30 protein-coding genes and 2 pseudogenes are annotated in these 43804 nt (G+C 69.9%); 20 read left to right on the top strand and 12 right to left on the bottom strand.

The features are described 5' to 3' along the window. Positions 1–237 precede the first annotated feature (237 nt). From DQ392_RS35290 to DQ392_RS17710, 6 genes and pseudogenes are all read left to right on the top strand, one after another. Positions 238–783: pseudogene (locus DQ392_RS35290) on the top strand (MFS transporter); the annotation flags it as partial. A 64-nt stretch (positions 784–847) separates the two neighbouring features. Next, complete coding sequence (locus DQ392_RS35285; protein WP_245981611.1) at positions 848–1498, top strand: MFS transporter; 651 nt, start codon at positions 848–850, stop codon at positions 1496–1498. A 24-nt stretch (positions 1499–1522) separates the two neighbouring features. Continuing rightward, entirely contained in the window at positions 1523–2938 is a 1416-nt protein-coding gene (locus DQ392_RS17725) for a phosphotransferase (RefSeq protein WP_114016582.1), read from the top strand. An 11-nt stretch (positions 2939–2949) separates the two neighbouring features. Next, positions 2950–4017, top strand: a complete 1068-nt coding sequence (locus tag DQ392_RS17720; RefSeq protein ID WP_245981610.1) for a bifunctional class I SAM-dependent methyltransferase/NUDIX hydrolase — start codon at positions 2950–2952, stop codon at positions 4015–4017. A gap of 246 nt (positions 4018–4263) precedes the next feature. Beyond that, positions 4264–4764: an NUDIX domain-containing protein gene (locus DQ392_RS17715; RefSeq protein ID WP_114016580.1), complete on the top strand. Its 501-nt coding sequence runs from the start codon at positions 4264–4266 to the stop codon at positions 4762–4764. 83 nt (positions 4765–4847) lie between these two features. Continuing rightward, entirely contained in the window at positions 4848–5948 is a 1101-nt protein-coding gene (locus tag DQ392_RS17710; protein WP_245981608.1) for an NUDIX hydrolase, read from the top strand. A 161-nt stretch (positions 5949–6109) separates the two neighbouring features. Here DQ392_RS17710 and DQ392_RS17705 read toward each other — a convergent pair whose 3' ends face one another. The 8 genes and pseudogenes from DQ392_RS17705 to DQ392_RS17670 form a co-directional block, all read right to left on the bottom strand. Further along, positions 6110–6739, bottom strand: a complete 630-nt coding sequence (locus DQ392_RS17705; protein ID WP_245981607.1) for a DUF6461 domain-containing protein — start codon at positions 6737–6739, stop codon at positions 6110–6112. Positions 6740–7036: 297 nt separating this feature from the next. Continuing rightward, positions 7037–7242 (bottom strand): annotated as a pseudogene (locus tag DQ392_RS35280) (hypothetical protein); the annotation flags it as partial. A 59-nt stretch (positions 7243–7301) separates the two neighbouring features. Beyond that, positions 7302–9107: a sulfatase gene (locus DQ392_RS17695; protein WP_114016577.1), complete on the bottom strand. Its 1806-nt coding sequence runs from the start codon at positions 9105–9107 to the stop codon at positions 7302–7304. Further along, entirely contained in the window at positions 9104–11059 is a 1956-nt protein-coding gene (locus tag DQ392_RS17690) for a glycoside hydrolase family 2 protein (RefSeq protein ID WP_245981605.1), read from the bottom strand. Before DQ392_RS17690 ends, DQ392_RS17695 begins: the two co-directional genes overlap by 4 nt. A gap of 23 nt (positions 11060–11082) precedes the next feature. Next, a complete protein-coding gene (locus tag DQ392_RS17685) occupies positions 11083–14091 on the bottom strand; it encodes an alpha-mannosidase (RefSeq protein ID WP_114016618.1) in 3009 nt (1002 codons plus the stop codon). Between the two features lie 172 nt (positions 14092–14263). Next, entirely contained in the window at positions 14264–15148 is an 885-nt protein-coding gene (locus DQ392_RS17680) for a carbohydrate ABC transporter permease (RefSeq protein ID WP_114016576.1), read from the bottom strand. Next, on the bottom strand, positions 15148–16059 hold the full coding sequence (locus tag DQ392_RS17675; RefSeq protein WP_114016575.1) for a carbohydrate ABC transporter permease: 912 nt from the start codon (positions 16057–16059) through the stop codon (positions 15148–15150). Before DQ392_RS17675 ends, DQ392_RS17680 begins: the two co-directional genes overlap by 1 nt. After that, the gene (locus tag DQ392_RS17670; RefSeq protein WP_114016574.1) at positions 16056–17393 is read right to left on the bottom strand and encodes an ABC transporter substrate-binding protein; all 1338 of its coding nucleotides are present in this window, start codon (positions 17391–17393) and stop codon (positions 16056–16058) included. The genes DQ392_RS17675 and DQ392_RS17670 overlap by 4 nt, the downstream gene beginning before the upstream one ends. A 505-nt stretch (positions 17394–17898) precedes the next feature. Between DQ392_RS17670 and DQ392_RS17665 the strand changes: the two genes are divergently transcribed. The 4 genes from DQ392_RS17665 to DQ392_RS17650 all read left to right on the top strand — a co-directional run bounded on the left by DQ392_RS17665 (position 17899) and on the right by DQ392_RS17650 (position 21673). Beyond that, complete coding sequence (locus DQ392_RS17665) at positions 17899–19116, top strand: ROK family protein (RefSeq protein WP_114016573.1); 1218 nt, start codon at positions 17899–17901, stop codon at positions 19114–19116. 165 nt (positions 19117–19281) lie between these two features. After that, entirely contained in the window at positions 19282–19938 is a 657-nt protein-coding gene (locus tag DQ392_RS17660) for a hypothetical protein (protein WP_114016572.1), read from the top strand. Positions 19939–20305: 367 nt separating this feature from the next. Beyond that, on the top strand, positions 20306–20716 hold the full coding sequence (locus DQ392_RS17655) for a hypothetical protein (protein WP_147266541.1): 411 nt from the start codon (positions 20306–20308) through the stop codon (positions 20714–20716). Between the two features lie 576 nt (positions 20717–21292). Next, positions 21293–21673 carry a hypothetical protein gene (locus tag DQ392_RS17650; protein WP_114016570.1) on the top strand — a complete coding sequence of 127 codons (381 nt, stop codon included), beginning with the start codon at positions 21293–21295 and terminating at the stop codon, positions 21671–21673. A gap of 542 nt (positions 21674–22215) precedes the next feature. On the opposite strand, the gene DQ392_RS35275 is transcribed toward DQ392_RS17650, so the two are convergent. After that, positions 22216–22515 carry a hypothetical protein gene (locus DQ392_RS35275; protein WP_245981604.1) on the bottom strand — a complete coding sequence of 100 codons (300 nt, stop codon included), beginning with the start codon at positions 22513–22515 and terminating at the stop codon, positions 22216–22218. Here DQ392_RS35275 and DQ392_RS36215 point away from each other — a divergent pair. The 5 genes from DQ392_RS36215 (at position 22399) to DQ392_RS17630 (ending at position 28450) form a co-directional block, all read left to right on the top strand. Next, positions 22399–22941 (top strand): transposase, encoded by a 543-nt coding sequence (locus tag DQ392_RS36215; protein WP_425470548.1) that lies wholly within the window; start codon positions 22399–22401, stop codon positions 22939–22941. The genes DQ392_RS35275 and DQ392_RS36215 overlap by 117 nt on opposite strands. Before the next feature lie 510 nt (positions 22942–23451). After that, positions 23452–26229 carry a helix-turn-helix transcriptional regulator gene (locus DQ392_RS17640; protein ID WP_114016568.1) on the top strand — a complete coding sequence of 926 codons (2778 nt, stop codon included), beginning with the start codon at positions 23452–23454 and terminating at the stop codon, positions 26227–26229. Between the two features lie 363 nt (positions 26230–26592). After that, positions 26593–26736 carry a hypothetical protein gene (locus DQ392_RS34480; RefSeq protein WP_181856467.1) on the top strand — a complete coding sequence of 48 codons (144 nt, stop codon included), beginning with the start codon at positions 26593–26595 and terminating at the stop codon, positions 26734–26736. A 51-nt stretch (positions 26737–26787) separates the two neighbouring features. Beyond that, complete coding sequence (locus DQ392_RS17635) at positions 26788–27123, top strand: MbtH domain protein (protein ID WP_114016567.1); 336 nt, start codon at positions 26788–26790, stop codon at positions 27121–27123. Between the two features lie 133 nt (positions 27124–27256). After that, the gene (locus DQ392_RS17630; protein WP_220182635.1) at positions 27257–28450 is read left to right on the top strand and encodes a S8 family peptidase; all 1194 of its coding nucleotides are present in this window, start codon (positions 27257–27259) and stop codon (positions 28448–28450) included. Positions 28451–28523: 73 nt separating this feature from the next. Here DQ392_RS17630 and DQ392_RS17625 read toward each other — a convergent pair whose 3' ends face one another. Then, entirely contained in the window at positions 28524–29234 is a 711-nt protein-coding gene (locus DQ392_RS17625) for a M23 family metallopeptidase (protein WP_114016566.1), read from the bottom strand. A 482-nt stretch (positions 29235–29716) separates the two neighbouring features. Here DQ392_RS17625 and DQ392_RS17620 point away from each other — a divergent pair, with 482 nt between their 5' ends. Beyond that, entirely contained in the window at positions 29717–30667 is a 951-nt protein-coding gene (locus tag DQ392_RS17620; RefSeq protein ID WP_245981600.1) for an ABC transporter ATP-binding protein, read from the top strand. Continuing rightward, positions 30648–31385: an ABC transporter permease gene (locus DQ392_RS17615; RefSeq protein ID WP_114016564.1), complete on the top strand. Its 738-nt coding sequence runs from the start codon at positions 30648–30650 to the stop codon at positions 31383–31385. The genes DQ392_RS17620 and DQ392_RS17615 overlap by 20 nt, the downstream gene beginning before the upstream one ends. Before the next feature lie 88 nt (positions 31386–31473). On the opposite strand, the gene DQ392_RS35270 is transcribed toward DQ392_RS17615, so the two are convergent. After that, the gene (locus DQ392_RS35270; RefSeq protein ID WP_245981598.1) at positions 31474–32688 is read right to left on the bottom strand and encodes a M23 family metallopeptidase; all 1215 of its coding nucleotides are present in this window, start codon (positions 32686–32688) and stop codon (positions 31474–31476) included. A 592-nt stretch (positions 32689–33280) separates the two neighbouring features. Between DQ392_RS35270 and DQ392_RS17605 the strand changes: the two genes are divergently transcribed. Then, complete coding sequence (locus DQ392_RS17605) at positions 33281–33928, top strand: PAS domain-containing protein (protein ID WP_245981596.1); 648 nt, start codon at positions 33281–33283, stop codon at positions 33926–33928. A gap of 19 nt (positions 33929–33947) precedes the next feature. On the opposite strand, the gene DQ392_RS17600 is transcribed toward DQ392_RS17605, so the two are convergent. Then, positions 33948–34316, bottom strand: a complete 369-nt coding sequence (locus tag DQ392_RS17600) for a hypothetical protein (RefSeq protein WP_114016562.1) — start codon at positions 34314–34316, stop codon at positions 33948–33950. Between the two features lie 299 nt (positions 34317–34615). Between DQ392_RS17600 and DQ392_RS17595 the strand changes: the two genes are divergently transcribed. Beyond that, on the top strand, positions 34616–35239 hold the full coding sequence (locus DQ392_RS17595) for a hypothetical protein (protein WP_147266540.1): 624 nt from the start codon (positions 34616–34618) through the stop codon (positions 35237–35239). 773 nt (positions 35240–36012) lie between these two features. Continuing rightward, a partial coding sequence (locus DQ392_RS17585) for a non-ribosomal peptide synthetase (RefSeq protein ID WP_181856466.1) occupies positions 36013–43804 on the top strand: 7792 nt, incomplete at its 3' end.

Raw genomic sequence — 43804 nt, 5'->3', positions numbered from 1 at the left:
GGTGGGGCAGGGGGATCAGCCACCTGAGCCATCGAGGGCAGCCAGCATGAAAACCATCCCTGCCCCACCCGCGCTGTCCCAGAGTCGCGAACTCCCGGGACGCGCTCAAGAAGGTAGGGCCTCGTGACTGCCTGCTCCGGCGCTGCCTTGACTCGCGCGGCGCTGTGGGGGCAGCCGCACTTCCGGCGGTACGTGACTGGTCAGACAGCCAGCGTGGCGGGCAGCAGCTCCGTCAGCATGAGGGTGGTTCCCGTGCTGGCCGTGACAGAACTGGACGCCACCATCAGCGAAGTCGCCTGGCTCATCTTCCTGGGCCAACTTCCACCGGCGCTGCTCGCCTTGCCCGCCGGCGCGCTCGCCGGCGCGCTCGCCGACCGCTCGCCCAAGCGGACACTGATGATCACCGGTGACCTGGTCAGCGCCGGTGCGATGGCCACCGTCCCGGTCACGGCCGCGTGGGGATCGCTGGCCTTGCCGCAGCTCATGGCTGTCACGGTGGTCCAAAGCGCCACCAACGCACTGCACGACGCGGTGGCCATCAGCTTCCTGCCCAGCTTGGCCGACCGGTCCCTGATCCAGCGGAGCAACAGCCGCGTGGGCGCGCTCTTCGCGGTCACCGCCACTGCCGGCAGCCATCTGGGCGCCGTCTTGACGGCCCTCCTCGGCCCTGCCCGTGCGCTCCTGGCGGACGTCGGCTGCTACCTGATCAGCGCCTGGCGCACCGCCCGCGTCCACCCCCTCTCCCCCGACCGGGCGGTCGGCAGAAAGCACACCGTGCGCCGAGAGATCGGCGCGGGCCTGCGCTACGTGCACCGCGACACCCGCCTGCGCACGCTCACCTGGGTCAATGCCGGCGCCTCGTTCGCTCTGGCGCCGCTCAACACTCTGGGCGCTCCACCTGCTGCGCGCCCTCGCCATGAGCACCACGGCCTTCGGCGTGACCTTGGGGATCGGGGCGCTGGGTGCACTCCTCGGAGCGTTGAGCGCACCGGGGCTCGCGCGCCGCTTCGGGCCCGGCCCGATGATGCTCACGGCACTCGCCGGGACCCCGCTCACACACGTCCCCGTGCTCCTCGCCTCTCCTGGCCTCGCGTGGCAGGCCGCCATCGGCGCTGCCCTGATACTGCGGTTGGGCTGGGCCAGCGCCGTGGGCACCACCCAGCGCTCCGTCCGCCAGGTCATCACCCGCTCGGACACGCGAGGACGCATGCAGGCCGCGAGCACATGGCTGACCGCCGGCTCCCGGCCCCTGGCCGCGCTCCTCGCCGGCACGCTCGGCACGCGGCTCGGCGTGCGCCCCACACTGGTCACGGGCGCCTGCCTGCTTCTGGTACCCCTCGCGGTCCTCGCCCGCTCCCCGCTGCGCGCGCTGCGGAAGATGCCCGATCCACCCTCGACGCCCAACCGGGAAAAAGGCCCCCTCTGCCACCGGCGGCTTCCGCCCCGCCGCATGCCCCACCGTCCCACGGCCCGTACATCCGGACGAGATGCGAGATGAGGGCGTCGGGAAGTGGAGGCTGACATGAGCGAGGACAAGCGCCACCGCGAGCCGGTCGACGTCCACCTGATCCTGCGCCGCGGCGGCACCGCAAGCCCCGAGATCCTGCTTTCGCGGCGGGCAGGCCCGGTGTATGCCTCCGGGCTCTGGCACCTGCCCTCCGGGCATCTGGACGGCCCCCACGAGGACATCGTCGAAGCGCTGGTGCGCGAGGCACGGGAGGAGACCGGCGTCACCATCGACGCAGCCGACGTCCACGCCGCCGTGACCGTGCACCACCGCAGCCCCGGCGGCGCGGCGCGCATCGGCGTCCTGTGCGAAGTGCGGCGCTGGGAGGGAACGCCCGGCGTCCGGGAGCCGCAGGTGTGCGATGCCATGGACTGGTTCCGCCTGGACGACGGCCTCCCCCACCCGATGGTGGCGTACTGCCGCGCCGGCCTGGACGCCTACCGGGCCGGCGCGCGGCTCGCACTGCACTTCCAGCACCCCGCAGACGCGATCGCCTACACCCCCGAGCAGGACCGCCTCCGACTCGTCACCGCCGCCGGGGGTCCGGTCGTCGCGAGCGAACCGGATGGTCGGGTACGGCAGTTCGCCGAGCGGGCTGTCGGCCGCATCGTTTCCTGGACGGACACCTCGTGGGTCCGGGAAGGCAGCCGGGTGTGGCGTGCGCACGGCGCAGCGGGCGGAACCTGGTACGTGAAGGTCCACCAGGGTGATCGGTTCCATGCGCGAGAAGTGGGCGCCTACCGCACCTGGGTGCCGCGTCTCGGCGCGGCCGCGCCCCGGCTGGTGGCCGCCGACTCCCGGCTGCGAGCCGTGGTGGTCACCGCGGCGCCGGGACGTCCGCTGCACGGCACGGTCCCTTCATCCCGCGAGCAGCAGGTCCTCTTCCGCCGGATTGGTGCTCTCGCCGCGGCCATCCACACCAGCGCGCCCCCGCAACCAGGTCCGGCCCCTGGGGACATGCAGCTGGAAAAGATCGAGCACCACCTTCGCCGAGCACGTCCCCATCTCGGCCCGGGTGATGAGGACTTCCTCCGTGTACGGGCGGGGCGGGCCCGGGAACTGCCTGACGTGGAGTGTGTTGCGACGCACGGGGATTTCCAGCTCCGCAATCTCCTGTGCGCCGAGGACGGCGGCCTCGCGGTGATCGACTTCGAACGCAGCGAGCCCGGGCCCGCCGTCCGGGATCTGGTGCGTCTCTCCGACGCCTGGGCCGGAAGGCCGGATCTGTACGACGCCTTCCTGACCGGCTACGGCCGCACACTCACCCTGGTCGAAGAAGAACGCCTGACCGTCGACTCAGCCCTCGACGCCCTGTCCGGCATCCAGTACGGCGCCGCCCATGGCGACCCCGAACTGCTGGAGCGCGGCCTGCGCACCTTGGCGCGCCTGCGCGCCGATGACCGCTGTAAGCCCTGCCCACACCACCGATGAGGAGCGCACCTGTGGCATACGCCCGATCCGACTGGTCGCGACACTACCAGCAGGGCCGCGGCTTTCGGCCGCTGCGCGAGGTGGAGCGCGATCTGCTTGCCCGGCACACGCCCGCACCCGACGGCGGCCGGGCGCTGGAGGTCGGCTGCGGCACCGGCGAACTCGCCGCTCACCTCGCCGGGCTCGGCTATGAAGTCGACGCACTCGACTTCGCTGAAGGCGCCCTGACTCGTGCGCGGAAGGCACACGAGGGTGTCGAAGGTCTCCGTTGGCTGTGTCTGGACATCGAGCACGACGACCCGGCCGACCTCGACGACGACGGCTACGACCTGATCACCATGCGTCTGATGCTCGCCTTCGTGCGCGACCGGACCCGGGTGGTGCGCGATCTGGCCGCGCGGCTGCGGCCCGGCGGCGCCCTGGTGGTCATCACCCCGGTCGCGGCGAACACCCCCGCGGAGCGGCGGCGCATCGCCCTGGACGAGGACGAACTCGCCCTGCTCACCGAGGGCTGGAACCAGGTGGAGCGGCACGACGCCGACGGGCTCGCGTTCTTGGTGCTGCGCGAGTCGGCCACCTCCTTCGAAGCGGTGGAGAAGGGGCGTCCGCAGCCGCAGGCGGTCCTCGGTGCGTGCGTGGTGGTCACCGACGACTGCGGGCGCGTCCTGCTCGGGCGTTCCACCCGCGGCGTGTGGGAACTGCCCGGCGGCCGCATCGAGACCGGCGAGTGCGCCCAGGAGACGGCCGTACGGGAACTGGCCGAGGAAACCGGCCTGAGCGCACACCTCGACGACGCGTACCTGCTGACCATCCTCCACGACGACCTCGCCGACGTCCGCCGCGTCTCGGCGGTGGTCCGCGTCACCGCCTGGACCGGCACCCCCCAGGTCCGCGAGCCGCACCACTTCACCCGCTGGGAGTGGCACCCGACGCACACCCTGGCCAGCCTCGGCGCCGTCTTCGCGCCCTCCGCACAGGCGCTCGAGGCGACCTGGCCCGGCGTGCTGCCCGGCCTGCCCCGGGTGCATGCCTACGCCCTGGCCGAAGCCCTGACCGCCATGGGCAACGCACATGAATGAAGCGCACACCCGCACGGTCGCCGGCACGCTCGTCCTCGCCCACCACCTGCTTCCGGTGAACGTGGAAGAAGCGGGCGGCGGTCGAGCTGGCCCGGTTCGCGCGTACGGAACGAGTGCCGGTACCAGCGGAGCGGCGCACGATCGAGGGCGAACTGGCGGAGCACGGTGGGCAGCTGACCTGCTGCGACCCCAACTCAATCAACCAGCGCCCCCGATTCCACCGACGGAACCTTCCAGGAGGACGGCATGAGCGGTACCTGGCTCCCGCCCGAGCAGTACGTCGCCACCTTGCCCAAAGCCACCATCTACGGCTGCTTCTACGCCACTGACCAGGACGATCGTCCGATCCAACTGCGCTCCGCCCACGACCCGGCGGTGTGGCAGTGGCCCGGCGGCAACCTGGACGACCCGGACGAGACACCGTGGGGCTGCGCGGTACGGGAGTGCATGGAGGAGACCGGCCTGCGCATCGCGGAGGTGCCGCGGCTGCTGGCCGTGCACTTCCTTCCTCCCCTCGGCGGCTGGACCACCCACAAGATCGGCTTCGTATTCGACGGCGGTCAACTCGACCACCGGCAGATCGACCGCATCGTCCTGGACCCCGATGAGCACATAGAAGTCGCCATCCGGCCCCTGGAGGAGTGGCGCACGCAGATGAGCGCCTTTGCCTTCCGCCGTCTGGCCGCAGTGGCCGAGGCCCGCCGCAGCGGATCGGTCTGCTACCTGGAGCAGCCACCTACGTCCTGACCGCCGCCCGGTGCGGCGGCCGTCGCCGCACCGGGGCCGCACCGACCGTCCGTCACGTGAGGGAAGCCGAGATGGAATCACCGATGCACAGCACGCCCTACGTTCCGGAACAGCCGAGGATGAGTCAGGAGGAGTACGCCCGCTCCCGGCACGCGGTGTGGCTGGGCGCGACAGCCCTTTTCACCGACGAGTTGGGCAACGTCCTGCTGGTGAAACCGACCTACCGCAGCCAGTGGCTGCTGCCGGGCGGCGCCGCCGACCCCGGCGAGAGCCCCGAGATCGCGTGCCGGCGCGAAGTCCGGGAGGAACTCGGGCTCTCGCGCTCTCCCGTCAGGCTTCTGGCCGTGCACTGGCTCACCCCAGGGCACCCGGACATCGCCGCCGACCTGCCCTTCCCCGGGGAGGTACGGTATGTCCTGGACGGCGGAGTCCTCACCGAAGCGGACATCGCCGCCCTGTGTCTGCCGCCGGACGAACTCAGCGGGTACGAGTTCCTCGATTCGCGGGCCGCGGCCGAGCGGATGACCCCGGTGGATGCGCGGATCATGCTGGCTGCCTTGCGTGCCCGCCTGGCCGGCACGACCGCTCACCTCGCCGACGGCCGGCACGTCACCGAGGCGCCGCCTCTGGATCGGCACGACGTGCACACCCGGCCTCGATCCGGCCGCCAGTGGCCCTGGCACCCCGGTCAGGTCCCGGACGGCCTGCGAGTGCGCCAGGCATGGGGCTGGCTCTTCGCCCCCGACGGGCGTGTGGTGGTGGTCGTCGACCCGGCCAAACGGCTGGTCATGCTCCCCGGAGGCACCGTCGAGCCGACCGACGCCTCCCCCGAAGACGCCCTGGTGCGGGAGGCCGAGGAGGAAGCCCGGCTCACCCTCGGCCAGGTGCAGCGACTGGGGTGGGTGTACGACGCGGCGGGCGAGGCCTATGGCGGCATCGGCGAGTGCGCCCGCCTCCGCCTGACGGCCCCCATCACCGCGATCGGCCCCTCCGCTGTCGACCCAGCCGTGGGTCGCCGCCTCGTACGGCTGCTGGCCATGCCCGAGCAGGCCGCCGCACTGCTGGGCTGGGAAGAACAGGGCTACGAACAAGCCCGCCTGGCTGCCGGCATCGCGCACGCGCGATGGGGCATCCCCCTCGCCCCGCCCTCGCCGATCACGGAACTGCCCGCCGATGACGGGTAGAGAACGATCAGAGGGCACACGTGATCGACATCAGCGACATCAGCCCCTTCCCGGACCGGACGTCGGCAAGGGCGAACACCACGCCACCGCCGTGACAGCGAGCCCGAACTTCGCGAGGTGCTCGCCAAGCTAGGTCAAGCACGGCACCGTAGGACACGGACTCAGTACCCTCCGGGCACGCGGATGGACAGCAGGCGGGGGGAGTCGGCTTCCTGGGGCACGGCACAGCCGAGTTCGTGCTGAATCTTCCGGAGTACGACCTCGGGGACGCCGTCTGAACCGCCCCGCTCGATCACCTTCCGGTACCCGGTGATCCCGTCGAGGACGTCCGGTCGGCTTCCGCTGTCGACATGAGGGAGGGCGGGGTCGAAGGAGGAGAGGATTTCTCCGTTCTCCGCGTAGGAGATCCAGGCGGGCCCTGTTTCTCCTTTGAACGCCGAGAGCGCGACCGTGCCGCGCGATACGGAACGGATGACCTCCTTCTTGGCGAGGTAAGGGCCCTCCGATTCGATGGCAAAGCACCAGTCACCATACGTGCCTGCGCGCACCAATGGCCCCTCGGCGCAGATCATCCCACTGTTGCTCAGCTCTTCGATGTCAAGCTCGGGGACGTCTTCCTCTTCGAGCCCCTCTCCTGCCATTTTGATCATCTCGGCTTCCATGCGGTCCAGAAGCACAGGGCAGCAATTTTGTCCTGTTATCTCACAGAGAAGGCTTGCGGGAGAGATACCGCGCACGAAAAGAGCACAGTATCCCGTGTCATACAGGTCTCGGTTCGGCAAAAGTCTCATGGCTTCGGTGATCGCCTTACTTGTCAGCTCCTTACCATGTGGCCTGGTTCGCCGATGACGAGCCAGACCACACAGCGCTCTGCTTCTGTTCTGGTCTTCTTCGCTGGTGCCCCGGCATCCACCCAATAGTGACCATTCTCCAGCAAACACCACTGGACGGTCTTCCGGCCGAGTTCGCCGCCTACGCCCGTATTTTACGAACTGGGCATGCTCGCACGGCTGCACTTTGCGGAGGCGGGTACATCCTCCTCGCCATTACAGAAGCGGGTCCGGTTGTGCTGGGGTGGTGCGCCTTCGCAGCCGCGTCCGCGTGGGTCCTCCGGCCCACGGGTACCAGCCCGAGATGTGGAAGGCGATGGCGTGTTGTCCGGGACCGATGTGCAGTGCCCAGCGCCGACGCGGCCAAGGTGAGGCCGGCCAGTTGGGTGCCGTCCAGCCACCACGCCGTGTCGTCATGACGCGAGTATGTATCGGCACCCGTGGTGGCGGACATGTGTGGCCACTTCCCCTGGTTCCGGCGGACGGACTTCACCCGGAGACCGTGTCGCGCTTCTTCGTCGTTTCAGCTCCGGGGGAAGAGGCGCGCGAGTTCATTCGCCAGTGCGGTCAACTGGTCGCGGTCGGGCCGGCCGGTGGCGGCGGCCAGTTGGAGCAGCGAGACGGAAGTCCGGACCGTCAGCAGTTCGGAGTCGGTGATGCCGGGCACGAACCGGCGCACCGCCTCGACGGCCACCGGGTCGGACAGCAGCACGGCCAGTGGTGTACGCAGGCCGAGTCTGCCCTCGGGGAACTCCTCGGCCCGTGGCGCGTGCTCCAGCGCCGCCGATTGCCGTGGCTGCCGCCGGTGTGCGGCGGCCTGGAGGTGGGCGGTGGTCACCGCTTCCGGGGTTGGGGGCAGGCCGAGGCGCTCGTACTGGTCCGGTGGGGCATCGCCGTCGCGCAGCTGCTCAACCAGCAGGCGGATCATGCGCAGCTCCACGTCGTCGTCCACGACCGGCCGCTCCTGGCCTGGGTCGTCGGCCAGGTCGTAGAGCAGCGCTCCGAACCGTGAGGGGTCGAAGCCGGGCGCTGTTGTGGCGGGGACCCGTAGCGTTCGGACGCCCTTGGTGAAGTCGAAGGGCTCGGCGAGTTCGGCGTCGGCCAGCTCGGCGGGGCTGAAGCGGCCCCGCCCGTGTGTGGGCATCAGGGTGTGTTCGTAGAGGGGCTGGTTGGTCGCGTCGTGACAGGAGCGCATGTAGACCCAGCGGCCGTCGGTGATGTTGACGTGGCCGCCGAACATGCCGAAGACCGCCGAGGTGCGCAGCGGCACTTCGCCCAGGGCGCCGTCGGTCGCCTCGCCCAGGGGGCGGCCCTGCATGTCGGGGGTGGGTTCGAGGCCGAAGAACTCCAGCATTGTCGGGGCGATGTCGATCGTCTGGACGAGGCCGGAGTGGCGGCTGCCCGCGTGCGCGGGCCGGCGCGGGTCCCATACGAACAGGGGGATGTTGGACAGCTCGTTGTACCAGGGCTGAACCAGCTTGCCCCACCAGCCTTTTTCGCCGAGCAGCAGCCCGTGGTCGGTGCACACGATCAGCAGGGTGTCGTCCCACAGGCCGTAGGCGTCCATCGCGTCCAGGACCCGGCCCAGTGAGTTGTCGCACATGGACAGCAGCGCCGCGTACTCGAAGCGTGCGTGGGCGGTCTGTTCCTCGGTCTCGGTGACCTTGGTGTAGTCCGGCCAGTCGAAGTGCGGTCCCTGGTAGTCGTGCGGGTAGAGGTCTTTGTAGCTTTTGTGGCTGAAGAAGGGTTCGTGCGGGTCGAAGGTCTCGATCTGCACGAACCAGTTGTCCTGGGCCCGGTTGACGCGCAGGAACTCCAGTCCCGCGTCGAACGTGAGCGTCTGCGGGTGCTTGTCCTCGGTTTCCATGTGCGCACGGTTGACCCAGTCCTGGCGCCAGAGGTCGTTGCGGTTGCTGTGCAGATCCTCGGGCGGTTCCGGGTCGGCCACCTGCCCCCTCCAGGCGTCGCCTTCCTGGCCTCGGAAGAACTCCCAGGTGTTGTAGCGGCCGTGGTAGGTGGCGCCGCCGTCCTCCCAGTAGTGCTGGTGGTCGCTGACCAGGTGGGTGTACACACCGTGCTGCTTGAGGATCTCGGGCATGGAGTCGTCGAACGGCTCCAGCGGGCCCCAGCTCCGGTGCAGGAAGTTGTGCCTGCCGGTGTGCAGTTCGCGGCGCGCCGGCATGCAGGGCATCGAGCCCACGTAGCAGTTGTCGTACGTGGTGGACAGGGCGGCGAGCCGCGCGAAGTTCGGGGCGTGGACCCAGTCCGCGCCGTAAGGCGGCAGCATGTGCCGGTTGAGGCTGTCGAACATGACCATGACGGCCTTCATGCGTGTGCTCCTCCCGCCGGGCGCGGCCCGCCCGTGGGGCCTGGCTCCTGGCTGCCGCCGGTGGCGTCGTCGCTGCTGACGCGGCCGGCGGTGGCGTCGTCGTTGGTGACGTGCTGCGGCCGTGCGCCGGCTTCGATGGCCGCGGGACGCAGCTGAGCCGAGCGGATGCGCCGGATGTCGAACTTCTCCGACCGGTCGAACCCGTAGATCCCGTTCTGTTCCTGGAAGACGTCGGTGAGCTGCGTGTAGCAGTAGCCGAACATGTCCGGATGGTCGAGCAACACGCCGACCAGCCCCGCGAACCGGGTGTGGAACTCCTCGACGCTGCGTACGCGGTCGCCGTAGCCCCAGGATCCGGTGGCCGTCTGCGGCTGGCCGGCCTCGGCAGGGTTCCACCAGATGCCGCCGAACTCGCTGACGAAGAAGGGCTGTCCGCGGTAGCCGATGGACCAGGACTCACCCGTGGTGTCCGAGCGGTTCACATAGGGCGCGCCGTCAGTGAGTGCCCTGTGCGCGGCGGCGAAGGCTTCCGGATCCTGTTCGTAGTCGTGGCTGTCGAACACGTCGGACTCGGCGATCCGGTGTGCGTAACCGGAGGTGTCGAGGACCGGCCGGGAGGTGTCGTGGGCCTTGGTGGCCAGGAACATGCCGCGCATCACGTCATCCAGCGCGGTGATCCTGTCGCCGTAGTCCTGCCACGTCTCGTTCATCGGGCACCAGCCGATGATCGACGGGTGGGAGTGGTCCCTCTCCAGCACCTCCAGCCACTCCTGGACGTACGACGCGTCCGGTTTCTGGTTGGCGGCCTGGCCCTCGCCCGTGTTGCAGCCCCAGTCCCCGAACTCGCCCCACACCAGGTAGCCCAGCCGGTCGGCGTGGTAGAGGTAGCGCTCCTCGAAGACCTTCTGGTGCAGTCGCGCGCCGTTGAAACCGGCCGCCTGGCCGAGCTCGATGTCCCGCACCAGAGCGGCGTCGCTGGGCGCGGTCATCAGCCCGTCGGGATAGTAGCCCTGGTCCAGCACCAGTCGCTGGAAGACGACGTCGCCGTTGATCCGGATCTGCTTGCCGGTGATGGCGACGCTGCGCAGCCCGGCGTACGACTCGACCGTGTCGACGGCCCGCCCGTCCGGGTCCCGCAACTCGACGACGAGGCCGTAGAGATGCGGGTCGGACGGTGACCACAGCCGGATCCGCTCGGGTGGCAGTACCAGGCTCAGCCGGGGGGTGAGGTCGAGGTCGGCGCGTACGGTGCCGCTGACCACGTCGCCTGCGTCGTCGCTGACGCGGATGTGCACCGCGCCACCGGGCAGGTTCGCCGAGAGCGGCACCTCGACGTCCAGCGCTCCCGCCGCGACGTTCGGTGTGATGCGGGGGCGGCGGACGGCGGTCTGCGGGACCGGTTCCATCCAGACGGTCTGCCAGATCCCGGTGGTACGCCAGTACTTGGCCGCACGCGGGGTGTAGGGCACCGACTGCTTCCCCCGGGCCTGCGGCGCCTCGGGGTCGTCGCGGGCCCGGACCACGAGCGGCACCGGCACCCCCGCGGGGGCGGCGTCGGTGATGTCGAGGCTGAAGCCGGAGAAGCCGCCCCGGTGCCGGCCGACCTCGGTTCCGTTCACCCACACCGTCGCGTCGTGATCGACCGCGCCGAAGTGCAGCAGCACGCGGTCCCCCGCCCACTGCTGCGGGACGGTGACCGTACGGCGGTACCACACCGCCCGCATGAAGTCCTGCTCCCCGACCCCCGACAGCTCGGACTCCGGTGCGAACGGCACGGTGATCGCACCGGACAGCTCCCGCTCGGCCAGTCCGCGCTCCCGGCCGGTGTCGGACCGGTCGGTCTCGAAGCCCCACCTTCCGTTGAGGTTCAGCCAACGGTCACGCCGGAACTGCGGCCGCGGATACTCCGGCCGAGGCGGATCGGACAGGTCAACGCCGGGTTCGGCCGACATCGGGACCACCTTTCGTCGGGCTCTCAGGCGACCGGGTCGCGGAAGCGAAGTGTGAGCAGTTCGAACGGGCGCAGTTCCAGGGCGACCTCGCTCCCCGGCGTCGTCCCCCGGACGGCCTCGCCATCCACGGGACGCTCCAGCAGGTCGGTGGCGAGGGCCTCGCGCCAGGAGAACCGGGTGCGCACGGTCGCGCGGGAGCGGTTCCCGTGTGCCTCGTACAGACGCACGACCAGATCCCCCGAGCGGTCCTCGGCGAGCTTGACGCTCTCCACCACGACGGCCCGGTCGGAGACCTCCAGCAGCGGCTCCGCCGTGGCACCGGGCACCGGGCGCAGGGGAAGCTGCAGCGCGTACCCGTCCGCGACGGCGTCGGGGATTTCTCCGGGACGGAGGCTGACGGAGAAGGCGTGCCGCCCCTGGTCCGCCGACGGGTCCGGGTAGCGCGGCGCGCGCAGCAGGGACAGCCGCACCGTCGTCATCGGGCGGCCGCCCGGCCCCTGCGCGTTGCGGATGTCGTGTCCGTAGACCACGTCGTTGGCGAGGGCGACGCCGTAGCCGGGTTCGCCGACATGCACCCACCGGTGCGCGACGGTCTCGAACCGGGCGGCGTCCCAGGAGGTGTTCTGGTGGATCGGCCGGTGCAGGTGACCGAACTGGATCTCGGAGGTGGAGCGGTCCGTCCTGATGTCCAGCGGAAAGGCGAGCTTGAGCAGCTTCTGCGACTCGTGCCAGTCGATGTCGAAGGAGTAGGTGAGCTTGCCTTCGGACAGCCGGACGGACATGGTGATCACGGTCTCGCCGCGCTCGTGCCGCACCACCACCGCGTCGTCGGCGATGCCGACCGACACCGGTTCGACGAGGTCACACCCGCTGCGCTTGTCCTCGTCGTTGATGTCCCACGCGTCCCACTCCCGCGGGGTGTCGCGGAAGAGCTGGAGGACGCCTCCGGCGAGGCCCGGCGGCAGCAGTTCCCGGTCGGCGACCGGGTCGAGGACCGAGACGAGCGTGCCGCGCCCGTCGATCTCGACGTGCAGCCGCCCGTCGTCGAGCACGAACCGGTCGTCCACCTGGACCGGGACGGCTGCCGGGGGGATCGAGGCGGGTCCGACGCCCCCGGCCGGAACGCCGTGCAGCGGGTACGGTCCCGCGTTGGCCGCGACGAGGCCCGCGCCGTCGTCGCCGCTGCCCCGGCCGCCGGCGTCGGTACCACCGGTGTCGCCGCCGAGCGCGTCGAGTGCGGCCGTCACGAGGGAGCGCAGTTCGGCGGTCACACGGTCGTAGTCCCGCTCGGCGTCCTGGTGCACCCAGGCGATCGAGGTGCCCGGCAGGATGTCGTGGAACTGGAGCAGCAGCACCGTCTCCCAGATCCGCCGCAACGCGTCGTACGGATAGGGGGCTCCGCTGCGCAGGGCAGCGGTCGCCGCCCACAGCTCGGCCTCCCGCAGCAGGGCCTCGCTGTGCCGGTTGCCCCGCTTGCTGCGCGCCTGCGAGATCAGCGTGCCGCGGTGCAGTTCGAGGTACATCTCGCCGACCCACACGGGCGGCGTGGGCAGTTCGGCCTCGGCGGCGCGGAAGAAGCTGTCCGGATCGTCCATCCGCACCCGCGGCGATCCGTCCAGATCGTGCTTGCGTGCGGCCGCTGCCAGCATCTCCCTGGTGGGGCCGCCACCGCCGTCGCCCCATCCGTACAGTCCCAGTACGTGGCGTGCCGCACCCTTCTGCCGGAAGGTCCGCTCGGTGCGCGCGAGGTCGGCGGCGCCCAGGTCGGAATTGTAGGTCTCGGCGGGCGGGAAGTGGGTGAACAGCCGGGAGCCGTCGATGCCTTCCCAGTGGAAGCTCGAGTGGGGCATCGCGTTGGTCTCGTTCCAGGACGGTTTCTGGGTGAGGAAGTAGCGGGCGCCCGCCGCCCTGGCGATCTGCGGCAGCGCGGCCGTGTACCCGAAGGAGTCGGGCAGCCACACCTCCTCGCTGTCCACCCCGAACTCCTCGGCGAAGAAGCGTTTGCCGAGCACGAACTGACGGGCCAGGGCCTCGCCCGAGGGCATGTTGGTGTCGGACTCGACCCACATGCCGCCGACGGGACGGATGACGCCCGCGGCCACTGCCGCTCTGACCCGTTCGAACAGGCGCGGCTGGTGTTCCTTGAGCCAGGCGTACTGCTGCGCCGACGAGGCGGCGAACACGAACTCCGGGTGGCTCTCGCTCAGTTCCAGCACGTTGGCGAACGTCCGCGCCACCTTCCGCACGGTCTCCCGTACCGGCCACAGCCAGGCGCAGTCGATGTGGGCGTGCCCGACAGCGGAGACGATCAGCGCGCTGTCGGCCGCGCGGCCCGCCAGGACGGGGGCGAGGACCTCCCGGCCGCGCGCCGCCGTGCCCGCCACGTCCTCGGGGTCCATGACGTCGACCATGCGCTCCAGCGCGTACACGATCTCGGCGCGCCGCGAGCCCTGCTGGGGAAGGACGTCAACCAGCCCGTCGAGAGTGACGACGTCCTGGAGGAGGTCCCACACCTGCCGGTCGCGCGAGGCGACCGACAGCTCTCTGAGGCGGTAGAGCGGCTCGTCACCCGCGGTCGCCTTGTCGCCCAGCGCCGTGGGCTCGTACTCGTAGGGCACCTGCACGATCGGGTTCGCAGCCGCCTCGATCAGCAGCCGGAAGGGGCCGGGCTCCGGGAGGGGCACCCAGGAGTTGTAGGGCTCGATCGCTTTGACGATCTCTCCGTCCGGGCGGTACACCATCGCCTCGGCCTGGAAGCCCGGCTGGTCCCCTGTGAAGCCCAGGTCGACGACGAGTTCGGCCTGCCCACCGGCCCACTCCGCCGGTACCTCGCCGCAGACCTCGAACCAGGTCGTGTCCCAGGGCCTGCCCCACAGCCGGCCGAGTGCGAACGGCTCGAACGGCTTGTCCACCGCCTCGGCGAACGGCACAGGCTCGCCCCCGACCGTCCACGCGGCGATCCGGACGGGGCGGGTGGCACGGTGGAGGGCAGGCCGGATCCGGAACGTGGTGAACCGTCGGACCCGCTGCATCGCCAGTGCGGTGGCGTCGAGTTGCACCCGGCCATGCGGATTGTCGTCAGCCAAGAGAGCGTCTCCTCTTACGTACTGCTGGTCATGCTGGGGCTTGTGTGCATCGGTCGCTTCGGGCAGGGACAGGGTGCGGCGGCCCCTCGCCATGGGGGAACGAGGGGCCGCGGGGGTGTCAGGCCTTGACGGCACCGCCGAGGCTCGACCGCATCAGGTTTCGCCGCAGGAAGAGGTACAGCACGGCGGGCGGCGCCATGTAGACGACGGCGCTGGCGGCGAGTACACCCCAGTCGACCTGGTTGAAGGCGGTGAACGAGCGGAACAGTCCGATCGAGAGCGGGTAGAGGTCGGGCGACTGCAACAGCACGAGCGGGGTGAGGAAGTCACCCCACACGGCCATGAACGTCAGCATCGCGGCGGCGCCGAGCCCCGGGCCGACCAGCGGCAGGATGACCCGGCGGATCGCGCCGAACCGGCTGCTGCCGTCGAGCCACGCCGCCTCCTCCAGCTCGAACGGGATGGCGTCGATGGTCCCCTTCAGCAGCCACAGTGTGATCGGCAGCGCCGCCGAGGCCTCGACCAGGATCAGTCCGAGATAGCTGTCGTCCAGCTCGATCTTCACCATCAGCAGGTACAGGGCGACGATCGTGGCGGGCGGCGGGATCACCCGGATCAGCAGGATCGCGAACATGAAGGTCCTGCGTCCGCGGAACCGGTAGCGGGACAGCGCGTAGGCTCCGAGAACTCCGCAGGCCAGATTGAGCGCGGTCGCGGCGAACGAGACGATGACGCTGTTCAGGAACAGCCGCGGGGTGGCGCCGTCGGTGAAGAACCGGGCGAAGTTGTCCAGCGTGAACGCCGGGAGGCCGACCGTGGGCCCCCCGTCGGCGTCGACGGCCGTGAGCACGACCCAGGCGAACGGTACGACGCAGAACAGCGCCAGCAGCACCATCAGTACGTACTGCAGCGCGCGCTGCACCACCGCCCACAGCGGCGTGCGACGGCGCGGACCGGCAGGTGCGGGGGCCCCTCCGGGCTCGACGGTTGTCGTGGCCGCCATCAGACCTCCACCTTGGCCAGCCGGGCGTAGGTCATGCCCAGGATCGTCAGCAGGATGAGCAGGATCACGGAGGCGGCACTGCCCAGGCCGATCTGGGAGTACTTGAAGGCGCTCTGGAAGATCTGGATGGAGGCGATCTCCGTGTCCTGGCCCGGGCCGCCCTGGGTCAGGAAGTAGACCAGCCCGAAGACGCCCACGGTGGTGATGGTGGTGAGCAGCAGGTAGAGGAAGACCGGACCGCGGATGAGGGGCAGGGTGATGTGCCGGAAGATCTGGAGGGCGCTCGCACCGTCCATCCGCGAGGCCTCGATCAGCTCGTCGGGCACATCCTCCAGCGCCGCCTGGAACATGATCATGGCGAACGCGATACCGCGCCAGACGTTGATGAGGATCACCGATGCCATGGGGTACTCCTGCAACGGTGCCGCGGCGCCCGATCCGAACACCCCCAGCAGCCGGTTGAACGTGCTGTCGCTCTCGGAGGAGAGCACGCTCGCCCAGGTCAACGAGGCGACCACCTCGGGCACCACCATCGGCAGGAGCATCAGCGCACCGAACAGGCCCTTGCCGCGCAGCCACTTGTGGCGCAGCAGCAGTGCGGCGAGCATGCCGAGCACCGTCTGCCCGATGATCGCCGACCAGAACACGAACTCCGCCGTGCGGCCCAGCGATCCGAGGAAGTCCTCGGAGCCGAGCAGGTTCCGGAAGTTCTCCAGCCCGACGAACTGCGGGTCACGTGCGGCGAATCCGGTCAGCTGTGTGTCGGTGAGACCCAGGTAGACGCCGTAGGCGGCCGGGGCGACCACGAAGACCGCGATCAGCAGGACGGAGGGGCCCAGCAGCAGGGGCAGCGCGGCACGGTCCCGCCGGCGGCGTGCCGTACGGGCGGCCAGGGCTTTGGCCGTGCTCATTTCGCCACCCGGGTGCTGCCGAGCAGCTCCTCGGCCTCCTCGGCGAAGGCGTCGGCAGCCTGGCTGCCGTCGGCCTCGCCGGACACGATTTTCGCCGTCGCGCCCTGGACCGCCTGGGAGACCCGGTCCTCTCCGTCACCCAGTGGTGGCTGGATGCTGGACTTCAGCTTCTCCTCCGTCTGGAGCAACGACGGCTCGTTCCGGTAAGGGGCGGTGTGGGAGAGTCCCTTGCGCGGGGAGACCGCGCCCACCGCTGCCAGCTGCTTGGCCAGTGCCTTGCCGGAACTCAGCCACTTCGCGAGCTCGACAGCGGCGTCGGGGTGCGCGGCGTCGGCGTTGACGCTGTAGCCGAAGCCACCGCCGCTGATCGGGGCGGGCTCGGTTCCCGGCACCAGAGCCGGATAGTCCCACGTGCCGATCCGCTTGCGGGAGTCCTTGATGGGCGCAGCCCCCTCGGGGCCCCAGTCGTACTTCCATCCCCAACTGCCCTGGGCCGCTACGGGGAGTGTGCCCTCGGGGAACTTCTGGTACTTCGTGGGCTCCCACGGGTTCGGGTTCTGCAGGTCGCGCACCGGGAGCAGCTTCGCCTTGACGAGGTCCGCGTACAGGTCGAAGGCGGCCGACAGGCCCTTGCTCCGCAGCTTCCACTTCCCCGACTTCTCGTCGTACAGGGTGCTGCCGGTACCGGCCACGATGGGAAGCAGACCTTCGGACCACGATCCGTCGCCCCAGGCGGTTCCGGCGGGAAGCACGATCGGGGCCTCACCGGTCTTGGCACGGACCTGCTTCAGTCTGGCGACCAGCTCGTGCCAGGTGCGCGGCTGCGAGGTGTCGATGCCCAGCCGTTTCAGTACGTCCTTGCGGTAGAAGAGGCTCTGCACACTCGCTTCGTGCGGGACGGAGTAGTAACTGCCGTCCCGCTGCCGTGCGCCGTCCTTCACCGACGGGTAGTACTCGTCCCAGCCGTCCCACGCGTGCAGGTACTTGTCGAGCTTCAGCAGGTAGCCGGCGCCTGCCATGCCGGTCACGTTACTGCCGCCCATGTCCACCACGTCCGGTGCCGTGCCGGAGTAGAACTGCTGCGTGATCTTGGTCCGGAACTGGTCGTCGGTGAGGATGTCGGTGACCAGCTCCACCTTGACACGGCGTCCTTTCTTGGCCATCGCCCGCTCGAACTCCGGTATGAGGTCCTTGACGACAGCGGCGCGGGCCTCCTGGTACTGCAACAGCTTCACCGTCACCACACCGTCCTCACCGGAGGCCGAACAGGCCGTGAGCGCCCCGGTGAGCAGCAATCCGGCCGCGACAGCGGCAAGGACACGATTTCGCCGCATGGTCACCTCTCCTGGCCGTGGTTCGACCCACGCTTTTATCAAACGGATTGGATAAAGTTCGGTGATGCTATGGAGCCAGATCATCCGCCGTCAAGAGATGACGCCAAGTCCCGTAGCGTGTGCGGTGCCCCGCCGGGACGACCCGGCGGGGCACGGTTCCCCCACCCGCCTGGGAAACTTCTACGGGAAGCCCACGGGCCCGCGCCGTTGCGCCGGTCTGGGAAGGAGGCGGAAGGGGAAGGTGGAGCGGGGGGGCTTCGAGACAGGCCGGAGCAGGCTCGAAGAGCCCAGAGGTAGGCGGGCGGAAGCGAGGGACTCCGGGGCAGACGGAGGGACTCCGGGGCAGACGGGAGCGGACTCGCAGAGCTCCGGGGAGGCGGCAGAGGCGAAGGACTCCGGGACAGGCTGGAGCAGACCAAGAGCTCCGGGCCAGGCAGGCGAAGGCGAAAGACTCCGGGGACGGGGACAGGCGGGCGAGGGTGTTCGGGAAGGCAGGGAGGTTTGAATGCGGCGAGGCAGCAACCAGCTCCGGCTGGCGGACTACAACCAGTCGGTGGTGCTGGAGGTGGTCCGCAGGTCGCACGGGGTGAGCCGAGCCGACCTGCAACGCGCGACGGGTCTGAGCTCCCAGACCATCACCAACATCACACGCCGGCTGATCGACGATCACCTGGTCCGCGAAAGCACACCGGGCGGCAACACCCGCGGCCGGCCGAGCATACCGCTGGTCACCGACCCGGACGGAGCCTACTCCGTCGGTGTACACATCGACCCGGCCCGGCTGACCATCGTCCTCCTCGACCTCGACGGCCAAGTCCGGCTCGCCCGCCACGAACGCACGCCACAGGCCACCAACCCCTCCGAGGTGACCGCGTTCATCGCCGACGCCGTCGACACTCTGCTCACCAGGGCAGACATCACCCGCACCCGCGTACTCGGCCTGGGTATCGCCGCTCCCGGCCCGCTCGATCTCGACGCAGGACTGCTACTCGACCCGCCCCAGCTGCCCAACTGGCGCAACGTCCGGCTGCGCGCCGACCTCCATGAAGCGACCGGACTGCCCGTCCTCCTCGACAAGGACGTCACGGCCGCCGCCACAGCCGAACTCCGCTCCTGTCCCACCGCGTCCAACACCTTCATCTTCCTCTACCTGGGCTCGGGCGTCGGCGCCTCGGTCGTACTGGACAACCAGGTCCTGCGCGGCACAACGAACAACATCGGCGAAATCGGCGACCTGATCGTCGACCCCGATGCCGAACGACTGGAATGGAGCGGCCGCCGCGGCGGCCTGGCCGCAGCGTGCGTCCCCGAAGCACTCGTCCTCCAAGCCGCCCGCGTAGGACTGTTGCCGCTCCCCAACCTCAGCGACTACGGCGCCATCGACGACGCCTGCTCCTCACTGTGCGATCTCGCCGCCGCCGGAGACGCCGGCGCCGCCCGCATCCTCGACCACGCCGCACGCCGGGTAGCCGTCGGCCTCGGAGTACTCGTCAACCTCCTGGACGTACCCCGAGTGGTGATCGGCGGCCCACTATGGAACCGCCTCAGCCCCGCGTTCCTCCCCGTCCTCCCCGACACCGTCACACACGAACTCGTAGGAACCCGCCACAACATCCAGATACACGGATCCTCCGTCGGCGACCAAGTAGCCGCCCAAGGCGCCGCCGAACTGGTCGTAGACCACTTCCTCGCACCCCGCGCATCCGCCCTGATGGTGCGCTGACCACCCAACACACACTCGACAGTCAACGGCTCACGGCTGACAGACGACGGCCCACGACACACAGATGACAGGTGAAGGTCCAGCAGACACCCGGGACGCCGCCGGCAACGAGGCCGCAACCGGCCGGACAGCCTTGGAGCCTCCAGCGGATCTAGGATGCCTGGCATGGCGAAGCGCAACGTTCATCGCCGGGCACGGAAGCTTCTAGGAGAAGACCCTGTTGCCCTGGTCTGGTGCGAGATACCGACGGCCATTCCCAAACCGCCCAAGGATGTCCACCGGGCGGCAGGCAAGGGCAGGCTTTCGCCTGGTCACCATTGGCTGTTCTATGTTGGCGCCGGGGCGTTCTTCTTCATCGTCGTCCCGATGATGCTGCTGCAAACGGTGCTCGACCTGCTATCGCCCAGGGAATCGCGCGATCGGGGTCACCGGCGCCGCAGGCCCCGGCCTGCCGGACGGAACGGCCCAGGATGCCGCCAGATCTTCGACGGTGACTGGAGCTTGACCGCGGGCCGACTCCTGCTGGGCTGGTACGGCCAGTCGCCCAACCCGAAACGTCTCGTGCTGGTGGCCCGCGACCGGATCTGCGTGGCGGCATCACCCGGCCGTCGGCTGACCCCGACCAAGGCCGACGATTTCCAGCCGACGACGCAGTTTTCCTGTCGCGAAGCACGCATCGAGGCCGAGGCAGGACAGCCACGTGGCTTCGCGACGTTCCGGCTTCGCTTCGCCGACGGCTCCTGGCTCGAGCTCGGTCGTCTCGCCGATCCTGAGGACGCCGACCACTTCCTGCGAGTTGTCGCCCAAGGGACCATCGAGTGACATCACCATGGAAAGAGGCCGCCCAGGAGTTTGACGGGGAAGTGGCAGGTCAACGCCGCTCCCGTGAGTGTTTGCCGACCGCGGCCGAACGGCCCGGCGCTGCTGGGCACTCCTCCCTCACGCCCGTGTGCGGGTACGCCCGGAAGGCCCGGTGAAGCTCGACCGGCAGCCCCTTGCCTGGCAGGCCGGCACCACCGCACTCGTCGGCCCCGTACACGACTGAAACGATGGCTTCCATGGCGACTCACGGCTCGGCCGCCCCCACCCGAAGGCCAAGCGGCTTGGGGTCACGCAAAGCGGCAGCGGTGGCCGCCTGCGCTCTGGCCACCCTTACCTCGTGCACCGTCCTGGACGACGCGTCCGGCCCGTGTCCGACGTCGAGCACCACGGTGCGCGCCAGCGACCTGCACGGCGGCTACCAGGCCCGCGCGGCATGCGCTTCACTCTCGGGCACGCCTCCACCCAGTACCCCGAGGGGCGTACCACTCGCGCCGGCGTGGTGCGGGTGAAGAATTGGGCGATCCCGCTGGAGGAACTGGGCGAGAACGACCCTGCCGGCAACGGGTTTCAGGGCGAGGGCACCTGGGAGTTCCGCAAGGGGGAAACTACCGGTGGAGAGGGGTTCCGCCAGATCAAGCTCGACTTCCTCCGCGGTACACCCGAGCAACGGATGCCCGCCGAATCGCAGTATCTGGAAATCGGCGGTACCCGGAGCGAGCCCGAACTGTTCGTGGAAACGGATCCCGACACCTGCCCAAGCATCGTCTTCCACCGGTAGCTGGCCGCTCCGCTGCACTTGCCCTTCAGCAGGGCTTCGCCCCACCGTGCTGCCACGCTGCCAGCCGGGGGCCAAGAGCGGCAGAAGCCGAGCGCCCTTCCCATCCCGTCCGCACTTCCGGAGCACGCCCCGGCCTGCCTGAAGTTGACACAGGCTTTCGCCACTCGCGCCACACGTTATCGGCAGACGATCTCAGAACCTTCTCCCTGTTCAATCCGGGTCATCCACTGACATCTCAGTGGGAGTCAGCGACTGGCACCTCATACAGCCCATCAGTCCGGACGCTCACCTGCATACCTCGGTCATCACCGAATTCCCTTTCCGGCAGCGCCGCGCACTTCTTACAGTGGCCTTCGAGCGAGGAATCGAAGTTCCTCAGGAGGCATCACTGTGCTCAGAAAACTACTCGTCCCACTGTGCACGCTAGCCATGGCCTTCAGTCTGGCGGGGGCGGCACAACCCGGAGCGGAGAAGAAGTCGGTACCGACTTCGGAGACGGAAGCGGTCTTCAACGATCCCGGTTCCGATTCCGCTAGTGAGCGGTCCAAGGTCCTTGACCATCAGAGGAACGTCACGGTGCAACGCCTCCTGGACGGGAGAACCGAACACCACGGCAGCAGGAAGGAGAAACCGTTCCGTGACCTGGTCAAGGAGCTCGGGGACGGGCCCGGCGAGGGGTCGTGGGCCCGCTACTGCGGTGAAGGCCGGTCCTCCGGGGACTCGACAGGTCCCGGCTGCATCGGCGAAGACACCAAGCACGACCGAGACTCCATGCACAACAAATTCTCCCTCTTCACGAGGACGCTGGGCAAGTCCTGGGTGGTGTCCAACAGCACCAGCAACGTGACGCCCGCCATGCAGGAGATGTGGAACAGCCAGTACACCGTGGTGGGCGATCACCCGCTCTACGACCGGTACCTGGGGTACTTCACGAAAAGCATCAGCCTGGCCTGCTGAACGAGCAGGCCCGACCCGATCGTGGAAGAACTCGACAAGGCCACTTGCCCTGACACCTCCGTCCGTATCCGAGCCTGGGCCATCAACCGGAAAGTTTTGGCGACCAAACTGCGCAGAATGGCCAACGAAGGCTGCAAGGTTTCACTGATCGTCAACAACATGCGGCGTCATACGTGCTGGAGTCTGCTGCGGGGCCCCTGGAACACCTCGACCTTCGCATGTTCGACAAAGAGAGGTAGCCCAGGGTATCCATGAGAAGAACATCCTCATCAGCCGGAAATATCCCAGGCCGCACGGAGGTCTTCACGGGAAGCGCGAACTTGGATGATCCATCGCTCCATCTGCGAGATGAGAACTACCTCCGAACGCGATGAAAATAAAAAAAATCCACAACCCGTTCGAGGAGAAATTCGACGAGATGAAGGAGAAGGCGCTCCTACGCATCGGCTACAACGAAACCTGTACGCGGTTCGACGAAACATAACCGCGTCCCTCTGTGAGGCGGGCGGGTCGGGCAGACGCTGACGCCCCGCCTCACAGAGTCAAAGTGGGAACGCCTGCGGCAGTTCCCGCCGGTCGGCAATGGCAGGTTGTGGCAGGCGAGGGACATCGCTGTCGATTCCACCATCGTGCGTGCCCATCACCACGCGGCCGGCGCTCGGACCGAGCCGCCGCCCGGCGCCCATGTCACAGGGGGCCGGAGAAGTGAACACCGGGACGAAACCCTGTGGCACAGCCTGGTCGACCGTCTGATCGAACGGGCGATCAACAGGCCGCAGCAGTCGCGGGCAGTCCGCTGCCCGCGACGACAAGCGCGGATACATCTTCCTCAGCACCGCCATAGCAGCAGCCTGACCATCTGGCACCGCACATCATCGGCCGGACAAGGCGGCTGTTCCTGCCTGCCTCCTGGTACGGGCTCGAAGCGGAGTCCGCCGAGGGACCTGCCAGATCCTGAGACCGCGCGCCACCGGCCCCAGTGGCAGCTTGCCTCGGAGATGCTCGACGGACTCGCCGCCACCGGGCTGCGGCCCGCTGTCCTGGCCGCAAATGCCGGTTACGCCCTGAACGGCGGCTTCCGTCATCGTCTGAACGCACGGGTCCTGGCCTGGGTGCTTCAGGCCAAGGGCGAGGTGACAGCTCACAGCGAGAAAGCGATGCCGCACCAGCCCGCATATCGGTCCCCGCTACCGCACCCGGCTCGTCTTCTGGCACGGGCATATCCCGGCCGCGGGCAGGGTCCAGGGCCGGACCGCGACCTGGCGTAAGGGCTCCAGGGCGGCGACGAGTTCGCACCCATCCCCATGAGCGGCACCGTCCGACGGCGTGTTCCTGACGCGCCGGGGAGCGTACCAGGCCCCGCGCCGGAAACCGCCACCACGGGACGACGGCAACGCACGGGCGTACGCGGGGTTGTGCTCGAATCCGAGATCCCTGATCTTAAGAGTGTGATAACAGAAAGCGCGCGGTGGGCCTACTTGGCGGATGAGGGTCACCGAGAGGCGGACGGCCGGACTCCGGTTCTCTCCTGATTGCCTTCTTGGTGTCGTCCTGCCTGGTGAGCGGGGCATCGGACGGCACCCGTCGTTCGGAGACGCACGACATCTACCGTTCGGATAATTGTTAAAACGTCAAGGAAGAACGTTAAGGAGGGCCGGGCTACACTTCGCGAAACATGTGCGTAAGTATCGATGGGCAGTGCACGGGGGCACGTGATTCGTTGATGCGACTGGCCCCGTAGCTGCCCTGTCGGCATACGGGGGTAGCCGCAAGTGGTAATGGCTGAGCGGACACGCGAGCTCGAACTCCTCGATGAGGATCTCGTCGAGAGTGCCTTGGGCCGGGGCAGGGTCGTCCTGCTCAGCGGCACGGTGGCAAGCGGGAAGACCACGCTGCTGAGGGCCTTCTGTGACCGGCACGCCGACGGTGTGTGGCTGCTCTTCGCCACCGCACCACCGACGCCGCACGACGAACCCTTCGGCGTGCTGCGGCAGTTGCTCAAGGACACGCCGTGGCCCCGCGACCGGTTGCAGGGCCTGCTCGGCACCGCGCAGGTGGCGGACTGCGCCCATTGCGCCGCGGCGGCGCTGCTCGAACTCGCCGAGGACACCCCGCTGGTGGTGGTGGTCGACGACGTCCACTACGCCGACAAGCCCTCCATCCGCTGCCTGCTGAAGGTGGCGCACCGCAACAGGTCGAGCCGACTCATGCTCGTGCTCGCAGAGTCCACGTACGACTGGTCGGTGCGTCCCGTGTACCGGATGGAGCTGGTACGGCAGAGCCACTTCCGGCGCGTGCCGCTCGCGCACCTGTCGGTCGCCGGCGTACGCGAGGTGCTGGCCGAGCACCTCGGCGCGTCGATGGCACAGCAGGTCGCCGAGGAGGTACACGACACCACGGGCGGCAACCAGTTGCTGGTCCGTGCGCTGGCCGAGGACTACATCGACTCGCTGGAGTACGCAGACCACGACGGATGGACGGTCGGCGAGAGCTACCGGCAGGCGGTGCTGACGTGCCTGTACCGCAGCGGCCACGAGGTGCTTGAGGTGGCTCGCGCCCTGGCCGTCCTGGACATCGCAGGCTCCGCCCAGCAGATCGCGCACATGCTGGAGAAGCAGCCGCACCCGGTGAGGCGCGCACTCAGGCGGATCAGACGGCTCGGCCTGACCACTGGCGACCGCTTCCGGCACCCGGCGGCCCGTGCCGCCGTATACGACGACGTGGACCCGGACGTCCTCGCCGACCTGCACTTCCGCGCCGCGCTGCTGCTGTACCGCGGCCGTTCGTGCGGCCGGGCCGCCGACCACCTGGTCGCCTCCCGCAGCGTCGACAAGAGCTGGGCCGTCGCCGAGCTGCGGCGGGCGGCGGAGGAGGCGCTGGCGGAGGACGACGACGAGACCGCGATCCGCTACCTTCAGTTCGCGCTGCACGGGTGTACCCGGCCCCGGGAGCGTGCGGGGCTTTTGACGCTGCTCGTCGTCGCGAAGCGGCGCAGCGATCCGGCAGCGGCGGTCCCGCACTGGCCGGCACTGATGCAGGCGCACCGCCAGGGGCTGCTGTCGGTGCCTCAGGTGGCCGGCCTGCTCCGTTTCGCACTGTGGCACGGCTTCACCCAGGACGCCGAGGAACTCGTCGACTGGCTGGGGCGCGCGTACCACGCCTCCGACGGACCGCCCGACGGTGTGCTCCTCACCACCGGGCACCTGCTCAGACACACGTATCCCTCCTTCCTGCCCCCCGGCCGCCAGCAAGGGCCGAGTTGCGCCAAGGACTGCGTCCCGCTGCCGTCGGGCTTCCCGGCCCAGGCCGCCGAGATGCTCAGCACTCTGCTCAGGGAAGGCGTGGATATCGATGGCACCTGTAGCCGCGTGGCTGAGCAGATCCTGCACAACATCCCGCTGTCTGACGACTCCTTCGAGGCCGTCATGTCGGTGCTCCAGACCCTCGTCTTCTCTGGGCAGCTGTCGCAGGCGGCACGCTGGTGTGACGACCTGCTCGCCGAGGCCGCGCGGCGCGGTGTGAAGCGCTGGCAGGCGCAGCTCATGGCCTGCCGCGCCGAGGTCGACCTTCGCAGGGGGGCTCTTCCCGACGCCGCGCGGCATGCCGAGGGCGCCCTGACGCTGCTCGGACCGGACGGCTGGGGGGTGGGCATCGGCGCCCCCATCGGCATCCTCGTGAGCGCGGCCACGGTGCGCGGCGACTTGACGGCCGCACGCGGCTATCTCAGGAGGCGGGTGCCGGAGGCGATGTTCCAGACCCGCTACGGGCTCCAGTACCTCCAGGCACGCGGCCAGTACTACCTGGCCGTGGGGCAGCCGCAAGCCGCGCTCGCCGACTTCCGCTACTGCGGCAAGCTCATGACGTCGTGGGACATCGACGCGCCCGCGTTCCTCCCCTGGCGCAGCCAGGTGGCGGGGGTGCTCCTCCAGTTGGGCGATACCGAGGCGGCGCGCTCGTACGCCAAGCAACAGATCGCCCGCGCCGGATCGCATACCACCCCCGCCTACGGCATGGCGCTGCGGCTGCTGGCCCAGACCGCCGGCCGCCGGGAGCGCCTCCGGCTGCTGAAAGAGGCCGCCGAGGTGCTGCACGCCTGCGGGTCGCGGCTGCCTCTCGTCCAGACCCTCACCGATCTCGGCTGCACCTACGAGGCCGGCGGCAACTCCCAGAAGGCTCGGATGTTGCTGCGCAGGGCCGGTCGGCTGGCAATGATGTGCGGTCTGCCGGACGTGCCGACGCAGACCGTCGCGTCCAAGCAGGACCAGCAGACCCGCGGTTCCGAGGGACGTCTCGCTGGAAGAGTGGAGCGGTGTCCTGCCGAGAGCGGGCCGGGTACCCTCACCGTCGCCGAGCGCAAGGTCGCCGCGCTCGCGGGCCTCGGTTACAGCAACCGGGAGATAGCCCAGAAGCTCTACGTCACGGTCAGCACGGTCGAGCAGCACCTCACCAAGGCGTTCCGCAAACTGAACGTGAAGAGTCGCGACGAATTACCACTTGAGCTCGAGCTCGACATCGAGCTGCCCTCGTCTTCCGCGTCCGCACACGTCGACCCGTAGCAGACCTGCCCCACGGAGGGCGATGCCGCGCACCCGTTGGAACGGGCTGGTCAACTCCACACCACAAGAGGCGGCGGGCGCGGCAGGGGGCCGTAGCGGCCCCGTGCCACAGCACAACTAGGGCATCTTCTACGACTGGGTCGCAACCGTGGCAGCCAGGCAGGACCGTGCCTACGCTGTGGCCGGATCAGTGCTTCACCGGCTACCCCGACGGCCTGACGCCTTCCGGCCCCCTCCATCCGGCCGTCGTCGAGCACTCTCCTGTGCGCACCCGACCTCTGGAGCGTCCCCATTCGCTCCAGCCGTACGTCAGTCGGCCGACCGAGCCGCACGGCCGCATTTTCACCGAGAGGAGGTCTGCCATTGACGACGACCGTCAACCCGGTGCAGATGAGCACGCGCCGGCTCGGAGCGACGGCCGAGTCCGGTTACTGCAACGCCTGCACGCCGCCGCACCGCAAAGTCGTGTGCCCCGACGGGCCCGCGATCCCCACCCACCGCCACTGAGTGTGCCCGCGTACCAGACATGAGCCTGTAGCAGATGTGGAGGATCCGAGCATGGACGAGCTGGTCGAGCGCCTGTCCGTAGAAGGTCAAGAGGTCATGGTCGGCGGCCCGTCCCCCTCTGTGGGGGAGTTCCAGCGGCGCGTCACCAAGATGGGTTATGTGTTCATCAAGTTCGTCGCCACCAACGGCGGGACGGATCTCGGCGTACGTGTCGACGAGGCCCGTACGGACCTGAGCAAGGCGGACTTCGCGAACGGCACAGGCACCGCGCACGTCGAAGGGACCCTCACGCTCAACTACGTGAAGGTGCGCTGTGTCGCCGACGTCGACATGGCCACGCTGAGCGGCACCGGCCACCTGGTGGCGCTCGAAGCGGCGCACGTCTAGGCCACTCCAGCGGACCGCCGGCCGCCCGGAGCCGGCAGGAACGGTCCGGGTGGGCCTCGGGATGGCCGCTCCCGGCGTGCTGGGAGCAGCCATCCCGGTCTGTCAGCAACCCATGAGCTCACCAGGAGGAGCAGTGCAGGCATCGTCGCCGGCTGTCCGCTACACCCGCACCCTCACCGCATTGGCGATCGGCACTCTGCTCGGCACGAGCATTGCGGCCGCCGCGCCCGAACCCGCCCACGCCGCTGTCGGGCACGTCGTCAACGCCGGCAGCGTCCGGGCGGTGAGCAACAGCTACCTGGTGGTGCTCGACGAGGGCGCCCGACCTGACGTGGCCGCGAAATACGGTGCGCGGGTACAGCAGCGGTACGACAGCGCGCTCAACGGAATGCTGGTCCACGCCAGCGCGGAGCAGGCGCGCCGCCTGGCCGCCGATCCGTCCGTGCGCCTGGTGGAGCAGAACACCAGAGTGCACCGGCCGAAGCGGCACAGGACCGTGTCGCAGTCCGAGCCGACCTGCGGCCTCGACCGTATCGACCAGCGGACGCTGCCCCTGGACGGCTCCTACAGCTATCCGTCCGAGGCGGGTTCCGACGTGGACGTCTACCTGGTCGACTCCGGCATCGACTACGACCACCCCGACTACGCGCCCCGTGCCAAGCCCGGCTTCGACGCCTTCGGCGGGGATGGCAGCGACGAGTTGGGCAACGGCACCTTCATGGCCGGCATCATCGGCGGCACCACGTACGGGGTGGCCAAGAAGACGAACCTGGTCTCGGTCAAGGTGCTCGACGCGGCCGGCGGCGGCACCATCGCCGGGGTGCTGGCCGGGATCGACTGGGTCACCGAGCACGCCTCGGGGCCGTCGGTGGCGAACTTCGTCATCGGCCTCCCCCCGGACGACGCGCTGGACGCCGCGGTGCGCAAGTCCATCGCGTCCGGGGTGACGTACGTGCTGGAGGCGGGGGCGGACACCGACGATGTCGACAACGCGTCCCCGGCCCGGGTGCGCGAGGGCATCACCGTAGGCTCCTCGGACTGCCAGGACGCGGTGGCGACCTTCAGCAACTACGGGACGGGCCTCGACCTGTACGCCCCCGGGGTGGACATCACGTCCGACCGGCCGGGTGGCGGGACGACCACGGACTCGGGCACCACCGTTTCCGCCGCCCATGTCTCCGGTGCCGCCGCGATCTATCTGAGCCGGCACCCGAAGGCCGCGCCTCACGAGGTGGCCGGTGCGCTGGACGATGCGGCCGTGGACGGCGTCCTGACCGGTGTGCCGTCCGATGGCACACCCAACAAGCTGCTCCAGATCGCCCGGTAGTCCGGGGCCGCCGACCGCGCCCCGGACTCGCCTGGGGACCGGGGCCGGCCCGGTTCGGGCCTCGGGCCTGGCCTCAGGCGAGCGGCTCCACCACCGCGCCCTCACCCGGCACACCGCGCTCCCTGAGGCCGGCCTGGCCCCTCCCCCGCGGCCATTCACGAAAGCGCCTGAACTCCACGGGCACGCCGCGGGCGGTGACCGGGTCGGGGGCGTCCATCACCTGAAGGTGCAGGTGCGGCTGGGTCGAGTTGCCCGAGTTGCCGCAGTCCGCGACGTGCTGTCCCTCGGTCACCCGCTGCCCCGGGGACACCCGCACGGAGCCGGCCTTGCAGTGCGCCAGGACGACATGGGCGCCGCCCTCGGACAGCGCGATGACCACGTGGTTGCCGGCGATGGCGCCGACGCCGCGCCGCGCCCGGCCCGCCTGGCCGAGCGCGTAGGGCACCAGCGTCAGCTGGGAGCGCCGCGCCTCGTGGTCGGGCTCGGCGTCGTGCACCGCGACCACCGTGCCGCCGCCGGGTGCGAGCAACGGCCGGGCGAAGGCGACGAAGCGCTCCGGCGGCTCCGTGGCGAAGAGGGTCCGCCAGTCGCTGACGGCGGAGGTCCGGTGGCGCTCGTCCACGCCGACGAAGTCGATGGCGTAGCGCCCACCGAACAGGTCCGTGCCATGGCTCGGGACCCGCCGGGCCGGGCTGTTCTCGATCAGCCAGCGCCCCGTGAACGGCAGGGAGAGCTCGATCGCCCGGGGGTTTCGACCTCGCGACGGCGATTCCTCGACAGCCATGGCGTCAGCATAGGTGAGCGGTGTCGGCGCGCGCGGCCTGTTCTCTCCATCGCTCCGGGAATGTGGCCGGCGAGCGCCGGGCCGACGCCACCGACGATCAGCCCGCCGAGGTCACTGTGCGTCATGCGGTAGGAAGGACTTCTCGTTGGAGAATGGGGTTCCTTTTCGGCCAGGTGCGATTCTGTCGCTGTGCGGCGGTCGACTGACCGCCCTTGAGCTGGGCTGTTGCCCCCGCGCTCGCTGGTGCTCTCAAGTTCTCCACGACCGAACAAGGCAATCCCGATCGGGAAGTTCTGGGGTTTCTTACAGTGCTGGGCAGCAGCACTGGCAACTCTCCGGAGCCACCAGGAGCATGGTCGGCGAATCCGTACGCGACTGCGCGGATACGGGCCGGCAGCGAGTCGGGCAGCCGTTCCCACAGTCGCGGATCTTTGAATCTCCTCCGGGCGACGGGCAGGAAATTGCTGATTATCGAAGATCTCGTGAAGTGCTATCGCGGCAGCACACGTGCCAACGACGGCATCAGCTTGCACGTCGAGGCAGGCGAGGTGGTCGGCCTCCTGGGGCACAACGGCGCCGGAAAGACCACCCTGATCAACCAGGTCGCGGGCCTGGCGATGCCGACGTCCGGCACCATCCGGGTGAGCGGGATCGACCCGGTCGCAGAGCCCGCCAAGGTGCGCCGGATGGTCTCGATCATGCCGCAGGCCCACGCGCCGCTCGCCGGCGTGACACCCCGCCAGGCCACCAGGACTCTGGCCCGCATCCGTGGTCTGGACAAGCAGGCCGCGCGGACCAGGACCGACGAGCTGATCGCCGCCCTGGACATCGAGGCGTGGGCCGACACCACAGGGGAGAAGCTCTCCGGGGGCGTCCGCAGGCTGACCGCCTTCGCGATGGCCGCGGCGGCGGGGCCCGGCCGGGTCGTGATGCTCGACGAGCCGACCAACGACGTCGACCCCGTGCGGCGCAGGCTTCTGTGGGAGCAGATCCGGGAACTCGCCAATCGCGGCTGTGCCGTGCTGCTCGTCACGCACAACGTCATCGAGGCGGAGCGCAGCGTGGACCGCACCGTCGTGATGGCCTCGGGCAAGGTCGTGGCGGAGGGCACGCCCGCGCAGCTGCGCTCCCGGGCGGTCGGCGAGTTCCGGCTGGAGCTGACAGCGGCCACCGACGGCGACTTGCCGAAGCTGCCGGACCACATCACCGCCGCGGGTCCGATGATGAACAGCACCCGGCGGCTGGTGGTGCCCCTGGACTCCGCCGCGGCATCGCCGGCCTTGGCCTGGGCCCAGCGGTTGCGCGACGAGGGGCACATCGACGAGTTCGCCCTCGTGCCGGTCGGACTGGAAGACGTGTACGTGCAGTTGTCCGGCGACGAGGCCGCCCTCGAAGCCGAGAAGGGGGCGCAAGGTGAACCACTGGTTGCGTAGTTACGGCCTGCTGCTCGGATGGACGGCGCTGCGGAGCCGGGCGAACCTGGTCCTCAACCTCGTCATCCAGACCTGTCTCGCGGTGGGCATCATCATCGGCTTCGCCTACCTGGTGCCGCAGGTGGACGACGCCACCGCGCTCTACTTCGCGACCGGCGCCCCGGTGCTGGGCCTCATCACCGTCGGCATGGTGATCGGCCCGCAGGAGGTCGCCTCCGCGAAGCAGGAGGGCATCTTCGACTTCAACCGGTCGCTGCCGGTGCCGAGGACCGCCCTCATCGCGTCGGACGCCACGGTGGCGCTGCTCACCGCGCTGCCTGGCATCGTGGCCGCGCTCGTGGTGGCCGCCCTCCGCTTCGACCTGACCCTCGACATCAGTCCGCTGGTCATCCCCGCGGCGCTGCTGACCGCCTTCACCGCCATCGGCCTCGGCTACGGCATCGGCTACGGCATGGCGCCGCCGGTCGCCCGGCTGGTGTCCCAGCTGGTGGTGTTCATCGCGTTGATGTTCTCGCCGATCACCTTCCCGGCCTCCCGGCTGCCCGACTGGTTCGAGACAGTGCACAAGGTGCTCCCCTTCCAGTACATGGCCGACGCCGTGCGGGACACGCTGAACACGCCGGCGGGCGGGGTCGGTCTCGTCTCCTTCGCTGTCCTGGCGGCCTGGGCCGTGGTCGGTTTCCTGGTCACGTACCGGATGACGGCCAGGAGGCCGTAAGGCCGGCACACGAGAGCCCCTCCCGTCGCGCACCCTGGCCGGGGCGCGTGGCGGGAGGGGCTCGTTCGTGTTCCGGCCCGCCGGACCGCTACGACCGCAGCGGCTCCACGACCACCTCCTCCCCCGGCATGGCGCGCTCCCTGACGCGGCCCGCGCCCGTCCCCGACGGCCACTCCCGAAAACGCCGGAACACCATGGGCACACCGCGAGCCACGGACAGGTCGTCGCTGTCCATGGCCTGGATGTGGAGGTGTGGCTGGGTCGAGTTTCCGGAGTTGCCGCAGTCCGCGATGTGCTCTCCCTCGGTCACCTTCTGGCCGGTGGTCACCCGCACGGACCCGGACCTGAAGTGCGCCAGGGCGACGAACGGGCCGTGCTCGGACACCGCGATGATCACATGGTTGCCGGCAACGGCGTTCACCCCGCGGCTCAGCCGTCCCCCCTCGCCCATCATGTACGGAAGCAGCGCCAGTTGCGAACGCCGCGCGGCGTGGTCGCTCTCTCCGTCGTGGACCGCGACGACCGTGCCGGTGACCGGTGCGGTGATGGGCCGGCCGAAGGCGTGGAAGACCTCCGGCCGCTCGGTGCCGAGGAAGGTTCGCCAGCTGCGACCGGCGGCCGTGCGGCACCCATCGTCCACGGCGACGAAGTCGATGGCGTAGCGGCCGCCCAACGAGTCGGTGCCATGACTCGGCACCTGCCGGGCCGGGCTGTTCTGGGTCAGCCACCGACCGGTGAAGGGCATCGCGACCTCGAGGCCACGGACGTCAGGCCCCTGCGACGGTCCCCCTCCAGGCCGGCTCGCGACCGCTCCCCCCGTGGCGAGGACGACGGCGCCGAGCGCGACGGTGCGCGCGACGAAAAGCCTCCGGGAGGCGTCGGAGTCCGCCGCGCCTGACGCCCCGTGCGGCGCTCCGGCTACGTCCGGCGCCGCACGGGACGCATCGGCCGTGTCGGGTACCGGCCGGGCGGCCCGTGCCCTGCTCCGCCGGGCCAGGACACGTCGGAGCAGGGGGCGGGCCGCCTCCCCCAGGAGCAGTACGAGGGTGAGCCAGAGCAACAGAGGAAGCCAGAAGGACGCCGTGGCGTCCGCGAAGCGGCGCAGGGCGATGCTCGGCTCCGCAGGCCCGATCGTCAGCAGCGCCGCGGTGAACGCCGGGGCCAGCACGGCGAGTACGGTGCCGGCCCGCCGCCATCCGCTGACGGCGCGGGTGGTGTCCTTGACGAGGCGCAGGTAGTGGTACCAGTGCGCCGCTGCCAGCGCGGCGATGATCAGGACACCGCTGACGAGTGCGACGGCCATATGGGTGAACTCCCGTCGTGGGTCACGGGGGACGATGCCTCCGGCGGATACAGAACACCACTGTCCTGGGGGACATGACGGCGCGCACGCACTTCCAGTCCCCCAGTAGTGGGTTGGACCAGGTGGCCGCCGGTCGGTGCCGCCGACCGGAGTGGCCCCCTGGAACCGCTGACAGGACAGAGCCTTCCGCAAGCGGCCTCAAGTACGGCAGGATGAAGTCGTTTCACAGCAGTTCTGGTGGGTTCCCCAGACTTTCCGGACAGCTTCTTGCGATCGCCCGCCGCATGGCCCACCGCGTTCCGTGCGCCCGTAGAGCCGCAGCTCACGGCCCCTTGCAAGACGACATAGGGGAGGGAGCGCCGGGGATAGGGGGCCCCCAGACGTTGACCCCTGTGGTGGCGCCTGCCTAGCCTGCCGAGGCGAATCCCGATCCTGAGCGAAATATTCCGATCCGACATGGGGGACTAACGTGCGGGCAGCCAACTCACTTACGCAAGCGTCTTTTCCCGTCGACCCGAAGGTACTTCCTTCCGAGCCGGCTCATTGTGCGGAGAGAACCGGCATGGGCGCATGCATTCCTCCCCCACCGCTGATGGACGCGGTTATCAGCGGTGCTGAATACGGGGATGTGCTGCTTTCCCTTTTCGAAAAGACGGGAATCGGTCTGGCTGTCCTGGATTCCGCTCTCCGAGTACGCGCGGTAAACGACGTCTTCAGCGAGCAGTGCGGCCGCCCGCGCACGGCCATAAGGAACCACAGCTTTGCCGAGTTGCTCCACCTGAGCGTCCGATCGCACCTGCTCCGTCAGTTCGAACGGCTGATCCAGGGCGACCACGCGCGGGTCGACTGCCAGCCTATCGCCACGCGTTTCGAGGGCACCGGCATCGTCGGCCAGCTGGCCGCGTTCCCGGTCGACAACGGAACGGACAAAACGCAGTCGATCGTGGTGCAGTTCGCGCCGGAACGCACGAAGGAATCGCTTCCGCCGGCCCGGGGGCAGGTGAAACTGACGAGCCTCACCTCACGGGTTCTGGAAGGTGTGGCCGCGGGCGATCCGACCGCGCGGCTGGCGGCGAAGCTGTTCCTCAGCCGGCAGGGCATCGAATACCACGTCAGCCTTCTCCTGCGGCAGTTCAAGGTGCCGAACCGCACCGCGCTGGCCGCGAAGGCGTATTCGATGGGGATCTTCAGCATCGGCTGCTGGCCACCCAAGGTGCTCCCCGAGTGCATACGCAACTGACGCCTCCACGCCGTCGGCGTCACCCGCTGCCGGACCGCTCCACGACGGTGCGCAGGGACCTCCGGTAGTCGTGCGCGATCCCCCGGATGGTCCGTTCGTCGAACAGGCCGGTGCCGCATTCCCACGTCGAACACGACCCCCTCGGGCGCGTGTCGACATCCGGCGTCCGCTCGCACCCGGCATACGTGCTGGGAGCGGCCCCGGCGCACGACGGCTTCGAGTGCGGGCAGCTCCACCTCCAGGCCCTGACGTCGCGTTGGAACATCGCCGTGCACAGCCGGTCGTGCCGGCACGGGGTGGGTGGGCTCCCCCGCCTGGTGAACGCCGTGACGTAGAGGTGGGCGATCTCCTCCGGGATGGCCTGGAGCGACCGGGCGTCGACGGCCACGTGGCGAGACGCTCCCCGTGCGGGAGGTCGTCCTGCCCGGAGGCCGGACCGACGTAACCGAAAGACTGTGTCATGGCAACCGAAGTCTCGGGGATTCTCCGACGAGTCGGGCACGCACTTCTAGGTCATTCCCCAAAATGTGCGCGGAGACGGTTCTGAGCGACGCCCGTGCCTTTACCGCAACCGGCGGCCCGGGGACGTAACACTAGAACAACACCTACCCAAGGTCCGGAGCCGTGGCGGATTCCCCACCGCCCTTCTACGTTTCCTTCACGAGCGAAGGTACGGAGGAGGACGAGATGCTGGCGCATGGCTGCGTGATCGAGCGGGTCAGCGGTTGGGTGCCGCCGGCACGGGCCCCCGGCGCTCAACTGCTGGGCTACGGGGACGTGACGGACCTCGGGGTGCGCTCCCGTGCCGGGGCCGCCACGCGGTACCGGGCGCGCCCCGGCGAGGCGCTCTCGCACCTGGCGGTGCAGGCGGCCGCCCACGTCCTGGACGGCGCAGCCCGCCCCGGCGCCCTGCCGCACGTCACGTCCACCCCGGGCGACCGCGCCCGCGCTCGCCGCGGCGCACGGGCCCGGGCCCGGGCCCTGCTCGCCGGACGCGGGGCGAGCACCGGCGCTTACCACGCCACCGCGCCGCACCCGCAGGAGCGTGGCGCGCGGGTCACGGTCCGGGCGACCGCCGACGCCTGTCCCGTGCCGGGCGACACCTCGCACGTCGACGCGCGCGCCACCGCGGCGCCGGCGGACGATGTGGCCGAAGCGGCGATGACCGGCCGGCTACTGCCGCACCGGCCGAGTGCGGCGGTGCCGAAAGGCGTCCTCAGCCGCGGTCCTCGGGGCCGCCGGCGCGATCGAGGCCGCGCTGACCGTGGTCAGCATCGGGCACGGGCTGGTCCCGGCCCGTCGCGGGCCTAGGTCGTGTCTTCAAAGTCCCGCCTGCCTGGCGGCGCCTGGCACGCACGCTCGCGGCGTTGTCGTCGGTCGCCGCTTCCCCCAGGGCTCGGCTTCGCTCGCCCCGGGAGGTGCCCCCACGCAGGGACTCCCTCCTCCGCCTTGCGAGCGCACGCACCAGACACCGCCAGGCCCGCCCTCCGGGCGGACGCCGCTACTTTGAAGACACTCCCTAGCGGGGCCGGGTGCCGGAAGGCCCTGGACGGCGTCACGCAACAGGCCCGACCCAGCGGTTCAGCGCAACCGTGCGCGATTCCTCCGGATTCGGTAAGCACAATGCCTCGTTGGGGGCGCTCGCCCTTCAAGACTCACGACGAAGGCGGCAGACGCCGTTTACAGGCCCCGGGCCTCTGGCATCCCCCGAGTCGGGGGCCCGGACTCATCCCCCCGCGGTGCACCGGCATGCGATCCGGTGGGATTCCGGCGGCAGCCATGCCCGCACCGGACGATTGCACGCCCTCCTCCAGCGAACGGCCAGACATCGGACCGACCTGGAAAACCCTTGAACAGCACGCTACTAGGGGCAGCCCTAAAACTCCCGGCAGAACACTCGACATCCACGCCGTGGCTGCGAAAACTGCCCTACGAACGAATTTCTACGCGGCAATCGGGCGCCGCTCGTGCGAGGTCCCGCCACCTGTGAATTCAAGAGGATTGCAGCATTGAGCACTTTTGAGGACCCAGCGAAAGACCTCCCCGCCGTATCAGGAACTGAATCGGGCGAGGTCAGCTATCCGTTGACGCCTACCCAGCAGGGCATCCTGTTCCAGTCCCGGCACGGAGGCCCCGGCGGCCTGTACCACGTACAGGTCGTGCTGGAGGTGGCGCGGGAACTCGACGTCGACACCTTCCGCAGGAGCTGGGCGCACGTCGCCGACCGGCACGCCGCGCTCCGGACAAGCGTCACCGAGCTGCCGGGTGGCGAGCCGGTGCAGCGGGTCAGCGGCAGCGTGGACGTTCCTTACGCCTGTGAGGACTGGAGCGGCACGGGCGAGCAGCGCTCCGAACGGATGCGGGCCCTGCTGCGCCGGGACCGCGCGCGGGGCTTCGACCTGGAGGCGGCGCCGCTGTGGCGGCTGCACGTCTGCCGGTTGGGCGAGGCCCGCTTCCAGATCCTGTGGAGCCTGCACTACCTGCTGCTCGACGCGCGTAGCCAGAACAGGGTGCTGCGCGAGGTGGAGCAGGTCTACGACCGCCTCGTCGCGGGTGAGCCGCTGCCGGTGCGCCCTGCCGCGCAGTTCCACGAGTACGTCGGCTGGCTGAGCCGGCAGGACGCCGGCCGGTCCGAGGCCTTCTGGCACGACGCGCTCGACGGCGTGCCGTCCGCCCGGCCGCTGCCCCTCGAACTCAGGCCGTCCGCCGACGAGGAGACCGGGAGCGAGGCGCAGGCCGTCGCCTACGAGCAGGTCCCCCTCGTGCTGGACGCCGCGCAGACCGCGGCGCTGCGGGACGCGGGCGCCCGCCAGGGCCTGACCCTCACCACCCTCCTCCAGGGTGCCTGGGCGTTCCTGTTGAGCCGCTGCCTGGGCACCGACGAGGTGGTGGTCGGCGTCACCTCCTCCGGCAGGTCCGCCGACCTGGCCGGCGTCGATGCCATGGTGGGCCAGTTCGTGAACACGCTGCCGCTGCGCGCCGAGGTGCCGCCCGCGATGGGCTGGGCGGAGTGGATGCGGGGCATCCAGCACCGGTACGAGCAGATCCGGGCGCACGAGCACAGCCCGCTGCTGCTCGTCCATCAGTGGAGCGGAATCGGCTCCGGGGAGTCCCTGTTCGACAGCGTCGTCACCGTGGAGGAGCCCGAGGAACCGGGCCGGGCCGGCGGCCTGTGCATGGTCAGGAGCTGGGAGGAGAGCCACCCCGGCTACCCGTTGAGCATGGTGGCCACCCCCGGGGAGCGCCTCACGGCCACCTTGCACTACGACACCCGGCGCTTCGCGGCGCCCACCGTCGAGCGGATGGCGGGGCACCTCCACCGGATCCTCACCGACCTCGTCGAGAAGCCCGAGGCCGGGCTGGGCGAGCTGACGCTCCTCACCGAGGCCGAGCACACCCAGCTCGTCCACGACTGGAACGACACGGACACGCCCTACGCGCGGGACCTGTGCATCCACCAGCTCTTCGAGCGCCGCGTGGCGCAGGCCCCTGACGCGCCCGCGCTGCTCTTCAAGGACGAGCGCTGGACCTACCGCGAGGTCAACGAGCGGGCCAACCAGATCGCGCACCACCTCAAGCGGCTCGGCATCCGGCGCGGCGACCAGGTCGCCGTCCTCATGGGGCGCTCAGCGGAGATGGTCCCCGCCCTGCTGGGCATCCTCAAGGCGGGCGCCACCTACATCCCGCTCGACGCCAACGCCCCCGTCAGGCGGTGGCACCAGATACTCGACTCGATGGGCGTGCCGTGCGTCCTGACGCAGCACGCCCTGCTGCCGCGCGTGCAGACCGTCGACCCGCTGCCGGCCCTCGCCCACGTGGTGTGCCTGGACACTGCGGACGACGACGCCCAGACCGGGGCCGGCCTGCCCTGGCCGGTGCACTCGGCCACCGAGACCGCGGGCATGCCCCGGGAGAACCTGCCCGTCCAGGGCGGCCCCCTGGACCTCGCCTACGTCATCTTCACGTCGGGCTCGACCGGCACTCCCAAGGGCGTCATGGTCCAGCACTCCCCCGCGGTGAACCTGATCGAGTGGGTCAACAACACCTTCTCGGTGGGGTCCGAGGACCGCATCCTCTTCGTCACCTCGCTCACCTTCGACCTGTCCGTCTACGACGTTTTCGGCATCCTCGCCGCCGGCGGCCAGGTCCGCGTCGCCACCAGCGAGGACATCCAGGAGCCGGCGAACCTGCTGCGCTACCTCGCCGAGGAGCCCATCACCTTCTGGGACTCGGCGCCCGCCGCCCTGATGCAGCTGGTGCCCTTCCTGGCGACGGACGGCGCGGGCGTGCCGGAGACCGTCTCGCACGCGCTGCGCCTGATCTTCATGAGCGGCGACTGGATCCCGGTCCACTCCCCGGATCTGATGCGGGCCGCGTTCCCGAACGTCCAGGTCGTCGGCCTCGGCGGCGCCACGGAGGCGACCGTCTGGTCGAACTTCTTCCCGATCGGTGAGGTGGACCCGTCCTGGACGAGCATCCCGTACGGGAAACCCATCCAAAACGCCCGCTACTACGTGCTCGACGACGGCCTGCGCCCGTGCCCCCTCGACGTGCCGGGCGACCTCTACATCGGCGGACCGTGCCTGAGCGACGGCTACGCGCACGCGCCCGAGCTGACGGCGGGCAAGTACGTCGCCTCCCCCTTCCACGGCGCCGCCGGGGAACGCATCTACAAGACGGGCGACATGGCCCGCTGGCGCCCGGACGGGAACCTGGAGTTCCTCGGCCGCACCGACTCGCAGGTCAAGATCCGCGGGTACCGCATCGAGCTGGGCGAGATCGACGGCGTGCTGAGCGAGCACCCCGCCGTGCAGGACGCGGCGACCATCGTCCGTGAGGATCAGACGGGCGCACGTGCCCTCCTCTCGTATGTCGTGCTGCATCCGCAGCGGGCGCAAGAGGCCGTCCAGGAGCGCGAGGAAGCCCTGGCCGACAAGCGCGTCGACCACTGGCGCGAGGTGTACGACGCCTTCGACCCGAGCGGGGAGCGCCCCGAGGACGGCGCCGACTTCTCCGGCTGGAGCAGCAGCTACACCGGGCAGCCCATCCCCCTGGAGGAGATGCGGGCCTGGCAGGACGACACGGCGACGCTGATCCGCGGCTACGAGCCGCGCACGATCCTGGAGATCGGCTGCGGCACCGGCCTGCTGCTCTTCCCGCTCGCCACCGGGTGCCGGCGCTACTACGGCATGGACTTCTCCTCGTCGGCTTTGCAGTCCGTGCGCAACCGTCTGGAGTCCCGCCCCGAGCTGCGCGAGACGGTCGACATCCGGCAGGGCGAGGCGGACGAGGTCGGTGAGCTGGACGTGGAGCCGGTCGACACCGTCGTCGTCAACTCGGTTCTTCAGTACTTCCCCGACGCCGACTACCTCGTCCGCGTCCTCGAAGGCGCGCTGGCCCGGGTCGCCGACGACGGCCGGATCATCATCGGCGACGTGCGCAGCTTCCCGCTGCTCGACGCCTTCCACGCCAGCGTGGAGGCGAGCCGTGCGCCCGACGCCATGACGCGGCAGCAGCTGCGGCAGCGGGTGCAGCACCGGGTGCAGCAGGAGAAGGAGCTCACCCTCGATCCTGCGTTCTTCCGGGACTGGGCGGCGAGCACAGGGCGGATCTCCCGGGTCGAGATACGGCCGAAGCGCGGCCGCCACCACAACGAGCTGACGATGTTCCGCTACCAGGTGGTCCTGCACGTCGGCGCCCCGGCCACCGCCGACGAGGAGGACCGCCGGGACCAGGACGGCACCGAGCTGGACTGGGCCACGGAGGTGGTGACCCTCGCGGACCTGCGGTCCAGGCTCACCGGCGAGTCGCCCGACCGGCTCCGGCTGCGCAACGTGCCCAACGCCCGTGTCGAGGAGGCGGTGCGCACCCTGCGCTGGCTGAAGGGCGACGCCGGGCTCGAAACCGTCGAGGCGTGGCGTGCCCAACCGCGGCCGCAGAACGGCGTCGACCCCGAGGATGTCTTCGCGCTCGCCGAGCAGGCCGGTTACACCGCCGCTGTCGACTGGGGGCGGCATGGCGCGGACGGCGGCTACGCGGTCGACCTGACCCGCGCCGGTGCCGAGCCCCGCTGCGAGGAGGGCGAGCGTATCGCCCTGGCCGGGCACGGCGAGACCCGCGACTGGGCGGGCTACGCCAACCAGCCGCTCAAGGGGGAAATCCAGCATCTGCTGCTGCCGCAGCTGAGCGGCTACCTGGCCGAGCGGCTGCCGCCCTACATGGTGCCCTCCGACCTGGTCGCGCTGGACGCCCTGCCCATCACCTCCAGCGGCAAGCTCGACCGGCGTGCCCTGCTGTTCCCGCCGGCCGCCGCGAGCACGGAGAGCCGCGTGCCCGCCCGCAACACCACCGAGGCGCTGCTCGTCACGATGTGGGAGCAGGTGCTGGGGCGGTCCCCGATCGGCGTCTTCGACGACTTCTTCGAGCTGGGCGGACACTCGCTGCTCGCCGTGCAAATGGCGTCCCGGGTGAGGGAGGTCTTCTCCCTGGAGGTGCCGGTCCGGCTCTTCTTCGACCTGCCGACCATCGCCGAGATCGGGCGCGAGCTCCAGCGCAGGCAGGAGGAGCTGCAACCGGTCCGGATGCCCCCGCTCACCCCCGCAGGACGCGGCCGCCCGCTGCCGGCCACCTTCGACCAGCAGCGGCTGTTCTTCATCGACCGGCTGAGCCCCGGAACCTCGTCATACACCGTCAACTGGCTCATCCCGCTGCCCACGTCCATCGAGCAGTCGGTGATCAGCGACGCGCTGCACGAGATGACGCGCCGCCACGAGCCGCTGCGCACCACCCTGCGCGAGGAGGACGGCCGGGTCTGGCAGGTCATCGCCGACGAGCAGCGCCTCGACCTGCCGGTGACCGACCTGTCCGCGCTCCCCGAGGAGCAGGCCGAGGCCCAGGCGCAGGACCAGATCCGCGGTTGGTGGGCGCAGCCCTTCGACGTGGTCACCGGGCCCCTGGTGCGGGCCCGACTGATCAAGACCTCCCGGACGGAGCAGGTCCTGGTCCTCGCGGCCCACCACACGGTGTTCGACGGCTACTCGATCGGCCTCTTCGACCAGGAGTTCCTCCAGATCTGCCGGGCCCTGGCGGACGGCGAGCCCTCCCTGCTGCCGGACCTCGCGGTGCAGTACGCCGACTACGCGGTGTGGCAGCAGCAGTGGATGGAGGAAACACGGCTCGCCTTCCACCTGGACTACTGGAAGGAGCAGCTGGCCGAGGCGCCCGAGGTGCTCTCGCTGCCCACCGACTTCCCCCGGCCGGACGAGCGGAGCTTCGCCGGCGATTTCGTGCGGCGCCGGCTGTCACCCGCGACGACGCAGCGGATCACCGAGGTCAGCCGCGAGCACCAGGTGACCAACTATCTCACCCTGCTCAGCGGGTTCGCGGTTTTCCTGGCCCGCTACAGCGGGCAGGACGTGGTCGTCATCGGCGTGCCGATCGCCGACCGGAACCGCGTCGAGCTGGAATCCGTGGTCGGCTTCCTGGTCAACACCGTCGCCGTCCGGGTGGACCTGCGCGGCGACCCCGGCTTCGCGGACGTACTGCTCCAGGTCCGCAAGCAGCTCTTCGACGCCCAGACGCACCGCGAGGTCCCCTTCGAGCAGGTCGTCGAGGCGCTTCAGCCGGCCCGCAGCCTCGCCTACAACCCGCTCTTCCAGGTGATGTTCGCCGACGAGAGCCTGCCCTACCTGGAGCACGCGGCGGAGCTCGCCCGGCCGAAGCCATGGATACACAGCCTGATGGAAGAGGGGATGAGCGTCGGCGTCGCCCGCTTCGACCTCACCCTCATGATCCAGGCCGACCGTGCCGGGATGCGCTTCGGCTTCGAGTACAGCACCGACCTGTTCCGCGCGGAGACGGTCGGGCGCATGGCCGACCACTTCGAGGCGCTCGTCGAGGCCGCGCTGGCGCGCCCGGACACCCGGGTGCGGCACCTGCCGATGGCCGCTGAGGCGGAGCGCGACCGGCTCGTCGAGCAGGGCCACGGGCTCCGCACCGAGCGGGACCTTCAGCGGAACACCCTGCACGGGCTGTTCGCGGCGTGCGCCCGCCGGAACGCGGAGAGCGTGGCGGTGGTCTGCGGCGAGAGCCGGCTCGGCTACGCGGAACTGGACCGGCTCTCGAACCGGCTGGCCCATCTGCTGCGGGAGCGCGGCGTCGGCCGGGAGAGCCTGGTCGGCCTGTGCGTGTCACGCTCCGTGGAGTCGATCGTGTGCCAGCTGGCGATCCTGAAGGCGGGCGGGGCGTATGTGCCGCTCGACCCGGAGTATCCGCCGGACCGGCTGGCTCTCATGATCGAGGACGGTGGTCTCCGCCTCGTGCTGACCCGGCGCTCGGAGGCCGCGTCGTTGCCCGGGTCCGACGCGGCGGTGTTGGTCGTCGACGACGTCTGGGACGGGCTCGCCGACCGGCCCGACACACCGGTGGCGTCCGGCGGCACCCCCGACGACCTCGCGTACGTGATGTACACGTCCGGTTCCACCGGCCGCCCCAAGGGCGTCGCCGTCACGCACGCCGACGTCGCCGCGCTGGCGTCCGACAGCGGCTTCGCGGACGGGCACCAGAGGGTGTTGCTGCACTCCGCGCAGGCCTTCGACGCCTCGACGTACGAGCTGTGGGTGCCGCTGCTCTCCGGCGGTCGCGTCGTGGTGGCGCTGCCCGGTGCCGTTACGCCGGCGGTACTGCGCGAGTGCACGGCGGCCCACGGGGTCACCGCTGTCTGGCTGACCGCGGCGCTGTTCCACCTGCTGGCGCAGGAGGACCCTGGGTGCATGGCCGGTCTGCGCGAGGTGTGGACCGGTGGCGACGCCGTGCGGGCCCACGCGGTGCGTCGGGTGCGCGAGGCATGTCCGGGCCTGGTCGTGGTGGACGGCTACGGGCCGACCGAGACGACGACGTTCGCCACCGCGTACCGGATGGAGCCGCGGGACGAGGTGCCGGCGACGGTGCCGATCGGCAGGCCGCTCGACGACATGCAGGTGTACGTGCTGGACCACGCCATGCAGCCGGTGCCCGCCGGGGTCGCGGGCGAGCTGTACATCGGCGGCGCCGGGCTGGCGCGCGGCTACCTCGGCCGGCCGGACCTGACCGCCGAGGCGTTCGTCGCCAACCCGTTCGGCACGGGCGGCCGCCTGTACCGGACGGGCGACCTCGCCCGCTTCCATCCCGGTGGCGACGTGGAGTTCCTCGGGCGCGCCGACGACCAGGTGAAGATCCGCGGCTTCAGGGTCGAGCTGGGCGAGATCGAGTCCGCGCTGGCCCAGCACCCCGACGTGCGGCACGCCGCCGTGCTGCTCGACCAGGACGGCGCGGCCAAGCGGCTGATCGCCTACGCGGTCTTCCGCCAGACAGTGGCAACCGAGACTCTCCAGTCGTTCCTCGGCGAACGGCTGCCGCACTACATGGTCCCCGGCATCGTCGTGCCGCTGGAGAGCATGCCGCTCAACGCCAGCGACAAGGTCGACCGTAAGGCTCTGGCCGCGCTGTCGTGGCAGGAGCACGCGGTCGCGGAGCAGGAGCACGTGGCGCCGCGTACCCCGGTGGAAGAACAGCTCGCACACATCTGGCAGACGGTCCTCGGCACCACCCACCCGGTGGGCGTGCACGACAACTTCTTCTCGCTCGGCGGCGACTCCATCCTCAGCCTCCAAATGATCTTCCGGGCCAAGCAACAGGGCCTGTACTTCACCGTCAAACAGCTCTTCCGCCACCAGACGATCGCCGAGCTGGCACCAGTGGTCGAACACCAGGACGCCCCGCAGATACAGGCCGAACAAGACCTGGTCACCGGCCCCGTCCCACTGACACCGATCCAACACTGGTTCTTCGCACAGGACTTCGCACGACCGCACCACGTCAACCAGTCGCTGCTGCTCG

Origin of the sequence: Streptomyces reniochalinae (assembly GCF_003323735.1) — a bacterium.
Lineage (GTDB): Bacteria > Actinomycetota > Actinomycetes > Streptomycetales > Streptomycetaceae > Streptomyces > Streptomyces reniochalinae.
Note: the sequence above shows the minus strand (reverse complement) of the source record. Positions and strands in the feature narration are given on the sequence as shown.

Bases quoted from the DNA above. Each gene is read 5' to 3' on its own strand.
- DQ392_RS17685 (WP_114016618.1), bottom strand. From the start codon at position 14,091: ATGCAGCGGGTCCGACGGTTCACCACGTTCCGGATCCGGCCTGCCCTC.
- DQ392_RS17635 (WP_114016567.1), top strand. From the start codon at position 26,788: ATGGACGAGCTGGTCGAGCGCCTGTCCGTAGAAGGTCAAGAGGTCATG.
- DQ392_RS17605 (WP_245981596.1), top strand. From the start codon at position 33,281: ATGGACGCGGTTATCAGCGGTGCTGAATACGGGGATGTGCTGCTTTCC.
- DQ392_RS17690 (WP_245981605.1), bottom strand. From the start codon at position 11,059: ATGTCGGCCGAACCCGGCGTTGACCTGTCCGATCCGCCTCGGCCGGAG.
- DQ392_RS17625 (WP_114016566.1), bottom strand. From the start codon at position 29,234: ATGGCTGTCGAGGAATCGCCGTCGCGAGGTCGAAACCCCCGGGCGATC.
- DQ392_RS17670 (WP_114016574.1), bottom strand. From the start codon at position 17,393: ATGCGGCGAAATCGTGTCCTTGCCGCTGTCGCGGCCGGATTGCTGCTC.
- DQ392_RS17695 (WP_114016577.1), bottom strand. From the start codon at position 9,107: ATGAAGGCCGTCATGGTCATGTTCGACAGCCTCAACCGGCACATGCTG.
- DQ392_RS35270 (WP_245981598.1), bottom strand. From the start codon at position 32,688: ATGGCCGTCGCACTCGTCAGCGGTGTCCTGATCATCGCCGCGCTGGCA.
- DQ392_RS17675 (WP_114016575.1), bottom strand. From the start codon at position 16,059: ATGAGCACGGCCAAAGCCCTGGCCGCCCGTACGGCACGCCGCCGGCGG.
- DQ392_RS35275 (WP_245981604.1), bottom strand. From the start codon at position 22,515: ATGGCGGTGCTGAGGAAGATGTATCCGCGCTTGTCGTCGCGGGCAGCG.
- DQ392_RS17680 (WP_114016576.1), bottom strand. From the start codon at position 15,148: ATGGCGGCCACGACAACCGTCGAGCCCGGAGGGGCCCCCGCACCTGCC.
- DQ392_RS17665 (WP_114016573.1), top strand. From the start codon at position 17,899: ATGCGGCGAGGCAGCAACCAGCTCCGGCTGGCGGACTACAACCAGTCG.
- DQ392_RS17640 (WP_114016568.1), top strand. From the start codon at position 23,452: ATGGCTGAGCGGACACGCGAGCTCGAACTCCTCGATGAGGATCTCGTC.
- DQ392_RS35285 (WP_245981611.1), top strand. From the start codon at position 848: ATGCCGGCGCCTCGTTCGCTCTGGCGCCGCTCAACACTCTGGGCGCTC.
- DQ392_RS17715 (WP_114016580.1), top strand. From the start codon at position 4,264: ATGAGCGGTACCTGGCTCCCGCCCGAGCAGTACGTCGCCACCTTGCCC.
- DQ392_RS17660 (WP_114016572.1), top strand. From the start codon at position 19,282: ATGGCGAAGCGCAACGTTCATCGCCGGGCACGGAAGCTTCTAGGAGAA.
- DQ392_RS17705 (WP_245981607.1), bottom strand. From the start codon at position 6,739: ATGAGACTTTTGCCGAACCGAGACCTGTATGACACGGGATACTGTGCT.
- DQ392_RS17710 (WP_245981608.1), top strand. From the start codon at position 4,848: ATGCACAGCACGCCCTACGTTCCGGAACAGCCGAGGATGAGTCAGGAG.
- DQ392_RS17725 (WP_114016582.1), top strand. From the start codon at position 1,523: ATGAGCGAGGACAAGCGCCACCGCGAGCCGGTCGACGTCCACCTGATC.
- DQ392_RS17595 (WP_147266540.1), top strand. From the start codon at position 34,616: ATGCTGGCGCATGGCTGCGTGATCGAGCGGGTCAGCGGTTGGGTGCCG.